53 protein-coding genes and 1 tRNA gene (2 of these 54 cut by a window edge) are annotated in these 56065 nt (G+C 71.7%); 29 read left to right on the forward strand and 25 right to left on the reverse strand.

The window, feature by feature from the left end; genetic code table 11:
* The 3 genes from ACSMXO_RS00245 to ACSMXO_RS00255 form a co-directional block, all read left to right on the forward strand.
* Positions 1-394, forward strand: partial view of an acetyl-CoA carboxylase biotin carboxylase subunit gene (locus ACSMXO_RS00245; protein WP_455416287.1) — the 3' portion only. The gene continues 983 nt to the left of window position 1, outside the view; the window shows 394 of its 1377 coding nt (coding positions 984-1377); its start codon lies beyond the left edge, outside the window; it ends in the stop codon at positions 392-394.
* 61 nt (positions 395-455) lie between these two features.
* Positions 456-1358: a hydroxymethylglutaryl-CoA lyase gene (locus tag ACSMXO_RS00250; RefSeq protein WP_455419452.1), complete on the forward strand. Its 903-nt coding sequence runs from the start codon at positions 456-458 to the stop codon at positions 1356-1358.
* A 38-nt stretch (positions 1359-1396) separates the two neighbouring features.
* On the forward strand, positions 1397-2044 hold the full coding sequence (locus tag ACSMXO_RS00255) for an MBL fold metallo-hydrolase (RefSeq protein ID WP_346261079.1): 648 nt from the start codon (positions 1397-1399) through the stop codon (positions 2042-2044).
* Between the two features lie 69 nt (positions 2045-2113).
* Here the strand turns inward: ACSMXO_RS00255 and ACSMXO_RS00260 are convergent, their stop codons facing one another.
* Positions 2114-2689, reverse strand: a complete 576-nt coding sequence (locus ACSMXO_RS00260; protein ID WP_346261078.1) for a snapalysin family zinc-dependent metalloprotease — start codon at positions 2687-2689, stop codon at positions 2114-2116.
* A gap of 207 nt (positions 2690-2896) precedes the next feature.
* On the opposite strand from ACSMXO_RS00260, the gene ACSMXO_RS00265 reads away from it, so the two are divergent.
* Positions 2897-4429, forward strand: coding sequence for an acyl-CoA carboxylase subunit beta (locus ACSMXO_RS00265; protein ID WP_346261077.1), 1533 nt, complete (start codon positions 2897-2899; stop codon positions 4427-4429).
* A 114-nt stretch (positions 4430-4543) separates the two neighbouring features.
* The gene (locus ACSMXO_RS00270; RefSeq protein ID WP_455416288.1) at positions 4544-5692 is read left to right on the forward strand and encodes an acyl-CoA dehydrogenase family protein; all 1149 of its coding nucleotides are present in this window, start codon (positions 4544-4546) and stop codon (positions 5690-5692) included.
* 101 nt (positions 5693-5793) lie between these two features.
* On the opposite strand, the gene ACSMXO_RS00275 is transcribed toward ACSMXO_RS00270, so the two are convergent.
* The 4 genes from ACSMXO_RS00275 to ACSMXO_RS00290 form a co-directional block, all read right to left on the reverse strand.
* The gene (locus ACSMXO_RS00275; RefSeq protein ID WP_455416289.1) at positions 5794-6345 is read right to left on the reverse strand and encodes a DUF1697 domain-containing protein; all 552 of its coding nucleotides are present in this window, start codon (positions 6343-6345) and stop codon (positions 5794-5796) included.
* Positions 6346-6491: 146 nt separating this feature from the next.
* Entirely contained in the window at positions 6492-7277 is a 786-nt protein-coding gene (locus ACSMXO_RS00280; RefSeq protein WP_346261074.1) for a MerR family transcriptional regulator, read from the reverse strand.
* Between the two features lie 251 nt (positions 7278-7528).
* Positions 7529-8797 carry a serine hydrolase domain-containing protein gene (locus ACSMXO_RS00285; protein ID WP_455416290.1) on the reverse strand — a complete coding sequence of 423 codons (1269 nt, stop codon included), beginning with the start codon at positions 8795-8797 and terminating at the stop codon, positions 7529-7531.
* A gap of 152 nt (positions 8798-8949) precedes the next feature.
* Positions 8950-10191 carry a D-alanyl-D-alanine carboxypeptidase family protein gene (locus ACSMXO_RS00290; protein WP_455416291.1) on the reverse strand — a complete coding sequence of 414 codons (1242 nt, stop codon included), beginning with the start codon at positions 10189-10191 and terminating at the stop codon, positions 8950-8952.
* A gap of 110 nt (positions 10192-10301) precedes the next feature.
* Between ACSMXO_RS00290 and ACSMXO_RS00295 the strand changes: the two genes are divergently transcribed.
* Together ACSMXO_RS00295 and ACSMXO_RS00300 are read left to right on the forward strand one after the other, a co-directional pair.
* On the forward strand, positions 10302-10592 hold the full coding sequence (locus ACSMXO_RS00295; protein WP_346261071.1) for a hypothetical protein: 291 nt from the start codon (positions 10302-10304) through the stop codon (positions 10590-10592).
* Entirely contained in the window at positions 10589-10990 is a 402-nt protein-coding gene (locus tag ACSMXO_RS00300; protein WP_346261070.1) for a PIN domain-containing protein, read from the forward strand. The genes ACSMXO_RS00295 and ACSMXO_RS00300 overlap by 4 nt, the downstream gene beginning before the upstream one ends.
* A gap of 56 nt (positions 10991-11046) precedes the next feature.
* Here the strand turns inward: ACSMXO_RS00300 and ACSMXO_RS00305 are convergent, their stop codons facing one another.
* The gene (locus ACSMXO_RS00305; RefSeq protein WP_346261069.1) at positions 11047-11514 is read right to left on the reverse strand and encodes a hypothetical protein; all 468 of its coding nucleotides are present in this window, start codon (positions 11512-11514) and stop codon (positions 11047-11049) included.
* Between the two features lie 175 nt (positions 11515-11689).
* Here ACSMXO_RS00305 and ACSMXO_RS00310 point away from each other — a divergent pair, with 175 nt between their 5' ends.
* Positions 11690-12493 carry a helix-turn-helix domain-containing protein gene (locus tag ACSMXO_RS00310; RefSeq protein WP_455416292.1) on the forward strand — a complete coding sequence of 268 codons (804 nt, stop codon included), beginning with the start codon at positions 11690-11692 and terminating at the stop codon, positions 12491-12493.
* Positions 12484-12681, forward strand: coding sequence for a DUF397 domain-containing protein (locus ACSMXO_RS00315; protein WP_455416293.1), 198 nt, complete (start codon positions 12484-12486; stop codon positions 12679-12681). Before ACSMXO_RS00310 ends, ACSMXO_RS00315 begins: the two co-directional genes overlap by 10 nt.
* A gap of 133 nt (positions 12682-12814) precedes the next feature.
* On the opposite strand, the gene ACSMXO_RS00320 is transcribed toward ACSMXO_RS00315, so the two are convergent.
* The 3 genes from ACSMXO_RS00320 to ACSMXO_RS00330 all read right to left on the reverse strand — a co-directional run bounded on the left by ACSMXO_RS00320 (position 12815) and on the right by ACSMXO_RS00330 (position 14886).
* Complete coding sequence (locus tag ACSMXO_RS00320) at positions 12815-13120, reverse strand: helix-turn-helix transcriptional regulator (protein ID WP_346261066.1); 306 nt, start codon at positions 13118-13120, stop codon at positions 12815-12817.
* Positions 13110-13373, reverse strand: coding sequence for a type II toxin-antitoxin system RelE/ParE family toxin (locus ACSMXO_RS00325; protein ID WP_455416294.1), 264 nt, complete (start codon positions 13371-13373; stop codon positions 13110-13112). The genes ACSMXO_RS00320 and ACSMXO_RS00325 overlap by 11 nt, the downstream gene beginning before the upstream one ends.
* A gap of 208 nt (positions 13374-13581) precedes the next feature.
* Positions 13582-14886, reverse strand: coding sequence for a multidrug effflux MFS transporter (locus ACSMXO_RS00330; protein WP_455416295.1), 1305 nt, complete (start codon positions 14884-14886; stop codon positions 13582-13584).
* Positions 14887-14937: 51 nt separating this feature from the next.
* Here ACSMXO_RS00330 and ACSMXO_RS00335 point away from each other — a divergent pair, with 51 nt between their 5' ends.
* From ACSMXO_RS00335 to ACSMXO_RS00345, 3 genes are all read left to right on the forward strand, one after another.
* The gene (locus ACSMXO_RS00335) at positions 14938-15423 is read left to right on the forward strand and encodes a MarR family winged helix-turn-helix transcriptional regulator (RefSeq protein ID WP_346261063.1); all 486 of its coding nucleotides are present in this window, start codon (positions 14938-14940) and stop codon (positions 15421-15423) included.
* Positions 15424-15594: 171 nt separating this feature from the next.
* The gene (locus ACSMXO_RS00340) at positions 15595-17886 is read left to right on the forward strand and encodes an MMPL family transporter (RefSeq protein WP_455416296.1); all 2292 of its coding nucleotides are present in this window, start codon (positions 15595-15597) and stop codon (positions 17884-17886) included.
* Positions 17887-18005: 119 nt separating this feature from the next.
* On the forward strand, positions 18006-20672 hold the full coding sequence (locus ACSMXO_RS00345) for an ATP-binding protein (protein WP_455416297.1): 2667 nt from the start codon (positions 18006-18008) through the stop codon (positions 20670-20672).
* A gap of 348 nt (positions 20673-21020) precedes the next feature.
* Here ACSMXO_RS00345 and ACSMXO_RS00350 read toward each other — a convergent pair whose 3' ends face one another.
* Complete coding sequence (locus ACSMXO_RS00350) at positions 21021-21470, reverse strand: MarR family winged helix-turn-helix transcriptional regulator (protein ID WP_455419453.1); 450 nt, start codon at positions 21468-21470, stop codon at positions 21021-21023.
* 150 nt (positions 21471-21620) lie between these two features.
* Here ACSMXO_RS00350 and ACSMXO_RS00355 point away from each other — a divergent pair, with 150 nt between their 5' ends.
* A complete protein-coding gene (locus ACSMXO_RS00355; protein WP_346261059.1) occupies positions 21621-22205 on the forward strand; it encodes a YceI family protein in 585 nt (194 codons plus the stop codon).
* Positions 22206-22484: 279 nt separating this feature from the next.
* Positions 22485-23963, forward strand: coding sequence for a glutamate-cysteine ligase family protein (locus ACSMXO_RS00360; protein ID WP_455416298.1), 1479 nt, complete (start codon positions 22485-22487; stop codon positions 23961-23963).
* 6 nt (positions 23964-23969) lie between these two features.
* Here ACSMXO_RS00360 and ACSMXO_RS00365 read toward each other — a convergent pair whose 3' ends face one another.
* Entirely contained in the window at positions 23970-25370 is a 1401-nt protein-coding gene (locus tag ACSMXO_RS00365) for a hypothetical protein (protein ID WP_455416299.1), read from the reverse strand.
* Between the two features lie 185 nt (positions 25371-25555).
* Between ACSMXO_RS00365 and ACSMXO_RS00370 the strand changes: the two genes are divergently transcribed.
* Together ACSMXO_RS00370 and ACSMXO_RS00375 are read left to right on the forward strand one after the other, a co-directional pair.
* Positions 25556-26230 (forward strand): PASTA domain-containing protein, encoded by a 675-nt coding sequence (locus ACSMXO_RS00370; protein ID WP_455416300.1) that lies wholly within the window; start codon positions 25556-25558, stop codon positions 26228-26230.
* 121 nt (positions 26231-26351) lie between these two features.
* Positions 26352-27167, forward strand: coding sequence for a PASTA domain-containing protein (locus ACSMXO_RS00375; protein ID WP_455416301.1), 816 nt, complete (start codon positions 26352-26354; stop codon positions 27165-27167).
* A 144-nt stretch (positions 27168-27311) separates the two neighbouring features.
* Here ACSMXO_RS00375 and ACSMXO_RS00380 read toward each other — a convergent pair whose 3' ends face one another.
* Both ACSMXO_RS00380 and ACSMXO_RS00385 read right to left on the reverse strand, forming a co-directional pair.
* On the reverse strand, positions 27312-27830 hold the full coding sequence (locus ACSMXO_RS00380; protein WP_455416302.1) for a hypothetical protein: 519 nt from the start codon (positions 27828-27830) through the stop codon (positions 27312-27314).
* A 161-nt stretch (positions 27831-27991) separates the two neighbouring features.
* Positions 27992-28294 carry a hypothetical protein gene (locus ACSMXO_RS00385; RefSeq protein ID WP_455416303.1) on the reverse strand — a complete coding sequence of 101 codons (303 nt, stop codon included), beginning with the start codon at positions 28292-28294 and terminating at the stop codon, positions 27992-27994.
* Positions 28295-28877: 583 nt separating this feature from the next.
* Here ACSMXO_RS00385 and ACSMXO_RS00390 point away from each other — a divergent pair.
* The 3 genes from ACSMXO_RS00390 (at position 28878) to ACSMXO_RS00400 (ending at position 30771) form a co-directional block, all read left to right on the forward strand.
* Positions 28878-29759 carry a helix-turn-helix domain-containing protein gene (locus ACSMXO_RS00390; protein ID WP_346261052.1) on the forward strand — a complete coding sequence of 294 codons (882 nt, stop codon included), beginning with the start codon at positions 28878-28880 and terminating at the stop codon, positions 29757-29759.
* Positions 29729-29950: a DUF397 domain-containing protein gene (locus ACSMXO_RS00395; protein WP_278065204.1), complete on the forward strand. Its 222-nt coding sequence runs from the start codon at positions 29729-29731 to the stop codon at positions 29948-29950. The genes ACSMXO_RS00390 and ACSMXO_RS00395 overlap by 31 nt, the downstream gene beginning before the upstream one ends.
* Before the next feature lie 380 nt (positions 29951-30330).
* Complete coding sequence (locus ACSMXO_RS00400; RefSeq protein WP_455416304.1) at positions 30331-30771, forward strand: hypothetical protein; 441 nt, start codon at positions 30331-30333, stop codon at positions 30769-30771.
* On the opposite strand, the gene ACSMXO_RS00405 is transcribed toward ACSMXO_RS00400, so the two are convergent.
* Positions 30739-31338 (reverse strand): hypothetical protein, encoded by a 600-nt coding sequence (locus ACSMXO_RS00405; protein WP_346261050.1) that lies wholly within the window; start codon positions 31336-31338, stop codon positions 30739-30741. The genes ACSMXO_RS00400 and ACSMXO_RS00405 overlap by 33 nt on opposite strands.
* Before the next feature lie 246 nt (positions 31339-31584).
* Here ACSMXO_RS00405 and ACSMXO_RS00410 point away from each other — a divergent pair, with 246 nt between their 5' ends.
* Complete coding sequence (locus ACSMXO_RS00410) at positions 31585-33456, forward strand: S8 family peptidase (RefSeq protein ID WP_455416305.1); 1872 nt, start codon at positions 31585-31587, stop codon at positions 33454-33456.
* A 65-nt stretch (positions 33457-33521) separates the two neighbouring features.
* Here ACSMXO_RS00410 and ACSMXO_RS00415 read toward each other — a convergent pair whose 3' ends face one another.
* From ACSMXO_RS00415 to ACSMXO_RS00445, 7 genes are all read right to left on the reverse strand, one after another.
* The gene (locus ACSMXO_RS00415) at positions 33522-34301 is read right to left on the reverse strand and encodes a 3-ketoacyl-ACP reductase (protein ID WP_346261048.1); all 780 of its coding nucleotides are present in this window, start codon (positions 34299-34301) and stop codon (positions 33522-33524) included.
* Positions 34298-35695, reverse strand: coding sequence for a hypothetical protein (locus tag ACSMXO_RS00420; RefSeq protein WP_455416306.1), 1398 nt, complete (start codon positions 35693-35695; stop codon positions 34298-34300). The genes ACSMXO_RS00415 and ACSMXO_RS00420 overlap by 4 nt, the downstream gene beginning before the upstream one ends.
* Before the next feature lie 98 nt (positions 35696-35793).
* Positions 35794-38286 carry an FtsX-like permease family protein gene (locus ACSMXO_RS00425; RefSeq protein WP_455416307.1) on the reverse strand — a complete coding sequence of 831 codons (2493 nt, stop codon included), beginning with the start codon at positions 38284-38286 and terminating at the stop codon, positions 35794-35796.
* Entirely contained in the window at positions 38280-39149 is an 870-nt protein-coding gene (locus ACSMXO_RS00430; RefSeq protein WP_455416308.1) for an ABC transporter ATP-binding protein, read from the reverse strand. The genes ACSMXO_RS00425 and ACSMXO_RS00430 overlap by 7 nt, the downstream gene beginning before the upstream one ends.
* 95 nt (positions 39150-39244) lie before the next feature.
* Entirely contained in the window at positions 39245-40051 is an 807-nt protein-coding gene (locus ACSMXO_RS00435; RefSeq protein ID WP_455416309.1) for a WecB/TagA/CpsF family glycosyltransferase, read from the reverse strand.
* Positions 40048-41133 carry an NAD-dependent epimerase/dehydratase family protein gene (locus tag ACSMXO_RS00440; protein ID WP_346261044.1) on the reverse strand — a complete coding sequence of 362 codons (1086 nt, stop codon included), beginning with the start codon at positions 41131-41133 and terminating at the stop codon, positions 40048-40050. Before ACSMXO_RS00440 ends, ACSMXO_RS00435 begins: the two co-directional genes overlap by 4 nt.
* A gap of 112 nt (positions 41134-41245) precedes the next feature.
* Positions 41246-41328 (reverse strand) — tRNA-Leu (locus ACSMXO_RS00445).
* Positions 41329-41606: 278 nt separating this feature from the next.
* Here ACSMXO_RS00445 and ACSMXO_RS00450 point away from each other — a divergent pair.
* The 7 genes from ACSMXO_RS00450 (at position 41607) to pknB (ending at position 50552) form a co-directional block, all read left to right on the forward strand.
* Positions 41607-42398 (forward strand): DUF3662 and FHA domain-containing protein, encoded by a 792-nt coding sequence (locus ACSMXO_RS00450; RefSeq protein WP_318398479.1) that lies wholly within the window; start codon positions 41607-41609, stop codon positions 42396-42398.
* 5 nt (positions 42399-42403) lie between these two features.
* Positions 42404-42886: an FHA domain-containing protein FhaB/FipA gene (locus tag ACSMXO_RS00455; protein ID WP_107263173.1), complete on the forward strand. Its 483-nt coding sequence runs from the start codon at positions 42404-42406 to the stop codon at positions 42884-42886.
* Entirely contained in the window at positions 42883-44301 is a 1419-nt protein-coding gene (locus ACSMXO_RS00460; protein WP_455416310.1) for a PP2C family protein-serine/threonine phosphatase, read from the forward strand. The genes ACSMXO_RS00455 and ACSMXO_RS00460 overlap by 4 nt, the downstream gene beginning before the upstream one ends.
* A 145-nt stretch (positions 44302-44446) precedes the next feature.
* Positions 44447-45838: an FtsW/RodA/SpoVE family cell cycle protein gene (locus ACSMXO_RS00465; protein ID WP_346261112.1), complete on the forward strand. Its 1392-nt coding sequence runs from the start codon at positions 44447-44449 to the stop codon at positions 45836-45838.
* A complete protein-coding gene (locus ACSMXO_RS00470; protein ID WP_346261042.1) occupies positions 45835-47340 on the forward strand; it encodes a peptidoglycan D,D-transpeptidase FtsI family protein in 1506 nt (501 codons plus the stop codon). The genes ACSMXO_RS00465 and ACSMXO_RS00470 overlap by 4 nt, the downstream gene beginning before the upstream one ends.
* 1 nt (position 47341) lies before the next feature.
* Positions 47342-48715: a protein kinase domain-containing protein gene (locus ACSMXO_RS00475; RefSeq protein ID WP_455416311.1), complete on the forward strand. Its 1374-nt coding sequence runs from the start codon at positions 47342-47344 to the stop codon at positions 48713-48715.
* Positions 48716-48734: 19 nt separating this feature from the next.
* Entirely contained in the window at positions 48735-50552 is a 1818-nt protein-coding gene (gene pknB / locus ACSMXO_RS00480; RefSeq protein ID WP_455416312.1) for a Stk1 family PASTA domain-containing Ser/Thr kinase, read from the forward strand.
* A gap of 45 nt (positions 50553-50597) precedes the next feature.
* Here pknB and ACSMXO_RS00485 read toward each other — a convergent pair whose 3' ends face one another.
* From ACSMXO_RS00485 to ACSMXO_RS00500, 4 genes are read right to left on the reverse strand one after another with little or no spacing between them, the layout of a single operon-like run.
* Entirely contained in the window at positions 50598-51248 is a 651-nt protein-coding gene (locus tag ACSMXO_RS00485; RefSeq protein WP_346261039.1) for an aminodeoxychorismate/anthranilate synthase component II, read from the reverse strand.
* 4 nt (positions 51249-51252) lie between these two features.
* Positions 51253-51555: a hypothetical protein gene (locus tag ACSMXO_RS00490; RefSeq protein WP_455416313.1), complete on the reverse strand. Its 303-nt coding sequence runs from the start codon at positions 51553-51555 to the stop codon at positions 51253-51255.
* 6 nt (positions 51556-51561) lie between these two features.
* A complete protein-coding gene (locus ACSMXO_RS00495; protein ID WP_455416314.1) occupies positions 51562-53517 on the reverse strand; it encodes a class E sortase in 1956 nt (651 codons plus the stop codon).
* Positions 53514-54323: a DUF881 domain-containing protein gene (locus ACSMXO_RS00500; RefSeq protein ID WP_455416315.1), complete on the reverse strand. Its 810-nt coding sequence runs from the start codon at positions 54321-54323 to the stop codon at positions 53514-53516. Before ACSMXO_RS00500 ends, ACSMXO_RS00495 begins: the two co-directional genes overlap by 4 nt.
* Before the next feature lie 225 nt (positions 54324-54548).
* Here ACSMXO_RS00500 and ACSMXO_RS00505 point away from each other — a divergent pair, with 225 nt between their 5' ends.
* Together ACSMXO_RS00505 and ACSMXO_RS00510 are read left to right on the forward strand one after the other, a co-directional pair.
* Positions 54549-54812: a cell division protein CrgA gene (locus tag ACSMXO_RS00505; RefSeq protein WP_101368904.1), complete on the forward strand. Its 264-nt coding sequence runs from the start codon at positions 54549-54551 to the stop codon at positions 54810-54812.
* 289 nt (positions 54813-55101) lie between these two features.
* Positions 55102-56065, forward strand: the 5' portion of a protein-coding gene (locus ACSMXO_RS00510; RefSeq protein ID WP_455416316.1) for a (Fe-S)-binding protein. Its footprint extends 1238 nt past the window's final position; only the first 964 of its 2202 coding nucleotides appear in the window; it begins with the start codon at positions 55102-55104; its stop codon lies off the right edge, out of view.

Raw genomic sequence — 56065 nt, forward strand, 5'->3', positions numbered from 1 at the left:
CGGGCTGGCCCCGAACTTCGACCCGGACGCGCTCGCCCCGCGCGGGCACGCCATCGAGCTGCGGGTCAACGCCGAGGACCCGTTGCGGTTCCTGCCTGGCCCGGGTGCGGTGACCGCGTGGACGGAGCCGACCGGCGAGGGGGTCCGGGTCGACTCCGGATACGCCCTCGGCACCACCGTCACCCCGTTCTACGACTCGCTGATGGCGAAACTGATCGTGTACGGCGCCGACCGGGCCGAGGCGATCGACCGGGCCCGTACGGCGGTGGCCGGCTTCGAGATCGCCGGGCCGAAGTGCAACCTGCCGTTCTTCGCCGAGCTGTTCGACAACGCCGAGTTTCTCGGCGGTGACTACGACACCGGCATCGTCGGCCGGATGCGGGCGAAGAAGTGACCGGCCGGATGGGAGCGGAAAACGTGGGCGGGCGGAACGAGGTGGCGGCATGACGAACGACCTGCCGGGCGCGGTCTCGATCCGGGAGGTCGGACCGCGCGACGGCCTGCAGAACGAGGACCCGGTCCCGACCGACGGCAAGGTACGCCTGCTGGACCTGCTCGGCACCACCGGCGTACGCCGGATCGAGGCGGTCTCCTTCGTGCACCCGAAGGCGATCCCGCAGATGGCCGACGCCGACGAGGTGTGGGCGCGGGCGACGAGGACACCGCAGGTGCGCTATTCGGCGCTGGTGCCGAACTCGAAGGGCGCCCAGCGGGCCCTGGCCGCCGGGTTCACCGAGATCGAGGTGGTGGTCTCGGCCAGCGACACCCACAACCGGCGCAATGTCAACCGTTCCACCGCCGAGTCGCTGGACGACATCGCCGGGCTGATCTCGCTGTTGCACGAGGCGGGGGCGACCGCCGAGGTGATCGTGGCGACCAGCTTCGGCTGCCCGTACGAGGGGGACGTCGACCCGGCCCGGGTGGCCGGCATCGTCGACCGGGTGGTGGCCGACGGGGCGGACCGGGTGGCCTTTGGCGACACCACCGGGATGGCGACCCCGCGCCGGGTCCGGGAACTCGTCACCGCGGTCCGGAACCGGCAGCCCGACATCCCGGTGCTGCTGCACTTCCACAACACCCGGGGTACGGCGCTGGCGAACCTGCTGACCGCGCTCGAACTCGGCGTCACCGAGTACGACGCCAGCGTCGGCGGGCTCGGCGGCTGCCCGTACGCCCCGGGGGCGAGCGGGAACGTGGCCACCGAGGAGGTGGTGCACATGCTGCACGACATGGGCATCGAGACCGGTGTCGACCTGGACGCCCTGCTGGAGGCGGCGGCCTACGCCGAGCAGCTCGTCGGCCGGGAGCTGCCGTCCGGGGTGCTCCGGGCCGGCCCGCGCAGCAGACTGGCGGCGTAACGGCCGTAAGCACCGACAAACCGGGATAAGCTCGGCAAATGCGGTTGATCAAGTACACCCACGCCTGCGTACGCCTGGAGGCGGACGGGCGGTCGCTGGTGATCGATCCGGGCATGTGGACCGAGGCCGAGGCGCTGGACTCCGTCGACCACGTGCTGGTCACGCATGAGCACCCGGACCATCTGGACACCGAGCGGATCAGTGCGGCGGTGGCCACCAACCCGGCGTTGCGGATCTACACCCACGCCGACGTGGCCGGGCAACTGGCCGATCTCGGTCCGGCGGTGGTGCCGGTCGCCTCCGGCGACGAGTTCGACGCGGGCGGGTTCCGGGTGCGGGCGGTCGGTCGGGACCACGCCGAGATCTACCAGGGGCTGCCGGGAATTCCGAACCTCGGCTTCGTGGTCGACGTCGGGACGACAGGTGGCGGGCTCTACCACCCCGGCGACGCGTTCTTCGTACCGGACCTGCCGGTGGCGACGCTGCTGGTGCCGACCAGCGCGCCATGGTTGAAGGTCGCCGAGTCGCTCGACTTCGTCCGGGCGGTCAAGCCCCGGCGGGCGTACTCGATCCACGACGCGGTGGTCAGCGAGCGCGGGGCGCCGATCGTGGACCGCTGGTTCGCGCAGAAGGCCGAGACGGAGTACGCCCGGATCCCGCCCGGGCAGTCGGTCACCTTCGACTGACCCGGCCCGCCGGAAGGGGCCGGCGGTTCGCCGGCCCCTTCGTGGTACGTCCGCTTCTCGGCCGGCGGGTCAGCCGATCGGGGCGAGCATCGTCGCCGGCCAACTGTCCGGGAAGACCTGGCCGCCGACGTCGTCGGCGCGCTCCGGCCCGACCCGGGTACCGGCGAAGAGCTGGGTGACCCGGCTGGCCTCCGCACTGCTCGGGTACGGGTTGGTGCAGCTCGTGCCGGCACTGCCACCCGACATCAGCAGCGCGCAGTTGCCGTTGTAGTTGTCCGGCAGCCCGAGGATGTGCCCGATCTCATGGCTCATGATCCGCAGCGGGCTGTACTGCTGCGCCTGCTGGGTGTCGATGTAGACCCGGCCGTTGCCGAGGCTGGTCCGCACCGCGTACGAGCCACCGCCGGTGATCTGATAGATCCGCAGGTTGGAGCCGCAGTTGGCCGAGAGGGTCAGGTTCGACGTGGCGTTGTTCCAGATCGAGGCGGCCTGGTTCGCGATGCTGACGTAGCTCGGCGCCTGGCTGGTGTTGTAGCAGATGGTCATGGCGGCGGACGCGGGCGAGGGGTTGGCCAGCGTGATGCCGAGGGTGGCACCCGTCGTTGCGACGAACGCGACCAGTAGCCGGCTGATGCGTGAGGTCATGGCTCACTCTCCGATCCGGTGGTCGATGGGAGGGGGTGCCAGCAGCCTAGTATAGACAAATGTCAATTACACCATCCTGTCCAGATACGTGGTCGTTCGTTATGACAGCGGTCGAGTGGCCCGGAGCGGCTCGGATGCAGTAGCCTAACGATCGTTCAGGTCGGTTGGGGTGGGACCGCGAGTCCCGGTGCGACGAGGGGGGTCGGCGTGACGCTCGACGATGCGGCGCTGGAACAACTCGGCAAGCGGGTCCGGGCCGGCGGTGCGGAGAAATACCACGCCGCCAACGCGGCCAAGGGCAAGCTCTTCGCCCGGGAACGGATCGCGCTGCTGGTCGACGAGGGATCGTTCGTCGAGGACGGGCTCTACGCGAACGCGCTCGCCGACGGGCTACCCGCCGACGGCGTGGTCACCGGCCAGGCCAGCATCGACGGCCGGCCCGTCTGCCTGATGGCCAACGACTCCACGGTCAAGGCAGGGAGCTGGGGTGCCCGTACGGTCGAGAAGATCATCCGGATCATCGAGCGGGCGTACGCCAACGGCCAGCCGATGGTCTATCTGGTCGACTCGGCCGGTGCCCGGATCACCGACCAGGTGGACCTCTTCCCCGGCCGGCGCGGCGCCGGAAAGATCTTCTGGAACCAGGTCCGCGCCTCCGGCTCGATTCCGCAGGTCTGCGCGCTGTTCGGGCCGAGCGCGGCCGGCGGGGCGTACATCCCGGCGTTCTGCGACGTGGTGGCGATGGTGGACGGCAACGCCAGCATGTATCTCGGCTCCGACCGGATGGTCGAGATGGTCACCGGGGAGAAGACCACGCTGGAGGAGATGGGCGGGGCCCGGGTGCACTGCGCCGAATCCGGTGTCGGGCACTTCCTCTGCAAGACCGAGGCGGACGCGCTCGACGTGGTCCGCCGCTACCTCTCCTACCTGCCGGCGAACTGGACGCAGTCGCCGCCGGCCGCGCCCGCCGTCGCCGCCCCGGACAAGGTCGACCTGGCCGCGCTGGTACCGGCGAGCGAGCGGCAGGCGTTCGACATGCGCCGGTACGTCAAGGGCCTGCTCGACGCCGACTCCTTCCTGGAGATCCAGGCGCTCTGGGCCAAGGAGCTGACGATCGGCTTCGGCCGGCTCGACGGCCAGGCCGTCGGCGTGGTGGCGAACAACTCGATGTTCAAGGGCGGGGTGCTCTTCGTCGACTCGGCCGACAAGGCGACCCGGTTCGTGCAGCTCTGCGACGCCTTCAACGTGCCGCTGCTCTTCCTCTCCGACGTGCCCGGGTTCATGGTCGGCACGGCGGTGGAGAAGCAGGGCATCATCCGACACGGCGCCAAGATGATCACGGCGATCAGCGAGGCGACCGTACCGAAGATCTGCGTGGTGGTCCGCAAGGCGTACGGTGCCGGGCTCTACGCCATGGCCGGCCCCGGCTTCGAGCCGGACGCGACAATCGCGCTGCCCACCGCGAAGATCGCGGTGATGGGTGCCGAGGCGGCGGTGAACGCGGTCTACGCCAACAAGATCGCCGCGATCGAGGACCCGGACGAGCGGGCGGCCTTCGTCGCCGAGCGGCGTACCGCCTACGAGCAGGACATCGACATCGTCCGGCTGGCCAGCGAGCTGGTCGTGGACGCGATCGTCGAACCGGCCGACCTGCGAACCGAGCTGGTCCGGCGGTTCGCCGCCGCCCGAGGTAAGGACCGCACCTTCTCCCGGCGCCGGCACGGCGTCACGCCCGTCTAGGAACCGGCCCGGCGCTCCGACCGCTGCGGAGATCGGAACGCCCGGCTCGCCACCCGCAGCCCCGCCCGTCGCGCCACGAGCGTTCCCGGCGGACCCGACCCGATGGAGGAACCCATGGACTTCCGGCTCAGCGAGGAGTACGAGGCGCTGCGATCGAGTGTGCGGTCCTTCGCCCGCGAGGTCGTCGCGCCGGCCATCGCCGACCACTACGAGCGGCACACCTTCCCGTACGAGATCGTCGCGCAGATGGGCAAGATGGGGCTGTTCGGCCTGCCGTTCCCGGAGGAGCACGGCGGGATGGGCGGCGACTACTTCGCGCTCTGCCTCGTCCTGGAGGAACTCGCCCGGGTCGACTCCAGCGTGGCGATCACGCTGGAGGCGGCGGTCTCGCTCGGCGCGATGCCGATCTACCGGTTCGGCACCGACGAGCAGCGCGCCCGCTGGCTGCCGAAGCTGGTCACCGGCGAGGCGCTGGCCGGGTTCGGGCTGACCGAGCCAGGCTTCGGCTCCGACGCGGGCGGCACGGCGACCCGGGCGGTTCTGGACGGCGACGAGTGGGTGATCAACGGCTCGAAGGCGTTCATCACGAACTCGGGTACCGAGATCACCACCCTGGTCACGGTCACCGCTGTCACCGGCACCAACCCGGACGGCTCCAAGGAGCTCTCCACCATCATCGTGCCCTCCGGTACGCCGGGCTTCACCGTCGCGCCGGGCTATTCCAAGGTGGGCTGGTGCGCCTCGGACACCCACGAGCTGACCTTCGACGACTGCCGGGTGCCGGCGGAGAACCTGCTCGGCCAGCGCGGCCGGGGCTTCGCCCAGTTCCTGCGGATCCTCGACGAGGGGCGGATCGCGATCGCCGCGCTGGCGGTCGGCCTCGCCCAGGGCTGCGTCGACGAGTCCATCCGGTACGCCAAGGAGCGGCACGCCTTCGGTCGGCCGATCGCCAACTTCCAGGCCATCCAGTTCAAGATCGCTGACATGGAGCGGCGGGCGCACACCTCCCGGCTGGCGTACTACGACGCGGCGGCCCGGATGCTGGCCGGCGAGGACTTCAAGCGGCACGCGGCGATCGCCAAGCTGCACGCCAGCGAGTGCGCGGTGGACAACGCCCGGGAGGCGACCCAGATCCACGGCGGGTACGGCTTCATGAACGAGTTCGCCGTTGCCCGGTTCTGGCGGGACTCGAAGATCCTGGAGATCGGCGAGGGCACCTCCGAGGTGCAGCGCATGATCATCGCCCGCGACCTGGGGCTGTAACCCGGAGTGCTCCGGCCGGCCGGCTCACGGCTCGTTCGGCCGGCCGGTCAACTCCGGGCACTGCCGACCTGCCGGGTCGCGGCAACCTCACCCGACTCAACTCAGTCGGTCGCGGTCAGCTCGGCCAGGGCCTTGACGGTCTTCCAGTTCCGGGTGGTCGAGGCGACGCCGAGCCGCTTCTCCAGGTAGGCGTTGCTGAACCTGCTGCGGCCGTACCCGTCCGGGTAGTGCAGGTAGAGGTCACGGCCGGTACCGGCGAAGGCGAACCCGGCGGCCTCGGCGCCCGGCACGGACAGCTCGGCCACCCGGTCGGCCTCCGGCGGCTGCGCCAGGAACGCCACCAGCAGCTTGACCTCGTCCGGCTGGGCGGGCGCGTACGGGTTGCCGGCGGTCAGCTCCGCCAACTCCGGGCCGGAGCGGACCATGACCGCCACGTCGATGGTCAACTGGTCGGCGAGGGCTCGCCGGATGTCGCCGGCCAGCCGTTCCGGATCGGCGCCGTCTCCGGCTCCGAAGACCACGTTGCCACTCTGCAGGTAGGTCTTCACGTCGTCGTGGCCGAGGTCGGTGACGATCCGGCGCAGGTCGGCCATGCCGATCCGGTTGTGCGAGCCGAGGTTGACGCCCCGCAGGAGCGCGGCGTACCGGCCCATCCCGCCTCCTCGATCAACCGTTTCTGACGGTCAGGAGCCTATCCCGGCCGGCCGGGCCCTGGAGGTCTCGTCTCCGCGGGCGAACCCGTTCGCCCGGCCAAGGAGTAACTGAGCCGCCTCTCGCGAAGGACCGGAGCACGCCGCGGTCAGTGGGAGTCCGGTCTGGGGATATGGACGCCGGCGGCACGGAGCTTGGTTTCGACGAGCGCGGCCAGCCGGGCCGCGCCCGGTGCCTGTTCCTCGCCGTGGTGGGCGATCAGGTTGTACCGGGTCGCGGTCTCGGTGCGGGCTTGCAGGCCGGTCACGATTTTCAGCTGTGCGGGGTTGGCGAGGTAGTGGTCGGCCATGGCGGTGGCGAGTTCGGCGATGCGGGGGTCGTCCGGTTCCCAGGCCGCGGATTCGGCGGCGCGCTTGCTCAAGGCGACGAACCGGGGGTCTTGCAGGGCGTGCTCGACATGGGTGAGGTAGTCGTCGAAACCTTCGGGAACCAGGGCCCTGGCGAGCACCAAGCCCTCCCGGGCGGCCGCCACTTCGTCCGTGCTGAAGCCGAGGGCGGGCATCCGCTCCAGCAGTGCCACAGCGCGCTCGGGCAGCAGCGCCCGGTTGCCGTCGGCGAGCCGGTGCAGTGTGTCGCGCCGGCTGATCAACTCCTTGATCCGTTCGGTGAGCTGCCGCTCGACGTCGGCGAGTGCGGCGGCGAACTGCGCGGCGTCGGCGGCGAGCAGGGGCCCGATCTCGGCCAGCGGCACCCCGGTGGCGGCCAGCGTGCGGACCTGCACCAGCCGCAACAAGTCGGCCGATCCGTACCGTCGGTAACCGGAGCTGTCGCGTTCGGGCTCCTCGACCAGGCCGAGCTTGTGGTAGTGCCGCACCGTCTTCACGGTAACGCCGGCAAATGCCGCTGCCTGCCCGATCGTGACTCCGTTCCTCATCTGCTCAGCCTGCCTTGTGCTCGGGCTGGACCACCAATGAACCTTTTTCAACCTCCCCTTGCGGTCCGGCGGACCGCAAGGTCGGACGCGGTGCGTAAGCGCCGCGCGGTCCAGGTTGAAAAAGGTTCAATTCGCACACCTCCACCGAGCGTGTGGACGGGCCACGCCGAACTCGGCGTGGCGCCCGTTCGCGTGCCACCTGATACAGGACCGGAAGGTGCCGGCCCTCAAAGCGCGTGGGTCACGGGTGTTCAGTCCGTCGGCCGAGCCGGGTCGGCCTGCCCGCCGCAGAACACCTCGTCGACGAGCCGCTGCGTCGCCTGCTGGAACGCCACGGCCAGGGACAATGCGGCGTCGTCCACATAGTTCAGCGTGGCGGTCAGGGTCTTGCTGCCATCGGGCGTGCTGAACATCAGCGCGGCGTGCCCGGCAGCGCCGCCGTTGTGGGTGATGACGGTGCCGCCACAGGGCGTGTCCTGCACGAACAACCCCAGTCCGTAGCCCATGCCCGGAATGGGCGTCGGGTGCGGGGTGCACATCTCGGCCAGCAGCGGGGCCGGCAGGAGCTTGCCGCTCACCAGCGCGGAGATGAACGTGTGCAGGTCCTGGCTGGTCGAGATCATGTCACCACCGCTGGAGATCCAGGAGGGATTCTGGCTGGTGACGTCGACCGTCTTCTCCTCACCGGCGTCCTCGTACCGGTAGTAGGCGTGGGCGTGCGGCTCGGCGATCCCCGTCTGGGTGGTCGGTGCCACGGTGCCGGACAGTCCGAGCGGCCCCAGGATCAGCCGCTGCATCTCCTCGGCGACCGAGCGGCCGGTGACCTGCTCGATCAGCAGCCTGGCCAGCACGTAGTTGGTGTTTGAATAGCTCCAGTCCGTCCCCGGCTCGAACCGTGCCGGCTTGGACAACGCCAGCCGCACCAGATCCGCTGGCTGATAGGTCTTGAAGCGGTTGTCCACCCACTCCTTGCCTGCGGTGGTAGCGGGGATCCCCGGCACCACCGTTCCGTCCTCGTAGTACTCACCGGTGAAGTTGAACACGCCGCTGGTGTGCTGTAGCAGCATCCGCACCGTGATCCGCTGGTCCAGCCCGAACTCGGGCAGGTAGTCGGCGACCGGGGTGTCCAGCCTGATCTTGCCCTCGGCCACCAGTTGCAGCACCAGGGTCGCGGTGAAGGTCTTGGTGTTGCTGCCGATCCGGACCTGCCCGTTCGTCGGCGGTTTCGTCGCCTCCCCCAGCTTGCTCACCCCGGCGCTGCCGACCCACTCGCCCCGCTCATCGTGCACGCGAAGCGTAATTCCGGTGAGACCGGAATCGACGATCTCATCCAGGGCCTTCTGGAGTTCCGGGCGATCCTGCCCGGCAGCAGCAGCCGGCACGGCTCCGCTGTCCGAGGTGTTCACCCCTGCGGCGTCGAGGGCTGCGGTGGGCGTGCCGGTGGCGGCCATCAGCGACACGGCACCGTGCGCGACGGTCCCCAGGGTGCTCTTGTCCTGGTCGGGAAGGGTGCTGGACATGGTTGCTCCTCTGAATCTGCTCTGCCCGGATCGGCGTCCGTCGTGGCGTGCCGACGCGACGAGCATGCACCCTGACCTAAGGTCAACCTAAAGCATGATCTAGCTCACGCCTGTCGCCGGGGAGGCAGCTTCGGGGCATCTCGCAGATGTGGTCACCGTCCGGCCCGTCGGCGGGCGGCCCGGCGCCGCTGCCGGACCAGGAGCGCGAGCAGGGTGCCGACCAGGATCACCGGGGCGACCGTGCCGAGCAGCCAGTCGATGCGGAAGCCCCGGTCGGGACGCACCTGGGTCGCGCCGGCGGCCGGTGACGAGACCTGGTTGCCGGAGTCGGCCCGACCCGGTGCGACGAGCTGGCCGACGGTCGCGTCGGCGGGCAGCCCGAATCCCCAGTCGAGCAGCGCCGCGCCCTGCTCCCAGCCGCGCTGCGGCTGCGACTCCGCGCCGAGCAGGGTGACCAACAGGGTACGACCGTTCCGCTCGGCCGCCCCGACGAAGCTGTGCCGGGCCAGGTCGGTGTAGCCGGTCTTGCCGCCCAGCGCCCCGGGATAGCGGTGCAGGAGCTGGTTGTCGTTCCAGATCGGGTACCCCTTGGTGTTGTTCGCCGCCTGGGCCGGCACCTGCGCCATCTTCGTCGCGGCGTACCGGCGGAAGTCGGGGTGCCCGAAGCAGGCGCGGGCGATCAGCGCCAGGTCGTAGGCGCTGGTGTACTGGCCGGGTCCGTCCAGCCCGGAGGGTGTGGCGGCGTGCGTCTGGTGCGCGCCGAGCCGGGCCGCCTCGGCGTTCATCGCCGCGACCCCGCCGGCCTGGCCAGCGGCACCGCCGCCGAGCCGGGCCAGCACGTTCGCCGCGTCGTTGCCGGAGTTGAGCATCAGGCCGAGCCAGAGCGTCTCGACCGTGTACCGGCCGCCGCGTACCAGCCCCACCGCCGAGCTGCCCGGCTCGAAGTCGAGGTCCGACTCGGTCACCTCGACGACCCGCTGCGGGTCGAGATGTGGCAGTACCGCCGCCACCAGCAGCAGCTTCTGCACACTCGCCGGCACGCCGTACTCGTGTGGGCCGCAGCCGCCGAGTACCGCGCCGCTGGCCAGGTCGGCGACCAGCCACGAGGTGGCGGTGACCTTGGGTGGCTCGGCGGCGCCGGACGGGATGACCAGGCCGGTGGTCGCCAGGGCCGGGCCGCCGACTGCCGCCTTCGCCGGGTCGAGCGGTGGCGGCGCGGGCCGGGTCGGCCGGGCCACCGGCGGGCTCGGCGCCGGACAGGGCCGAGACGGCGTACTCGCTCGGGTCTGGGCCGGAGTCCTCGCCACCGCAGCTCCGGGCGCACCGGCCGTTGTCACCGACGGCAGCACCAGGAGAGCGGCGGCTACTCTGAGTGCAAACAACCCGCGGGCCATACTTCGGAGAGTAATCGTTGTCATCCGTACGGATGGCAGATTCGGATATCGGGGCCGCCGTGCCGGTGAGCTGCTCCGGACGCCGGTATACCGTCGGTATACTTCCGGCCGTGGACACGACGATCAAGGTGGACGCGGTGGTCCGGGACCGGCTCGCCACGATCGCACGGGAGCGGGGCATGACCGTGCGGGACCTGGTCGCCGAGCTGTCCAACGGCACACCCACCGCAGCCGAGCTGCGGGAACGCGCGGCCAGTGCGGCCCGATACCTGCGGTCGCGGATCGGTGTCGACCTCGACGGCGACGACGTCCGCGCCGGTGAAGACTTCTGGCGGGACGTCGAGTCGGGAGCCGTACCCTCCACTCTCGACCCGGCCGGCTCCGACGAGCCGAGGGCGTGACCACCCCGCTCGCGGCGGTCGTCTTCGACCACACCGCCCTGCTCGCGCTCGGCGCCGGCCACCGGCTGCTCTCCGGGTTGGTCGCGGCGGCGCACCAGGAGGCGGGGCGGCACATCTACGTCCCCGCACTCTGCCTGGCCGCCGCCTCGGCCGACCGCCCGGCGCTCGGCGAGCACGTCGGGGCGTTACCGGCGATGGAGGTCGTCGAACTCGGCTATTCGGCGGCGACCGCGGTCGGACGGCTCGTCGCCGGCACCGTCGACTGGCGGGCCGCGCACGCGGTCGTCGTCGCGAGGCCGGACGCCGAGTGGCCGACCGGCCGCTCGGTGCTCACCGAGCGTCCCGACGTCTACCGGCGGCGCGGCCTCACCGCGATCGAGCTGCCTCCGCCCCGCTGACAGTGCTCTCCCGTGCTGGGCTGACAATGCTCGTTGGATCGAGCGGGGCCAGCCGATCAGGGACGAGGGCGGACCCAGCCGAGAAAGCGGGCGTGCAGTGCCGCCGGGTCCGGTCCCGGATTCGGGTTGAGCCGGTGCAGGTCGGCGGTGGCGGCGTAGAGCGCCGAGCCGAGATAGACGTGCAGCCCCACCCGGTCCTCCCGATAGTCGGAGAGCAGCGTCAGTCGGGCGGTGGCACACGGCCACGGGTGCCCGCATCCCCGGCAGATCCAGAGTGGACGCAACGGCAGGTGCCGCCAGGTCGGGCCGCGGTTCGTCGGGCGCTTGCGCGGAAACCGGGGCGGCAGGTTCGCGCCGATCCGCGCCATCGGGTACGGCGGGACGAGCGGTGGTGGGTTGAACCGGTCCGGGCACGGCCAGCGGTCGCCGCAGCGACAGTGCCGCCACCAGAGCCGTCGCCAGTCGCGTCGGTGCTGCGGGGAGTACCGGACGGGTTGGGGTTGCCCCCGAAACAGTGACCACATCGGAGCGTTACCTCCCTGGGGCGGTCCGGGACGCCCACCCGGGTCAGGTCCCGGTCTGCCGATGGGCGCGTTTCCGGTCCCCAGTCTCGTGACCGGGCCACTACTCTCGGAAGTGTTGTCCGGGCGACCCGAGCCGTTGTCCGGGGTCCACAATCCGCAGGTAAGGAGCCTGTCCGTGGCCGAACCGACGACACTGGGTCTGTTCGCCGGCGAGTTACGCCGGTTCCGTGGCATCGCCGGACTCTCCCAGGACGGTCTGGCACAGCGGATCAACTTCTCCTCGGCGCTGATCGCCAAGATCGAGCTGTGTCAGCGCCGCCCGACCCGCGAGTTCGCCAAGCGCTGCGACAACGTACTGGAAACCGGCGGCCTCCTCGAACGCATCCAGGCAGTGATCGGTGTCGGGCCGGTCATGCCATGGTTCCGCGAGTGGAGCATTCTCGAACAGGAGGCCGAAGCCATCCGTTGCTTCGAGTGGTCGGTGATTCCTGGCCTGTTGCAGACTGAGGCATACGCCCGTGCCCTGCTCAGCGGTGGCAGGATGTTCACGAACGCCGAGGTCGAGCAGCACGTGGCTACCCGGATGGCCCGGCAGGAGATCTTCACCCGGGAGAAGCCGCCGTTGTTTACCGCCGTGGTGGACGAGCGAGTGCTCCACCAGCCCATCGGTGGCCGTGAGGTCATGCGCGATCAGCTCCGGCACATCGTGAAGGTGTGCGCGGAACAGCCTCGGATACGGATCCAGGTGGTGCCCACGAGCGCTGGCGCCTACGTCGGCGTCAACGGCCCCTTCGTGATCGCGACGATGACGGGTGGCGACGATATCGGTTTTCTCGACGACCAGATTGAGGGGCGACTGATCGAGCGCGCCGACGAGGTGGCCAGGATCAACAGGATCTGGGAGATAATCCGGTGCGAGGCGCTGTCCCACCAGCAGTCCATCGAGCTGATCCAGGAGGTGGCAGAGTCGTGGAGTTAAGTCGCGCGATCTGGCGGAAGAGCAGCCGCAGCAACGCCAACGCTGGCAACTGCGTCGAGGTGGCCGGGAACTTGCCCGGGGTGATCGGGGTGCGGGACAGCAAGGACCCGGCCGGTCCGGTGCTGACCTTCGCGCCGGCCGCCTGGCGGTCGTTCGTGGATACCATGCGGACCCGCCAGGTTCTGTGAAGGCTCTGGCGCCGGATCATGTAGCGCGTGGATCGACCTGCCAGTACCTCCCCGGCTGCCGCGTGCCGCAATCAACGGCAACCTCAGCCGTTGGCAAAGATCCGCGCACCTTCGATGGCCCCTAACGGCCTTGTCAACCGAGGACCAACTTCTCGTCGCCAAAGTCAGCCACGATTGTCAACTGGCCACCGAGGGCGGCAATGTATTTGCCGATCGTGCCGACCTCGGTGGCAGGTAGTTCGCCCTTCTCGATGGCGGACACACGAGCCTGGGATACGCCCATCCGGTCGGCGACCTGCTGCTGGCTCAGGTCGTGACGCTTGCGGATGTCCGCGAGCCGAGCAGCACGGACCTCGGCGACCAGGCGGTCTCTGTGCTCGGCGACCCGCTTCTCGTCAAGGTTGGCGCGGGCGCGAACGTCCTTCCAGCTATTCGCCATGATGCTGTCCCTTCAGCTCGGCGAGGTGGTTGTCGTACGCCTCATCAGCCAGTGCAACGTTTTCCTTGTACCATTCTTTCCATTTCCCAGCCTTGTCGCCCGCTATCAGCAGGATTGCCGACCGCTCGGGATCGAACGCGAACAGGATGCGGATCTCGGAGTTGCCGGTGGAACCCGGGCGCAGTTCCTTCATGTTCTGGTGTCGTGATGCTTTGATCTGGTCAACCAAAGGGCGCCCCAGTGTGGGTCCCACTTCCGAGAGCATGTCGATGGCCGCTGCGACCTGGTTGGCGCAGTCGGGGTCATCCTTGGCGAGTTCGAGGAACCAGTCTTCGACCTGTGCGGGTCAGGTTGATGTCCCAGGAGCCCACGGATCAACTATAACGCTGGCGTTGTATTGCCTGCAAGGTAATGCCGGGTCGGCGGCATCGGCGGGCCGAGGGTGGTCGAGGGCATCAGTGTCAGGCAACCGACCCGTCGGGCGCACCGGTCCTGACCGGCGGCCGGTCGCTCGGGGGCCGCTCTGCGGATCGGGTGAGCAGCAGCGCGAGGCAGGCGACCGCGACGCAGACGGTCATGCCCAGGAACAGCGCTACGGCGTTGTCCCGCCCACCGAGCCCCATCAGCGGGGCCGCCACCGCCGCGAGTACGCCCTGGAGGGTGCCGAGCACCGCCGATCCGCTGCCGGCCGCCTTCGGTACCCGTTGGATCGCCAGCGCGGTGGCATTCCCCATGATCATGCCCAGTCCGACGAAGAAGAGCAGCAGCGCGACCGCCACCGTCCGGTCGAGCTGACCGGCGAGGGTGACGGCGAGCAGGCCGCCGGTGGTGGCCAGCATGGTGGCCAGGCCGATCCGGAGCAGTACCCCCGGGGAGGCGCCCCGGCCGACGACCCGGGCGTTGACCGCGCTGCTCAGGGTGGCGATCAACGCACCGGCGGCGAAGGCGACGGCGGCCTGCCGGACGGAGAGCCCCAGGACGTACTGGAGGAAGAAGGGTGACGCGGCGATGTAGCAGAACAGGGCCGCGAACCCGAAGCCGAACGCGAAGGTGTAGCCGAGATAGACCCGGTCGGTCAGCAACGAGCGCGCGGTGGCCAGGGTGGCGCGGAGCCCGCCGGCGTGCCGGCGGTCCGGCGGCAGACTCTCGGGTACGCCGACCAGCGTGACGAGCAGGGTGAGCAGCAGTCCGGCCGCGAGGGTGAACCACACCGCGCGCCAGCCGGCGGCACCGGTCACCACACCCCCGATCAGCGGTGCGGTGATCGGGGCGATGCCGCTGAGCGCCATCAGGATGCCGAACATCCGGGCGGCGGCCGGCCCCTGGGCGGTGTCGGAGATGACGGCCCGGCCGACCACCACCCCGGCGGCCGCGCTGAACCCCATCACGAACCGGAGCGCGGTCAGCGTCTCCAGGGTGGGTGCGAAGGCGCAGGCGGCGGCGGAGGCCGCGCAGAGCGCCGTACCGGCGAGGATCAGCAGCCGGCGACCGTACCGGTCGGAGAGCGGCCCGAGCACGAGCTGACCGAGGGCCAGCCCGATCACGAAGGAGGTGAGGGTGAGCTGGACTCCGGAGGGGTCGGTGCGGAACTCGTCGGCGATCCGGGGGAAGGCCGGTAGGTACATGTCGATGCCCATCGGCGGCACGAAGGCCAGCAGCACGAGGGCGGGGAGCAGCAGCCGGCGCGGCCGGGCGGGCGGACCGGCGGGCGGCTCGGGCGGCGAGGGCGGGGTGGACTCGTCGGTCCGGGAGGGGGCGGAAGTCACCACGGCAAGTTACTATAGTTATATAAGTATGTCTAGCGTTATCCTCGTGAAGTGAAACGAGTGACCATGGCGGACGAGACGGTGCTCCGGCAGGCGAGGACACTCGTACCGGTTCTGTACCAACTGAGCCGGGTGATGCGGCTACAGGGCGTCGACGCGGCCGGGCTGGGCCAATTGCCGCCGTCCGAGCTGGAGGTGCTCCGGTACGTCGCCGACGCCCCCGGCGTCTCGGTGAGTACCCTCGCCCGCGACCTCGGCCTGCACGCCAGCAACGTCAGCGCGACCGTCCGCGCCCTGGTGGCCCGCAACCTGGTACGCCGCGAGCCCGACCCGAACGACCGGCGGGCCGTACGGCTGCACGCGACCGTGGACGCGGCGCACGGCTCGGCCCGGATCGAGGACGCCTGGGCCCGGATCTTCGCCGACGCCATGGCCGAGATCAGCGACGAGCAGCGGGCCGAGCTGGCCAGCGCCGCTCCGGCACTCGGCGCGCTCGCCGAACGCCTGCGGGCCCGCCGCGCCACCGAACGCGGCTGATCCGTTACCTGGTCGCCGCAGCTCCCGGCCTCGACCCGGGACACCGGAGCCTCGACCCGGCACACCGGACAGTCAGTTCTGACCGGATAGCGGCTGACGCCTGGCTGCTCAGGGTGTTTGCATGTGCGCCGAGGGCGACGAGCGGGCGTCGCTCCAGGGGAGGTTCGAAGCATGTTCGCTGCGTTCGGACGGTCGCTGTGGCGGTGGCGCTGGCCGGTACTGGTCGGCTGGCTGGGACTGGTGCTGGCCGGAGCCACCCTCGGCGGGCAGGTCTTCGACCGGCTGGTCGACACCGACAACCTCCGCCCGGACGCCGAGTCGCAGCGGGCCGACCGCCGGGTCGCCGCACTCCTCCCCGAGGGCCCGATCGTGGTCGCGATCGTCCGGGACCGGGACCCGTACGACCCGGCACTGGTGGCCAGCGTCAACCGGGTACGCGCCGAGGTGCAGGCCGTACCGGGGGTCAGGGAGGTCGAGGACCTCTACAACGCGGCGGGCGGCCGGATCGGCGCCGACAACCGCAGCACCCTGGTCCGGGTCGAGTTGGCCGACGGGCTGCCGACCGCCGAGCGGGAGGCGGCCGAGGACCGGGTGGCCGCCCTGCTGCGCGGCATCGACGCGCCGCAGGTGCTGGTCGGCGGCGAGGAGTTGGCCGAGCGGGCCTTCGCCGAGCAGGCGATCGACGACGCGGCCGTCGGTGAGTCGATCGCGCTCGGCGTACTCCTGGTGGCGCTGGTGGTGATCCTCGGCGGCCTGCTCGCCGGGGTGCTTCCGCTGCTCGCCGCGCTCGCCGCCGTCGCGGTGACCCTGCTCGGCCTCTACGGCCTGACTGCCGTCACCGGGGTCGGCGAGTTCACCGTCAACGTGGTCACGCTGCTCGGCATCGGCCTGACCGTGGACTACGCGCTGCTGCTGATCGCCCGGTTCCGCGAGGAACGCGGCGACGGGCGGGGGAGCGAGGACGGGCCGGGGAGCGGCGATCCCGCCGAGGCGCTGGCCCGGACGATGGCGACCGCCGGCCGTACCGTGCTGATCTCCGGCCTGGCGGTCGCGGCCGCGATGGTCGGCCTCTACGCCTTCGCCTCACCACTGCTCGCCGCGATGGCGCTCGGCGGCGCGCTCGCGGTGGCGCTGGCCACCCTCGCCGGCCTGACCCTGCTGCCGGCGCTGCTCGCCGTCGCGCACCGGCACATCCCGGCCCCCGGCGCCCGGACCTGGGTGCGCCGGGTCCTGGCCGGCGCCGCGAGCCCGGCCCGCCGGATCGTCCCGGCCCGACCCGCCACCACCCCCCGATCGGGTACGCCCGGCGCCGACCCCGGCCTGCTCGGCCGGCTCGCCGGGTACGCACAGCGCAAGCCCGGCCCGGTGGCGTTCGGCGTCTCCGCCGGCCTGCTGCTGCTCGCCCTACCGTTCCTGGCCGGCGCCAACCTGGCCAACTCCGACGCCCGGGCGCTGCCCCGGTCGATGGAGGCCCGGCAGGTGCACGACGTGCTACTGCGCGACTTCGAGGCGGGCCGGGCCGCTCCGGTCACCGTCGTCGTCGATGCGGATCCGGCCAGCGCCGAGGTGCGGGACCTGATGAACCAGCTCAACACCCTGCCCCAGGTGATCCGGATGCAGCCCCGCCCCGACGTGCCGGGCCCGGCGGTGGTGATCGACCTGACGCCGAGGGGCGCGACCGGCGGCCCCGAGTCCCGTGAGCTGGTACGCGCGGTGCGCGCCCTCGACCAGCCATTGCCGCTGCTGGTCGGCGGGCCCGCCGCCGAGCTGGTCGACTACCGGTCCTCGGTCACGCAACGGCTGCCGTACGCCGTACTCGTGCTGCTGCTGGTCACCACCGGGCTGCTCTTCGTACTCACCGGCTCGCTGGTCATCCCGGTCAAGGCGCTGGTGATGAACGTGCTGACCCTGCTCGCCACCCTCGGCGTACTGGTGGTGGTCTTCCAGTGGGGCGTGGGTGCCGCCCTGATCGGGGTGGAGTCCTGGGGGGCGATCGACCTCACCACCCCGGTCCTGCTCTTCGTCTTCGTCTTCGGACTGTCGATGGACTACGAGGTCTTCCTGCTGGCCCGGATCCGCGAGGAGTGGCGTCGCTGGTCGGGTCTGCGTACCCCGGCGGCCCGCACCCGGGCCGGGCAGCGGGCGGTGCTGGCCGGGATCACCCGGACCGGTCCGGTGGTGACCTCGGCGGCGGTCTGCATCACCATCGTCTTCCTGGGTTTCCTGCTCGGCGACCTGACCGCGGTCAAGGAGATCGGCTTCGGCATGGCGGTGGCCGTACTGCTCGACGTCACGGTCGTCCGCGGGCTGCTGATGCCGGCGTTGATGAGCCTGCTCGGCGAGTGGAACTGGTGGGCGCCGACCCCGCTGCGCCGGCTGCACCAGCGGTTCTCCGGCGACCGGGACCTGCCGGTCGGTACGCCGGTTCCGCCCGCTCCGGTGCCGGTTTCCGTCGAACCGTGAGGGCTCGGTTACCGGCCGGAACCGGTCATCGGTGATCTGTCGGATATCTATGTCCTCTTCCGTCGGTAGCGCGACGTATCTCTGCCGAGCCCCTACCGGGCTGCGTAGTCTTCCTGCCCATGACTCCGGATCATGGCTCCGACCGGGTTCCGGGTGGCTTTGCCGAGGTGCTCCGCCGGTGCCGGCGGGCGGCCGGACTGACCCAGGCCGAACTCGCCGAACGGGCCGCCGTCGGGATCCGTACGGTCCGTGACCTCGAACGGGGCCGGGCCTCCCGTCCACAGCGGACGACCGTGGAACTGCTCGCCGCCGCGCTCGGTCTGGCCGGGCAGGACCGGTCCGACTTCGTCGCGCTGGCCCGGGGCCAGGCCGGGCCGGCGCCGGAGGTGGGCGGTCTCGCGTCCGCGGCGTCCCGGCGGCTGCCGACGCGCGGCTTCGGGCTGCCGGATCCGGGTGAGCTGATCGGTCGGGACCGGGATGTGGCCGACCTGGCCGCGATGCTGACCGAGCAGCCCCGGGTGGCGCGCGGGGTGGTCAGCCTGGTCGGCCTCGCCGGAGTCGGCAAGACCGGGCTGGCCCTCAAGGTCGCCCGGGAGGTGGCCGACGACTTTCCCGGTGGTACCAGCGGGATCGTCATGATCGAGGGTTCCACCGAGGGTGACGTGCTGTCGGTCGTCGCCACGGTCTTCGGCGTCGGCCGGGCCAGTGACCTCGCCGGCCGGTTCTCGGACGCGCCGTCGCTGCTGCTGGTGGACGCCGTCGAACGCGCCCCCGGAGCGGCCGCCGAGGCGCTCGACCGGCTCGCCGAGATCGCGCCGACGCTGCGGGTGCTGACCACCGGACGGCACCCGGTCGGGCTCTCCGGGGAACGGGTCCGCCCGGTCACCCCGCTGGAGGTGCCGCCCGCCGACGTACCGGCCGACCTCGCGGTGGTGGCCGGCTATCCGGCCGTCGCGCTGCTGCTCGCCCGGCTGCGCCAGATCGGCCGCGAGCCGCCGCACCCCGACGAGGTGGTCGCGCTGGTCGAGCTGGTACGCCGGCTCGGCGGGCTGCCCCTCGCCATCGAACTGGCCGCGGCGCACGGCCGGGTACTCAACCTCAACGAGCTGCTCGACCGGTACGGCAACCGCCTGCTCGACCTCGGCACGGCACCGGTGGGCCGGGCGGCGGCGGTGACCCTGCGGGACGCGGTGGCGGCGAGCTACCGGCTGCTCGACGCCGACGAGCGGGCCGCCCTGCGCCGCCTCTCGGTAATGCGCAACCGCTGGTCGGTGGAGCTGGCCGAGGCGATGCTCGCCCCCGACCCGTTCCCGGCCGACGGTGCGAGCCCGCCCGGCGACCTGCGGTTCACCGATGGCGATGCGCCGCCCGGCGACGGGAGTGCCGGCGACGAGCCGGCCGGACCGGTCGATCCCGTCCGGTCGCTGGACCGGCTGCTGGCACACGGGCTGATCGGCGCCCGGGGCACCGGACCGCTCCGGTTCCGGGTACTGGACGTGGTGCGGGACTTCGCCGCCGAACGGGCCACCGCCAACGGCGAACTCGCCGCGATCCGCCGACGGCACGCGTCGGTCTTCGCCGGGCTGGCCGCCCGGGTCGCGCCGGACCTGGCGGGTGCCCGGTTCGTCGAGGCGGTCGGCCGGCTCGACGAGGTGGCCGGCGACCTGTGGACCGCACTGGCGTACTCGGCGAACGACGATCCGCACACCGCGCTGCGGCTGGCCGGGAACCTCGCCCGATGGTGGCGGTACCGGGGGCGGGACGTGGCGGGTCGGCAGTGGCTGCGCCGGCTGCTGGACGACCCGCGTACCGGTGACGCCGATCCGGCGGCCCGGGCCTGGGCCCAGGTCGGCGTCGCGCAGCTCGCCCAGGAGCACGGTGCCGGGCCGCAGGAGCTGCCGTCCGCCGAGGCGGCGGTGGCGGCGTTCCAACGGCTGTCCGACGTACCGGGAGAGCTGGCGGCCCGGAACGTGCTCTGTGGACTGTGGACCGCGATCGGCGGCCACGACGAGGCGCGGCAGCACGGCGAGGCGGCGCTGGAGCTGGCCACCCGTACCGGCCGGATCCGGGACATGGCGGTGGCGCAGAACAATCTGACCTGGCACGAGATCCGGGTCGGCGACCTCGCCGCCGCCCGGCGCCGGCTGGCGGCGGTGGACCGGCTCGCCGGAGAGTGCGGCGAGGAGCGGCTCCGGGTGCTGGCCCGGGCCAACCTGGCCGAGGTGGCCCGGCTGGAGGGCCGGTACCCGGACGCGGTCCGGCACGGTCGCCGGGCGGTGTCGGCGCTGGCCGACCTCGGCGACCCCGGGCACCGCCGGCGGGCGCTCGGCACGGTCGGCCTGGCGCTCGCCGAGGACGGGCGGATCGACGAGGCGACGGCGGTACTCGCCGAGTTGCGTGCCCGGAAGGTGGGCGACGGCGCGGGCCCGGTCGAGCTGGAGCCCGGGCGTGCCCGGACCGACGAGATCCCTCCCCGGGACGACGGGATCTGCGCCCTGATCGAGGCGAGCCTGGCGATGCAGCGGGGCGACCGGGAGTGGGCGGCCGAGTGGTACGCGGCGGCCGTGCGGGCCTGTGAAGGGTCCCGTGACCTGCGGGACGTTGCCGAGGCGCTGGTCGGCCTGGTGGCGAGTACCGACGATCCGGCTGCCCGGACCGCGGCGGTCAAGCGTCTTGCTCAGGTGTGCCGGGAGGGCGGGATCGTCCTGCTGCCGCGGGAGCGGGCGCTGATCGGTGCGGCGGACCTGGACCGGACCGACACGGACGTGGACCGGGCCGAGAGCTGACGACCGTCGGCTTCTCGGCCACCTCGGGGTGTCGGCCCCGCTGTCACTTCCGGGCGTCGGCCCTCACCTTTGGGGCGCGTCGGCTCTCACCTTGGGGCCGTGGCGCGAGCGGGACAGCCCCCCGACAGAGCCCTCACTGATCCCCGCCCGCGCCACGTCCCCAGAGCCCCCCGGCTGCCTGAAGATTAACCAGCATCAGACGCCCGTTTTTTCTGATTGATGGGTGACATGGCGATATGTGCGTGACTTCTGCCGGTCTTTCTGCCGGTGGTCTTTCGGGGTGTCCGGATCCCGTCCTGAGGTGGTAATCAGGATCCGTGGCGAATGTCGGCACTCCGTGTGCGGAGATCAACAGGCAGTGGTCGCTCCGGCGCTGGCGCTGCTGCTGCCGGCGGTGGCGCCGGGATGGACCGCGTCCCGGACGATCCGCAACGAGTCGAGCAGGCTCTCCAGCCTGGCCGGTTCGAGCTGACCGATGAACCAGTCCTGGATCAGCTCGATGTGGCCGGGCAGCGTCTCCACGAGTCGCGCCATGCCGGACTCCGTCACCACCGCGTACGCGCTGCGCCGGTCGGAGGGGCAGGCGCGGCGGCAGAGCAGGCCGTCCCGTTCCATCCGGTCGACGACCCGGGTCACGCCGCTGGTGGAGAGCGAGGTCTGCGCGGCGAGGTCGGTCATCCGGAGTTGGTGCTCGGGCGAGCGGGCCAGCCGCATCAGGACCTCGAACTCCACCGTCGACAGCCCGTGCTCCTCGAACTGGGCGGCAAATCTGGCGGCGAGCCCGGCGTACACCTCCATGACCAGGCCCACGGCCGTGATCCGGGCGTCGTCGTACAGGTTCTTGGTCACACCGGCATCGTAGCAGTCGTTGACACCGGGAATATTGCTGTGTCTATAGTTGCTCGGTCAGTCATTGGTCACACAACCTATCTCCTGGGAAGGCACATCATGACCAGCAGCGCCGAGTCCGCCACCACCCGTACGTGGGAAGGGCTGACGATCCCCACCGCCGGCACCTACCTGCTCGACCAGGCGCACAAGCGCGTCGGGTTCGTGGCCCGGCACATGATGGTGAGCAAGGTCCGCGGCCAGTTCCGCGAGGCGGAGGCGACGATCACCGTCGCGGAGAACCCGCTGGAGTCCGCGGTGACCGCGACCATCCAGGCCGGCAGCATCGACACCGGCGCCGACGACCGGGACAACCACCTGCGCAGCGGCGACTTCCTGGAGGCGGAGAAGTACCCGACCCTGGAGTTCCGCAGCACCGGCGTCAAGTCGCACAGCGGCAACGAGTTCGTGCTCACCGGTGATCTCACGATCAAGGGCGTCACCAAGCAGGTCGACCTGGAGGTCGAGTTCGAGGGCGCCGGCCGCAGCCCGTTCGGCCAGGACATCTTCGGCTTTACCGCGACCACCGAGATCGACCGCGAGGAGTTCGGGCTGACCTGGAACGTCGCGCTGGAGACCGGCGGCGTACTGGTCGGCAAGAAGATCAAGATTGAGATCGAGGGCGAGGCCATCCGCCAGGCCTGACCCCGCCGCCCGACCACACCGTCGGGATTGACACCAGGATGCCCCGGTCACCGCTGCGATGGTGACCGGGGCGCCTCGTTGGGTAATGCGCCCGATGGAAAACGAAGCTCGTTCGTGTGCGATGGTGGACGCAGCGCCGCTGTTCGCTCACGCTGGGCCGGCGGGCGCCGTGGCTGTCGTCACGTGTGCGCGGTGCTCCTACGGTAAGGATTCGTACGCGCCTCCGCTGGACAAGGCCCTGCGGAACTGCGCAGACAGCGCTTCGCGGCGGGAGGGTCGATGGGCCAGGACGTGTCAGAGGTCCCCTTCACCCGGGAGGACCGGATCCGATACCGGCAGAAGGTACGCCGGTGTCTGGACGTCTTCGCGCTCATGCTCGACGACTTCGGCTTCGACGCCGACCGGCCGACCACCGGCCTGGAGATCGAACTGAACCTGGTGGACGCGAACGCCGAACCGGCGATGCGCAACGCGGAGGTGCTGGACAATCTCGCCGACCCGAGCTTCCAGACCGAGCTGGGCCAGTTCAACCTCGAACTCAACGCCCGACCCCGGCTGATCGAGGGAGCCGGCTTCGCCGACTACGAGCAGGACCTGCGGGCCAGTCTCGGCCGGGCGGAGGAGCTGGCGGTCAAGTCCGACGCCACCATCATCCTGATCGGCATCCTGCCCACGCTCACCCCCCGGCACCTGGTCCGCGACAACCTCTCCACCAACGAGCGCTACCAGGTGCTCAACGACCAGATTGTCGCCGCCCGGGGCGAGGACATCGAGCTGGACATCCGGGGCGTCGAGCGGTTGCAGACGCATACCGACTCGATCGTCTCCGAGGCCGCCTGCACCAGTCTCCAGTTCCACCTCCAGGTGGCGCCGGACAGTTTCGCCGACTACTGGAACGCCTCGCAGGCGATCGCCGGGGTACAGGTCGCGCTCGGCGCCAACTCACCGTTCCTGCACGGCCGGCAGCTCTGGGCCGAGACCCGGGTCGCCCTCTTCGAGCAGGCCACCGACACCCGGCCCGACGAACTCAAGGCCCAGGGCGTACGCCCCCGGGTCTGGTTCGGCGAGCGGTGGATCACCTCGATCTTCGACCTCTTCGAGGAGAACGTCCGCTACTTCCCGCCGCTGCTGCCGATCTGCGACGACGAGGACCCGGTCGAGGTGCTGCACAACGGCGGCATTCCCCGCCTTCCCGAGTTGCGGCTGCACAACGGCACCGTCTACCGGTGGAACCGGCCGGTCTACGACATCATGAACGGCCGTCCCCACCTGCGGGTGGAGAACCGGGTACTCCCGGCCGGGCCGACCGTGGTCGACATGCTGGCGAACGCCGCCTTCTACTTCGGACTGGCCCGGGACCTGGCCGAGGGCGACCGGCCGATCTGGAGCCAACTGACGTTCAGCGCGGCCGAGGAGAACTTCCACGCGGCCGCGCGGCGGGGCATCGACGCCGCCGTCTCGTGGCCCCGGCTCGGCGAGGTGAAGGTGACCGAGCTGGTGCTGGACGTACTGCTGCCGAGGGCGGCCGCCGGGCTGGACCGGTTCGGGGTCGGCGCGGAGCATCGGGACCGGCTGCTCGGCATCATCGAGCAGCGCTGCCGTACCGGCCGCAACGGCGCGGTGTGGCAGGTGGAGGCGGTGCAGGCGGCCCAACGCGGCCGGGGGATGGACCGGTCCGAGGCCCTGCACCACATGCTGCGCCGGTACGGCGAACTCCAGCGGACCGACGAGCCCGTGCACACCTGGCCGGTCGACTGACCCGGGTCAGCGGGAGCGGCGACCGAACCTACCCAGCCTGCCCTTGGCACCGCCCTCGGTGACCTCGGCGGACTCCTCCGACCCTGCCGCCCCACCGGCGACACCGCCCGGCTCGGCGGCGACCGGAGCGGGTTCGCCGCCGGACCCGGCGTCCTGGGAGCCGGCGGGGGCGGCGCTTGACGGTACCCGGTCGGTGTCGGCCTGGTCGGCGCCGCGCCGTGCCCTGCGGCCGGGCTGACCGGGCACCCGGGCCGATCGGCCGGCACCGCCCGACGGGCCGGCCCCGGGGGCGGCGGTGCGATCGGTCTGCTCATCCGGGGCGGCGTCGGTGGACGGGGCGGTGGCGTCGCTCGACCGGGTCTTCCGGCCAGCCTCGCCGGTCCGCGTGTCGCCGGTCGGCGGTGACGCCGGGCTGCCGTCGGTGGGCGGTGGCGCGTCCGGCCCGTTCCCGGACGGGCGCGGTTCGGAGCGGGAGTCGAGGGAGTCCGCCTGCCGGGCCATCGTCTCCGAGCGCTGTGCCAGCGCCGCGACCAGCGCGGACCCGGCGAGGCCGGCGACCACCGCGTACGGTGCCAGCAAATGTGCCGACACCTGCTCGGGACGGATGCCCACCAGCCGGGGCGCGGCGACGAAGTAGGCGACCGCCACCAGCAGCGGCCCGCTGATGCCCGAGATCGCGGCACCGACCCGGGTCGCCGGCCGGCGGGCCGCCGAGCGGGCGGCGAGCGCGCCGATCAGCAGCGCGGAACCGAGCGAGAGCGCGGCACCGGGCCAGTAGAAGTACTCGCGGAACCAGAAGCGTTCGCCGTCGGAGGTCAACTGCCAGACTCCGAGCTGCGCGGCGGCCAGCCCGCGCCCGGAGAGTACGCCGTCGACGACCGAGATCACCGCGAGCGCCCAGAGCCAGCAGACCGTACCGAGCACGTTGCTGGCGACGGCCGGCGACGAGATCGCCCAGATCGCCGCCACCAGCCCGAGCAGGATGCCGAGGATGGCGTAGCCGGCCGCGACGGTCTGCGGAGCGGAGGTGTCGGCCCGCACCACCGCCCGGGCGGGTACGGCGACCAGCACCACGGTGACCAGCGCGCCGATCCCACTGGAGACGGCGAGCGAGGCCCGCCACAGGAAGGTGGCCAGGGTCGGCGGCGGATCCCCGGCGCGCCCGGCGGAGCCTCGGCCACCAGCGCCGAGCCGGTGCGCGCAGACCGCCCCGGCAACGGTCGAGGTGGCGGCTATCCAGGCGGCCCAGGTGAGGCTGGCGACCCAGGCCGCCTCGCTGCTGCCGCCGCTCGACGGCAGCCAGGCGATGATGCCGAGCCCGTAGCCGAAGCCCAGTTGAGCGGCGCCGGCGCCGGCGGCAACGCCGACCGCCGTCGCGACGGATCCTCCCCAGCCTCGTGCGGCCATGCGGGGCAGCGTAGCGTCCATCCGACGCCGGGGGCGAGCCGTGAACCGGGGGCAGCCGTCCTGACACGAACCGTGGCCGGTTGCGTTCCGAGGGCCGGGCCACCGATGCTGTCGGGCAGCACACTTCCAGCGGGCGGACGGAAACGGCGTGGCTTACGTACGCCGGATGGTGAGGCAGGGTCGGCATGACGGATGAGGCTGTAGCGGGACACCCGGAGCTGGGCGGCGGTCCCTCGAACCGGACCGGCCTGTTCGCGGGCGCGGCGGTCGGGCTGGTCATCTGTGCTGTCGTCGGCGCCATCGGCGGCTACCTGCTGGCCGGCGGCGGCGACCGGGAGGGGCCGTACGATGCCGGATCCACCACCCCGACGGCGCAGACGACGAGCAAGCCACCACGGAGTACGCCGAGCCGGACCCCCAGCCGCCGGGCGAGCAGCACGCCGCCGCCGATCGGCCAGATGATCCTGCCCGACCTGGTCGGCGAGGACTTCCAGAAAGCCCGGGCGGAGTTGCGCGAGCTCGGCCTCGGGGTGCAGTTCATCTTCGGCAGTGCGGGCGACGACCCCAGTGTCGCCAGTACCAACCCGAGGGGTGGCACCGCGGTGAAGCGGGGCATCACCGTCCGGGTCACCGTGGTGGGTGAGGCACCCGAGGTGGTGGTACCCGCGCTGGTGGGCGAGTCCTGCAAGCAGGCGGCGCGGCGACTGGTCGACGACGGCCTCTATCCGAACTATCCGACCGGGGACCGGGGCGAGGTGCGCCACCAGGATCCCCCCGGCGGCACAGTGCTGCGCTGGAACCAGCGGGTCGGGCTGCACTGTTCCGACAGTCCGGCACCCGGCGGAACGCCGACGCCGTAGCCCGGGTACGCAGCGTCGAACGGGCGGACACGCCCGGACTCGCGACGATGGTGGGCAGCACGTCTGGTCGGATAGGTTTGACGTGGTTCGCCCGGTCCACCCGATGGCGAGAGGACGTGGCATGGCCGACGATCCGCGGCAGCCTCCGGACGACCGGGGTGTGGACGGCGACCGTGGCGCACCCGAAGGCCGGCCGCAGGCCGACGCCCCGAGCCCACCGCTCAGCGGTGCCGGTCCGGACGATGCCACCCGGATCGGCGAGCCGATCGGGCAGCCCGGCGCGGCGGACGCCACCCGAACCGGCGATACCGTCCGGCAGCCCGGCGCGGCGGATGCCACCGCGCCGATCCCGCCCCGCGAGCCGGCCTGGTCCGGCCGGGCCGGAGTGCCGCCCCGGGGCTCGGCCCCGCCCCGCCAGCCGCAGCCCGACTGGAGCTACGACCCGGAGCCGGACGACCGGCGCTGGTGGATGCCGATCCTGGTCGGGACGGTGGCGGTGATCCTGCTCGGCGTCCTGGTCGTCGCCGGCTGGGCGATTGTCGACTCGGCCCGGCGCGACACCCCCAGCTCACCCTCCCCGGTACTGACCACCCCGGCGGCGCCGACCGCGCCCACGACCGGCCCGCCGACCACCGCCGCGAGCACGCCGAGCGCCACCCCGAGCGTCACCACCGGAGCGCCGGTACTGCTGCCTCCGCTCGTCGGACTGTCCCAGCAGGAGGCGGTGGCGGAGCTCGGCCGGCTGGGGTTGGTGGCCCTGATCGAGCCCCGGATCTCCGCCCGGCCGCCGGGGACCGTACTGGACACGGAGCCGTCGACCGGTACGGAGGTCGAGCCGGGCAGCGAGGTCATCCTCGTGGTCGCCGAACCGCCGACCTCGCTGCCGACCACCCCACCCGGTCCCACCGGCCCGACCGGGCCCACCCCGGACGGCTGAGCCGCACCCGGTCCCACCGGTCCGACCCGATCCAGCGGGGAGGGCCGAGCGCTCGGCATCACGACAAGGCGGGAGCGACCGAGCCCCGGTCCGGGCGGCGGGCAAGGTCAGCACGGTCGGGGGCTTGCACACGGGCCGGACCGGTTACCAGTAGCGGCGCCTGGCACCGACCATGACCAGCCCGACGGCCGAGATCACCAGGCCGAACAGGCCGGAGTACGCCAGTGAACGCTGATAGCCCGGCGGCGGTCCGTCGGTGGACGGTGGTGGCCCGGCCCGCTGTTCCTCGGCGCGGTCCGGTTGCGGGTCCGGGTCGGTCGGAGCCCGGTAGGCAGGCTGGTCGTCGTCCGAGGCGGTGGCCGGGTCGGCGGTGCCGACGGCATCCGGTGTCTCCCGGCCGCCCTGGGCCGGCAGCCGCTGCCAGGGCCCGATCCGCCGGCCCGGCCAGCCCCGTTCGGTGTCGGTGGGGGGTGCGGTGGTGGCCGCCCCGCCGTGCCCGGAGGGGTCGACGGGTCCCGGATCGGTGTCGGTACGCCCCGACTCGGCTGGCGGCGTCGGGTTGGCGGCCGGGTGTCGTACCGAGGGTGGGCGGCTGGTGCCGGTGCCGCTCGCGCAGCCGGGCAGGCCGACGGTGATCAGGATCAGCAGCACGCTGACCCGCATGCTCCGACACGTCGTCCGGTGTCGGTCGGAGGTCTCAACTGCCATCGGCGGCTCCCAGGTTCGGGGCCCTCGACGACGCGCGGGTGGTGAACGCGTGGGGTGGATACGCCCAGTCTAGGACGGTGACCGGGGCGCCAACCGGCCTTCGGCGGAGATGCGCCTCAGCCGACCCGGACCCGCGCGGCGAACGCGGCGGAGTTGGTCCGGGCGGGCCGCAGAGCCTGCGGGTAGTTGTGCCGCCCGGCGTTGGTCTGGAGCTGACGCAGCCCGTTGACCTGCACGAATATTGACCGTCGTTCGACGGCGTCGCCGCTCGGGTTGAGCTCGTAGCCGTCCAGCCAGACCCAGCCGTGGTAGGTCGGCCAGTCGTGCACCCGGATCACCCGGAAGTAGATGGGCTCGGCGAACTGGACGCTCGCCGCGCGGGTCACGTGCAGCACATCACCGGAGCGGGGAAGGGGCACGGCAGCTCCTGTCCGACTGGCGCCGGGCGGGCCGGCGGAAGTGGCGGGCGGGGGTCTGGTGGGTGGTCCTGCGGCGGTTGGTCGGAGGTCGCATCAGCGGCCGGTCGGCGTGGGGCGTTGGCCGGGGCGATGCGTCGTTGCCATCACATCGCCCCGGCCAACACCTGTCGACTCCGGGACGCGCCAGCCGCCGTAGCGGCCCTGGCATACAGCGGCGGGGGCTCTTACCCCGGAGCGGGGCTTCTCGCCGTACCGCCGGCACGACCGTCTCCACGGTCAGGCGAGAATGGGGGAGCATTGCGTCGCCTGACCAGAGGGGAACGCTGCGTAGCCCGAGCCATACGGACAGGGTGCAGCAAGAACATGATCAATGCAAGTTGCAGTTTGCCCTTTGCTCCGGGATGGCGATAGTGGGCCGTACGGCGCTTGATGCGCCGCGCGTGGAACCGGCAGACTGGACCCGGTTTCGGCCCCTGTGGCCGACAGGGTCATCGCTCCATCCGCCGCGAATGATCCCCCGCCGATGGCGGTCGAAGGCGCGGCGGCAATCCGACTCCCTAATTGATCGTCCGGAGGTGACCCGGTGACCGAGCGCCGGAGCCCGACCATCCGCCGCCGTCGACTCGGCGCCGAGCTGCGCCAGCGCCGGGAGAAGGCCGGAGTCACGATCGAGGCCGTCGCCGAGTTGCTGGAGTGCTCCGCGTCCAAGGTGTCCCGGATCGAGACCGGGCACACCACGGCCACCGTTCGGGACGTCCGCGACATGCTCGGCATCTACGGCGTGACGGGCGCCGAGTGCGACGAGCTGATCCAGATCGCTCGGGAGGCCCGGCAGAAGGGCTGGTGGCATCCGTACAGCCCGGTGCTCGCCGGGGCGTACGTCGGGCTGGAGGCGGCGGCCGCCTCGATCCGGGCGTACGAGCAGCAGACCGTGCCCGGACTGTTGCAGACCGAGGAGTACGCCCAGGCGATGATCCGGTCCGCCCGGCCGGACTGGGTCGCCGAAGAAGTCAACCAGCGGGTCCGTGTCCGGTTGGGTCGTCAGTCGTTACTTGACCCGGACGATCCGATCGATCTGTGGGTGGTGCTCGATGAGGCGGTGATCAGCCGGCCGGTGGGCGGCGACGCGGTCATGCGGGCCCAGTTGGAGCGGCTGGTAGAGGCCGCTGACCTACCGAACGTCACGCTCCAGGTCCTGCCGTTCGACGCCGGTGCGCACGCCGGCATGGACGGCACTTTCACCATCCTCGGCTTCCCCGAACCGGGCGATCCAGACGTGGTGTACGCCGAAAATGCCACGGGTGGGCTTTTTCTGGAGAAGCGGGATGAACTACAGAAATACATATTCATCTTCGATCATATCCGAGCGGCAGCCCTACGCCCGGAGGAGTCCGTCGCGCTGATTTCGAAGTTGGCAGAGGAGCCATTGTGGAAGTGGAGACAAAGGGGTACCGCGTCGACCTGAGCGGGGCAGCCTGGCACAAGAGTTCGCGTAGCGGACCCAACTGTGACAACTGCGTCGAGGTGGCCTTCGCGGGCGGCGCGATCGCGGTACGCGATTCGAAAAACCCGACCGGGCCCGCCCTGATCTTCACGCCCGACGAGTGGGACGCGTTCGTCGGCGGTGCCAAGGACGGCGAATTCGACCTGACCTGACGGTCACGAGAACCAGCGACCAACGAACCTTCTTCAACCTCTCCTCGCGGTCCGCCGTGGCCGTAGGTGCAGGTCGGGGCGCACGCGCCGCGCCGTTCAGGTGGAAAGAGGTTCAATCCAGCGCGGTCACCCGGTCAGCGCCGAAGCTGCCCGGATGGCCGCGCTGGCTGCGTCGGCGGCCTCGGTGCACGCGTCGAAGCCGCCGAACGCGTCGGCGTCGCCGGGTGGCGTCCGACGGCTCCGGCGCGGGGCGCGGGACGGATCCCGAACGCTCCGGCTGGCCGTCGCCGCTGACCGGTCGGGTCGTTGTACCAGACGGCGGGAGTCGACATGAGCGGCCGCCGCAGGGGGTTGGCAACCGAGCGAGGCAGGCGAGACGGATGACTATCGGGTCGGAGAATCTGGGCAACGGTTCCGCCAAGCCGGAACGGTTCGGCGGCAAGTACCGGGGTGCCCGCCGGGACACCAGCACCACCGTGGAGGAAGCGTCGGTCGACACCGACCTCGGGTCGCCGGAGGGTCCCCCGGCGGAGCGGGTCGCCGACCTGGGTGGCGGCCTGACGTCGGCGAGCCCGCCGGAGCGTACGCCGACGCTGCCGTCGCTGGACATGGGTGGACTGACCGAGCCGGTCTTCCCGCCGGCCGGCTGGCCGGACGTGCACACCGAGCCGCTCGTCGACCATCCGCTGCTGCGCGGACTGCTGCTGGAGTTGCCGCCGAAGGGTAGTGTCCCCGGCTCGGTCTGGCTCGACCGCTGGTTCGAGGCCGCCCGGGCGATCCTCGAACTGCTATACGTGCAGGACGCCAGCCGTACGCGATGAGCGCGACCGTACGGTGACCGCCCGCTCCACCAGGCGGCTGTGCCGCAGCGCGTGCCGTACCCCGATGGTGCCGACCGCGAGCACCGCCGCGGTGAGCACCACTCCGATCATGCCCGGACTCGTCAGCGGCACCAGACCGGTGGCGGTGACCAGCGCCGGCAGCATGACCAGGCCGGTCACCTGCACCGGCAGGGCGATCATCGGATGAGCGGCAGCGGCCCGTAGCGCCGGTGGGGCCGGGGTCTCCGGCGCTCGCGCGAAGGCGCCCGCGCCGCCCCAGAGCTGCCGCAGCCGGCGTACCGTCACCGCCGCGACGACCACCGCGGGCACCGCCGGCAGGGCCAGCCCGACTGCGGTCCGGTCGGCGAGCGTCGGCTCCGCCTCCACCAGACCGGCCAGCAACACCCCGGCCAGCCCGGCCAGGCCGGACCCGACCAGTGCGAGCAGCAGTCCGGTTCGCCGGCGTAGTGGTCGCGCGGCCCGTAGCTGCGGCAACCCCTCGACGACGAGACCGGCCGCGATCCAGACGGCGGCGATCGCGAGCAGGATGGCGAGGTCGGTATCCATGCCAACAGCCTTGCCCGATTTCCGGCCGGGCGAATCCGGGCCCGCCCCCACCGATTCCCGGAGAAGGCACCCGTAAGGGGTGCGGAGTCGGCGTCCGACGCAGTGACAGTCATCTTTCCAGACAGATAGAACGTTCGGGATCTACTGTTCCGCAACGGTTCTGACTAATGTCAGCTCGATCGGTCGTGCTGACCTGTCACTCAACGGGACGGGCTGTCGTGCACCGATCGGAGGGGAGGAGGGGAGATGAGTCTCCCTCGTAGGTCCGTTGTCGTCGGAGTGTCCACTCTGGCCATGATCGCCGCCGCGGCCGTGCCGGCAGCCGCGGCTCCACCGGAAGCACCGGTCCGGGGTGTCGGCGCCGCCAACGCCGTCGCCGACAGCTACATCGTGGTGTTCAAGGACACCGCGGTCGCCCGGGCCAGCGTGTCGACGACGGCCCGGGGCCTGATCGGCAAGCATGGCGGCAAGGTGGGCCGCACCTACAGCGCCGCGCTGCGGGGCTTCGAGATCAGCGCCTCCGCACAGGCCGCGCGGCGGATCGCCGCCGACCCGAGCGTGGCGTACGTCGAGCAGAACAAGACGTACCAGATCAGCGGCACCCAGCCGAACCCCCCGTCCTGGGGCCTCGATCGGATCGACCAGCGGAACCGGCCGCTGGACAGCTCGTACACGTACCCGAACACGGCGTCGAACGTGAACGCGTACGTCATCGACACCGGCATCCGGTTCAGCCACAACGACTTCGGCGGCCGGGCGGTGAGCGGGTTCGACGCGGTCGACGGCGGCGCGGCCGACGACTGCAACGGGCACGGCACGCACGTCGCCGGCACGGTCGGCGGTACGTCGTACGGGGTGGCCAAGGCGGCCCGGATCTACGGCGTACGGGTGCTGAACTGCTCGGGCCAGGGCACCACCGCCCAGGTGGTCGCCGGGATGGACTGGGTGACCGCGAACGCGGTACGCCCGGCGGTGGCCAACATGAGCCTCGGCGGCGCGGCGGACAGCGCGATCGACACCGCGGTCAACAACTCCATCAACGCCGGCATCACCTATGTGGTGGCGGCCGGCAACGGCAACGTGCTCGGCGTGCGGCAGAACGCCTGCAACTACTCCCCGGCCCGGGTGCCGAACGCCATCACGGTCGGCGCCACCCAGAACAACGACGCGGCGGCGAGCTTCTCCAACTTCGGCACCTGCGTCGACATCCTGGGGCCGGGCGTCGGCATCACCTCCGCCTGGTCCACCGGCGACACCGCCACCAACACCATCAGCGGTACCTCGATGGCGTCGCCGCACGTGGCCGGTGCGGCGGCGATGGTGCTCTCCGCCAACCCGACCTGGTCGCCGCAGCAGGTCCGCGACTACCTGGTCAACAACTCCACGCCCGACGTGGTGACCAACCCGGGCACCGGTACCCCCAACCGGCTGCTCTACGTGGTCAACGAGGGCACCCCGGCGAACGACTTCTCGGTCTCGGTCTCGCCGGGCGCCGGGTCGACCGCGCCGGGCGGCTCGGTGACGGCCACCGTCGGCACCGCCACCACGGCCGGCTCCGCGCAGTCGGTGACGCTCTCGGCGAGCGGCCTGCCGAGCGGCGCCACCGCCACGTTCAGCCCGGCCACGGTCAGCTCGGGCGGTTCGTCCACGCTGACCGTCGCCACCAACAGCAGCACCCCGCCCGGGACGTACCCGCTGACCATCACCGGCACCGGGGCGTCGGCCGCCCGGAGCGCCACCTACACGCTGACGGTGACCGGCACCAGCAGCGGCTGCGCGGCCAGCAACACGACCGACGTGGCCATCCCGGACACCAACGCCAACGTGACCAGCGGGATCACGCTCTCCGGCTGCAACCGGAACGCCTCCAACCCCTCCACGGTGGCGGTGGAGATCGTGCACACCTACCGGGGTGACCTGGTCATCGACCTGATCGCCCCGGACGGCAGCGCATACCGGCTGAAGAACAGCAGCATCTTCGACGGTGCCGACAACCTGAACGCGACGTACGCCGTCAACCTCTCCTCCGAGCCGGGCAACGGCCTCTGGCGGTTGCAGGTGCGGGACGTCTATTCCGGGGACACCGGCTACATCAACGCCTGGACCCTGACTCTGTAGTGCGTTGACGGGACAGCGAGCGGGCCCCTTCCCCAGGCTGGGAAGGGGCCCGCTTCGTCGACGGACTACAGGGTACGCAGGTGGAAGCCACCGTCCACGTCGATCACCTGACCGGTGCTGAACGGCAGCAGGTCGGTGGCGACCGCCACGACGGCCCGGCCGACGTCGTCCGGCTGCCCCCAGCGCCGGATCGGGGTCAGGCCCTGGTTGAAGATCAGGTCGTCGTACCGGGCCTTGACCGGGCCGGTCATGTCGGTCTCGATCACGCCGGGCCGGATCTCGTAGACGTTGATCCCGTGCTCGGCCAGCCGGGCGGCGTAGAGCTGGGCGGTCATCGCCAGCCCGGCCTTGGTGACGCAGTAGTCGCCCCGGTTGACGCTGGCCGTGTAGGCGCTGATCGACGAGATCACCACGATCTTCGGGCGTTCGACCAGGCCGGCGGCCTGCTGCGCGATCATGGTGTTGGCGACGAGCTGGATCAGGAAGTACGGCCCCTTGAGATTGATGTCGACCAGCCGGTCGAAGGACTCCTCCCCGGCCTCCAGCAGGTCCGCCCGGACGCTCGGCGCCACCCCGGCGTTGCTGACCAGCAGGTCGATCCGGCCGAACGCGGTCGTCGTCTCGTCGACCAGGTGCCGCCGGTCCCCGGCCTGGGAGACGTCGGCCCGGACCAGGTGCGCCCGGCCGCCCCGGGCCGCCACCTCCTTACCGACCTGTGCCGCCGCGTCGGCGTTGCTGGCGTAGTTGACCACCACGTCGTAGCCGGCGCCGGCCAGCGCCAGCACCACGCCGCGACCGATGCCGCGCGACCCGCCGGTCACCACCGCCACCGGACGGCCGGTCACGGGGTCACCCCAACGGTCGGGCCGAAGAAGGTGTAGTACGGCTCGTCCCGGGCGATCCGCTGGAGATAAAGGGCCAGCTCGCGGGCGTGGTAGTCGCCCCACATGCTCGACTCGCCGTTCGGCACCCGCTGCCCGGCCGGTACGTGGTCCCAACCGTTCGGCCGGTGGTAGACCGAGTGCAGCAACAGGCCCTGGTGCCGCGCGTCGGTGCTCAGGTACGGCTCGCCGAAGAGCGTGTCGGCGACGGTTAGCCCGGCCTGCCAGTACTTCCGACCCTCCTCGGTCCGGCCGGCCCGGTCGAGATAGCGGCCCAGCCGGAGCAACCCCTGCGCGCCGATCGCCGCCGCCGAGGAGTCCACCGGCTCGTGCGCGTTGTACGGGTCCGCCGGCCGGTCCAGGTAGTCGCCGAGGCGGACCAGCCCGGGCGCCCCGGTGTCCCAGTACGGCACGCCGTCGGTGGGGGTGTGCGCCAGGTAGAAGTCGCAGGTGGCGGTGGCGGCGCGCAGCATCGTCGCCTCGACGGCGGCCCGGCCGCCGTACGGGGCCAGCTCCTCGTCGGCCAGGATCGCGAGGAACTCCAACTGCTCCGGGAAGCCGAGCATCGCCCAGGCCAGCCCCCGGGTCCAGGTGCTGAACGGCGAGTACCCCTGCTGGGTGCTGGGGCAGCGGTAGCTGCCGTCGTTCACGTTGAAGATCGACTCGTGCGCGGTCCGCCCGGGGATGTCGTAGCTGTCCCGGCCCTCGCCGTAGTAGACGTTCCACCGGGCGGTGTTGCCGGCGTGCTCGACCAGCCGGCGCAGCAGCGAGATCCGCTCGTCCCGCTCGCCCATCAGCACGTGCCCGAGCAGGTGCGACACGGCGAGGGCCCGGCAGGACCGGATGGTGTCGACGAAGAGCGACTGCGGCCCGTTGAACGAGTAGACGTAGCCGGTGCCGTCCGCCGTGGTACGCCAGCGGGCGGCCTGCACCGCACCGGTCAGCTTGAGCGCCAGCTCGTAGAAGTCCCGCTCGGCGCGGTCGGCCGGGATCCGCCCCTCGTTCACCAGCCGCCACAGGTTCCCGTACGTGCTGACGTTGTTGAACCCGTGGTCGTGTACGCCGATGTGGCTGACGTGGCTGGCCATCACCGCCACGGTCTGCTCCCGCCCGGAGTCGAGGAACCGCCGCTCGCCGGTGGCGTCGAACTGGAGCAGCGCGGCGCCGTACTGGAAGCCCTGGGTCCACTCGGTCCAGCCCCGCGCGGTGTACTGCCCGTCCACCGTGAAGACCGGCGAGGCGGCGCCGGGCGGGCAGGTCTTCTCGATCGAGTCGATTTTCTGGGCGGAGACCTCCCAGAGTCGGTCGATCTTGGGTAGCAGCGCGGACGGGGTCAGGCCCTGGTCGATCCTCATCATCGGCCCAGCATAGGAAAGCGCTATCCCAAGCGACAGGGGCACTCGTGCCCGGACCCCGTCCCCCACCGGTTGCCGTACATCCGCCGGTTCTGGTCCACCTACTCCCGTACCCCGGCGAGTTGGGCGGCCGGAGTTCGCAGCGCCAGCACGGCCGGCACCAGGCTGGCCAGCACGGCGGCGAGCAGGCACCCGGCCGCGATCAACGTGATCGGCAACCACGGCACGCTGATCTGCGGCTGCGCCACCAACTCGGCCAGCCGGGCCCGCAGCCCGGCCAGCATCGCGGCGGCCACCAGCGCGGCGAGCGCCGTACCGGCCACCCCGACCAGCATCGCCTCCAGGCCGATCATCCGCAGCACCTGTCCGGGCGTCGCGCCGGTCAACCGGAGCACCGCCAGCTCCCGACGCCGGTCGTTGGTCGCCATCACCAGCGTGTTCGCGATCGCGATGCCGGTGTAGAGCAGCGCCATCCCGAGTACCGCCAGCAGGGCGACCCGGTTCTGCTCGTACTGCACGGCGTCCCCCACCACCAGGTGCTCGGCGGTCGGCAGCACCCGCCCGCCACCGGCGACGGCTGCCGCGTCGAGCGCCGCCGGATCGCCGCCGTCCAGGTAGACCACGTCGGCGCCGCCGCCGGGCTGGTGCGCCCGGCCCAGCTCCCAGGGCAGCAGCAGGGTCCGGTCCAGGTCGATCGAGTCGGCGAGTACGGCCACCACCCGCAGCCGTACCTCGGTCGTGTCGGCGAGCCACACCTGGACCCGGTCGCCGACCCGCCAGCCCATCGACCGGCTCACCGCCACCGTGTCCGTACCGGTCAGCCCGTCGGCCGAGCCCGCCACGACCGGCAGTCGCAGCACCCGGTCCAGCCCCGCCCCGACGTACCGGGCGGAGTACTCCTCGGCGTAGTCGTCGCTGCGCACGTACACCTCGCCCGGCCGGCTCGGGACGGCGGCGCGCACCCCGGCGACCCGGCCGAGCGCCGCGACCGTCGGATCGGCCAGCCCGACCGGGCCGCTCGCGATCGCCACGGCGCCGGCGGTGACCCGCTCCCGGGCGGAACGCTGCTCGGCCTGCCAGAGCGTCGCGGTCAGCGGCAGGGTGGTGGCCGCGATGCCGACGGTGACCAGGATCGGCGCGGCGGTGGCGGAGGTCCGGCGCAGCGCGCTCAGCGCACTCGACCGGACGAGCATGCCGGTCTGCCCCCGCAGCGGAGCGCCGAGCAGCGGCACGAGCACCCGGATCAGCACCGGTGCGAGCAGCCCGGCGGCGGCCAGGGCCAACTGGGCGACCAGCATGACCATGGCCAGGCCGTCCGAGACCCCGATCTCCGGCAGGGCGGTGAGCAGCAGCACCGCGCCGCCGAGGAAGAGCAGCCCGAACAGCCAGCGCCCCCAGCCCATCACCCGGGTGTCGACCGACGCCTCGCGCAGCGCCTCGACCGGGCGTACCCGGGCCGCCCGCCGGGCGGCGACCCCGGCGCCGAGCAGTGCGACCAGCAGACCGACCCCGGACGCGGCGAGCAGCGGCCAGAGGATGAACCGGGCCGTGAAGTCCTCCGGCGCGAAGCCGGACCGGGCCAGCCAGTGCGCGTACGGCGGCGCGGTGACCAGGCTGAGCGCGCTGCCGGCCAGCCCGGCCAGCACCCCGACGAGTACCGCCTCGCCGAGCACCAGCCGGCGGATCTGCCGGGGGGTGGCTCCGGTGGTACGCAGCAGGGCGAACTCGCGCCGGCGCTGGGCGACCGCGAACGAGAAGGTACCCGCGACCACGAAGACCGAGACGAAGGTGGCCACCCCGGCGGTGGTACCCAGCAGGGACGCCGCGATGGCCAGCTCGTCGCCGTCCGGATCCGGCTCGGCGGCGCGCCGCTCGTCGCCGGTGAGCACCCGGAACCCGGGCGCGGCGGCGCGGACCCGCTCCGCCAGCGTGCCGGCGGAGACGCCGTCGCCGGCCCGAAGCGCCACCGCGGTGATCCGGTCGCCGGCCAGCGCGGCGGCGGCCGGGTCGGTGAGGAAGGCGACCGTCGGCCCGTCCTCGTCCGGTGTGCCGGAGACCGGCGCCAGCACCCCGCTGACGGTGAACGTCCGTGGCCCGTCCGGGGTCTGTACCGGGATCCGATCACCCGGCCGGTGCCCGCCCGGCGAGGTCGACACCACCTCGCCGTCCACCGTGGGCGGCCGGCCCGACAGCGGGCCGTACCCGCCCAGCGCGGCAGCCGACCACGGTCGGGCGATCCCGGCCGTACCGGCCAGGTCCACCGGGACCTGACGGTCGGGTACCGCCGAGGCGACCCCCGGTACGGCGCCCAGCCGGGCCACCAGCTCGGCCGGTACCGGCCGCGAGTACGCCGTATCCGTGGTCGAGGTGTACCGCTCGTCGCCGGTACCCGTGCTGACGCTTACCGACTTAGGCCCGGTCACCACCACGTCGGCGTTCCGGTACCACGTCGGGGCCCGATCCGTGCCGCCGACGCTGGCCGCCAGGGCGAGCCCGGTGGTGGCCAGCAGGCAGACGCCGAGACAGAGCGCGACGAAGGTGCCGACGAACGCCGTCCAGCGGCTCCGGAACGTCTGGCCGGCGAGCGTCAGCACGGCGCGACCCGCTCCGGCCCGACCGCTCCGAGCCGATCCCATCCGAGCCGATCCCATCCGAGCCGGTCCGGTGCGAGCCGGTCCGCGCCGAGTGGGGCCGGTGTGAGCCGGACCGGCTCCGGGGCGGTGGCCTCGGGTACGGCCGGCTCCAGGGCGGTCATCCGCTCCGCCACCGCCGACGCGGTCGGTTGGCGCAGTTCGTCGGCCACCCGACCGTCGGCGAGGAAGACCACCCGGTCGGCGTACCCGGCCGCCACCGGATCGTGGGTGACCATCACGATCGTCTGCCCGGCCCGGTCCACCTGCCCGCGCAGCAGCCGCAGCACCTCGCGTCCGGCCGTCGAGTCCAGCGCGCCGGTCGGCTCGTCCGCGAAGAGCACCCGGGGACGGGTGATCAGTGCGCGGGCGATTGCGACCCGCTGCTGCTGGCCTCCGGAGAGCTGGGCCGGCCGGTGCCGGGCCCGTCCGGCCAGCCCCACCGCGGCGAGCGCGGCCCGGACGTCGCCCCGGCGCGGCCGGCGCCCGGCCAGCCGCAGCGGCAGTGCCACGTTCTGCTCGGCGGTGAGCGCGGAAAGCAGGTTGAAGGACTGGAAGACGAAACCGATGGTGTCCCGGCGCAGCAGCGTCAGCTTCGTCTCGGAGAGCCCACCGAGGTCGACGTCGCCGACGGTCACGCTGCCGGCGGTCGGCCGGTCCAGGCCGGCCGCACACTGCAACAGCGTGCTCTTGCCGGAACCCGACGGACCCATCACCGCCGTAAACGTGCCGCCGGCGAAACCGAGGGTTACCCGGTCCAGCGCGGTGACCGCGCTGTCGCCCGAGCCGTACCGTCTGCTGACCGCCGCCAGCCGCACCGCGTCCATGGCAGTGAGTCAATCGGACCGGGCACCGGCGAAACACTCCCGGCGACCGGCCTCTCCCGGGTAGGGGCAGCCCTACCCGGACCCGGACGGGCGGGTCAGACCGCGAAGGTGGCCGGGCGGTCGTTCGCCGGAGCCGGCGGGGTGGCCTTCCAGATGCCGAGCCGCTGCGCGGTCAGCCGGGCCACGTACGCCGGGTTGAGCACCATGTAGCGGTGGAACAGGCGCCTCGGCTCCAGGCCGAACCGCCACAACCACTCCAGGCCGACCCGCTGCATCCACGGCGGCGGCTTGCGGAGCAGGCCGGCGTGGTAGTCGAAGGCCGCACCGACCGCCATCAGCGGCATGTCGAGCAGCGGCCGCATCGCGTACGCGAAGATCTCCTGCCGGGGGCAGCCGAGCCCGACCAGCACGAGCCGGGCCCCGGAGGAGCGGATCCGGTCGGCGATCTCGGCGTCCTCGCCCGGCCGGGCCGGCCGGAACTTCGACGACTCCACCCCGGCGATCTTCAGGGCCGGGAACATCCGCTCCAGCTCCGGGATCAGCCGGGCGAGCGTGGCGTCGGTGGAGCCGTAGAGATAGACCGGCATGCCCTCGTCGGCGAACCTGGCCAGCACGCTCAGCGTCAGGTCGGGCCCGTAGACCCGTTCGGCCAGCGCGGCGCGGTGCAACAGGTTGAGCGCCCACCGCACGGGCTGCCCGTCCGGGGTGACCACGTCGAAGGCGTTGAGCCGGGCGTTGTGCGCCGGATCGAGCACCCCGGTCATCACCCCGTGCACGGCCAGCGCGGTCAGCGCCATCGGCCGGCGCTCCCGACCGGCGGCCACCACCTGCTCGGTCGCGGCCTCGTAGTCGACCGCGTCGACCAGGACACCGAGCACGTTCCGCTTACCCCGCGAGATCACGCCTTCTCCCCGCCCTGCGGCACCCACTTGTCGACGTTGGCGGCGTAGATCTCCTGGAGGATCATCGGCACGTCGTAGATCTGCTTCCAGTGCGGGTAGTCGCGCTGGAAGGCGGCGTTGGAGCCGATCCACCACTGGTGGTCGCCGACCCGGTTGGCCTCGTGGTATTCCGTGACCATCTCCTGCCCGGTGATCTGCTCGGCCAGCGCGAACGCCTCCAGGTGCGAGCAGTTCGAGTGCCGCCCGCCGCCGAGGTTGTAGACCGCGGCCGAGCGGGGCTCCCGGAAGAACGCCTCGAAGGCGGCGACCACATCGTGGCTGTGGATCGCGTCCCGGACCATCTTGCCCTTGTATCCGAAGATCTTGTACGTCCGGCGCTCCATGTTGCAGCGCATCACGTACGCCAGGAAGCCGTGCAGCTCGGTGGCGGAGTGCGCCGGACCGGTCAGCGTGCCGCCCCGGAAGCACGCGGTCTTCATGCCGAAGTAGCGACCGTACTCCTGCACCATCACGTCCGCGGCGACCTTGGAGGCGCCGAAGACCGAGTGCAGCGAGGCGTCGATCGACATGTCCTCCTTGATGCCGTCGAAGTACGGGTGGTCCGCCGCGAGTTCCCAGCGGGTCTCCTGCTCGACCAGCGGGAGGCTGTTCGGCCGGTCGCCGTAGACCTTGTTGGTGGAGCAGTGGATCACCGGCGCGTCGATGCAGTGCTCGCGGACGTTCTGCAGGACGTTCAGCGTGCCGCCCGCGTTCACGTCGAAGTCGGTGTACGGGTCGCGCAGGGCCCAGTCGTGCGAGGGCTGTGCGGCGGTGTGGATCACCACGCCGATGTCCCGGCCGTACCGCCGGAAGATCTCGGCCAGCGCGTCCCGGTCGCGGATGTCCACGTCGTGGTGCGTGTACGCGTCGCCGAGGTCACTGGTGAGCCGCAGCACGTTCCACGCGGTGGACGCCTCCGGGCCGAAGAACCGCCGGCGCATGTCGTTGTCGATTCCGACCACGTCCAGGCCGAGCCCGGCGAAGTGCCGGACCGCCTCGGATCCGATCAGGCCGCCGGATCCGGTCACCAACGCGACTGTCACACGTCACTCCTGGTTCGCCCTCGGGTCGGAAACCACCGGAGCATAGCGCGGTGGCGCCTTTGCCCCGATATGAACGAGGGGCCCCGTGTCACCACGGAGCCCCTCGAAGCGGTGGGGAAGGGGGGAGTTGAACCCCCACGCCCTTTCGGGCACACGGACCTGAACCGTGCGCGTCTGCCATTCCGCCACTTCCCCTTGCGAGGCGTGACCCGCGTCGCCCCGTGCCCTCTCGACGAAAGGGCTCGGACCAACCCGGCTCATCCCCCGAGCGCGCCACAGGACAATAACAATCATGTCCGGAGCCCGCTCTTCGGCATGTGCCGGGACATACTACGCTGTCCCTACTGCCGCTGCGGGCGTTACTGCCCGCAGCGGATGGAAGAGTAGCACGACCAACCCCGGCCGCTGAGGAGAGGCCGGCTGCAGGCGGCCGAGCGGCGTGCGAGCCGCACGTGCGGCGGCCGGATACCATCATGTCCTCGGAACCCGAGGAGGAGCCGGTGAGCGTGCTGCAACGCTTTGAGAAGCGTCTGGAGGGCCTGGTCGAGGGGGCCTTCGCAAAGGTGTTCAAAGGGGTCGTGCACCCTGTCGAGATCCTCAACGCGATGCAGCGGGAGGCAGAGGCGCACAAGGCGATCCTCGCCGGTGGGCGCACCCTGGTACCCAACCGCTACGTGATCGATCTCTCACCGTACGACCACAGTCGGCTGGCGCCGTACGCCGCCGCGCTGGCCCAGGAGTTGGCCCAGTCGCAGGCGGAGTTCATCGGCGAGCAGGCGTGGACGGTCTACGGCGACGTCATCGTCGAGATCGAGCGCGGGGACGGCCTCGACACGGGGATGTTCCGGGTCACCGCCGAGGTCTACACCGGCGGCGACGTCGCCCCGGTGCACCAGTCGCCATACGACCAGCAGCCGGGTGGCTACCCGCCGTACGACCAGGGCGGCGGCTACGGCCCACCGCCGGGACACGGCGCCGGTGGTCGCAACATCCGGCTCGTCTCCGGCGACGGCCGCACCTATCCGTTGCAGATGGGTTCGACCGTGATCGGCCGGGGTGACCAGGCGAACCTGCGGCTGCCGGACGTCGGCATCTCCCGCCGGCACGCCCGGCTCGACTTCGACGGTGCCCAGGTGGTGCTGACCGATCTCGGGTCGACCAACGGCACCATGGTCAACGGGCAGCGGGTCTCGGCCGTGGCGCTCAACCCGGGCGACATGATCCAGCTCGGCACCACCACCCTGACCTTCCGCGTGGACGGCTAACCACCTTGCCCCCATTTGTCATCACCGTTGCCCGGATCGGCTTCATCGTCCTGCTGTGGATCTTCGTCTTCACGGTGGTCGGGGTGATCCGTCGGGACCTCTTCGCCGGCGCGAGGTCCAGTCGCCTCGTCGCCGCGCCGCGCGGGGTGGGGGCCGCGCTGGGACAGAACAAACCGGCGAAGGTCAAACGGGGCCGGGCGGCGCACCAGCTGGTCGTCACCGGCGGCCAACTCGCCGGTACGCGGATCACGCTCGGCGAAGCACAGATCACCATCGGCCGGGCGGAGGACTCCACGCTGGTGATCACCGACGACTACGCCTCGGCCCGGCACGCCCGGCTCGTGCCCCGATCCGGGCAGTGGTTCGTCGAAGATCTCGGCTCGACTAACGGGACCTACCTCGATCGCGCTAAGGTCACCGGACCTACCCCCGTCCCCCTCGGCGTGCCGATCCGGATCGGCCGCACTTCTCTCGAATTACGGCCATGACTCTGACCCTGCGTTACGCGGCGCACAGCGACCGCGGGCTGATCCGAGACGGCAATCAGGATTCCGTCTATGCCGGGCCACGGCTTCTCGCCGTGGCCGACGGCATGGGTGGGATGGCCGCCGGTGACGTCGCCAGCAACATCGTCATCGGTGCCATGGCCCCGCTCGACGAGGACGTCCCGGGTGACGCCCTCGTCGACGCGCTGCGTTCGGCCGTGGACACCGCCAACCAACAGTTGCGCGACACCGTGGACGCCAATCCGCATCTCGAGGGGATGGGCACCACGCTCACCGCTCTGCTCTTCTCGGGCAGCAAGATCGGCATGGTGCACATCGGTGACTCCCGTGCCTATCTGCTCCGCGAGGGCGAGTTCGCCCAGATCACCAAGGACGACACGTACGTCCAGATGCTGGTCGACGAGGGCCGGATCAGCCTGGAGGAGGCGAGCAGCCACCCGCAGCGGTCGCTGCTCACCCGGGCGCTGGACGGTCGCGACATCGACCCCGAATACTCGGTACGCCAGGTGCGCACCGGTGACCGCTACCTGATCTGCAGCGACGGGCTCTCCGGCGTGGTGAGCGCGGAGACCATCGCGGACACCATGCGCAACCTCAAGGACCCCCAGGCCTGCGTCGAGCGGCTGGTGCAGCTCGCTCTCCGGGGCGGCGGTCCGGACAACATCACCGTGATCATCGCGGACGCCAGCGACCAGGACATCCTGGAGGCGGCCCCGATAGTCGGCGGCGCGGCCTCCCGGGACCGGGGCATGGCGACCTCGGCCGACGACTCGACGCCGGCCGCCCGGGCCTCGGCGCTCTCCCCGCCGCGTCCGGCCAGCCCGGAGCCGGCCGAGCCCGAACCGGCCGGCGACGACGAGTCGATGCGTCCGCGCCGGCATCCGCTGCGTACCGCCGTAATCGTCGTGGCGCTGCTCGGAGTGGTCGGCGCGGGACTCTGGTTCGGCTGGGACTACACCCAGCGGCAATATTATGTCGGTGCCACCGACGACGGTCAGCTCGCGGTCTTCCAGGGCATTCCGGGCCGGATCGCCGGGCTCGACCTGTCGAACGTGCACGCGACCAGCCCGACGAAGCTGGACGACCTGACCGACGCCGCCCAGGAGCAGGTGAAGCAGGGCATCCAGGCCGACGACGAGCCGGACGCGGTACGCCGGCTCGCCGAGCTGACCAACGAGGACCCGGGCAACCCCAACCTGAAGCCGCTCTGCCAGCCGAGCGCCACGCCCGGCCCGACCCCCACGCCGAGCGCCACCACGCCGACCCCGTCCGCGCCCACTCCTACCCCCGGCCAGACCGTGCGGGCGACCGCCACTCCGGCGGACACGCCCGACGCGCCACCGTCCGACCCGATCCCGCCGGTCACCGACCCTGCGGGATGCCGGTCGATCGAGTGAGCGTCAGCTCCGACGATCCGAGGGAATTCACGTGACCGCCCCGCCTGGATCGGCATCGACGCCCGCACCAACGGGCGAGCTGCCACGTGTCCGATTCGCCGCCAGGTCCAGGCGGAATGCCGAGTTGGCGCTGCTGCTGCTGGCCATGGTCGTGGTGGCGGCGTACGCGGCGACGGCCGAGGCGAACCTGCTCGACACGGTGACGTTCGACTTCTGGGTGCCGATCGCGTCGATCACCGCCGTCTTCCTGGCGATCCACGTGGTGATCCGGTTCCTGGCGCCGTACGCCGATCCGGTGCTGGTGCCGGCGGTCGCCCTGGTCAACGGCCTCGGCGTGGCCTTCCTGCGCCGGCTGGACCTGGGCCGGACCACTCCCGAGGAGCGCGCCGACCTCACCATGTTCTCCGGCACCGGTGGGCGGCAGCTCGCCTGGACGCTGCTCTCGGTGGCGCTCGCCGCCGGGCTGCTGGTGCTGATCCGCGACCACCGGGCGATCTCCCGGTACGCCTACACCCTGGTCCTGGCCGGCATCGTTCTGGTGATCACCCCGGCGCTGCTACCCGCCAAGTACTCGCAGGTGAACCCGCAGTCGGACGCCAAGCTGTGGATCAGCGTCGGCGGGTTCACGATCCAGCCGGGTGAGTTCGCCAAGCTGGCCCTGCTGGTCTTCTTCGCCTACTACCTGGTGCGCAAGCGCGAGGTGCTCTCGCTGGCCAGCCGGCGTTTCCTCGGCATCGACTTCCCGCGCGGCCGGGACCTCGGCCCGGTCATCGTGGTCTGGCTGATCAGCCTCGGGGTGCTGGTCTTCCAGAAGGACCTCGGCACCTCGCTGCTCTACTTCGGCATGTTCGTGGTCACCCTCTACATCGCCACCGAACGGGTCAGTTGGCTGATCATCGGCCTGCTGCTCTTCTTCGGCGGTGCCGTGCTCGCCTGGTATCTCGGCAGCACCGTCGGGGGCCCGTTCGCCAGCTTCTACACCCGGGTGGACATCTGGCTCGACCCGTACGGCGACCCGTACGGCAGTGGTTGGCAGACCCTCCAGGGGCTGCTCGGGCTGGGTACCGGTGGGCTCTTCGGGACCGGCCCCGGCGCCGGGCAGCCGACCGAGATCCCCGAGGTGCACACGGACTTCGTCTTCGCCGGGCTGGGCGAGGAGATCGGGCTGTTCGGGCTCTCCGCGTTGCTGGTGGTCTACCTGCTGATCATCGAGCGGGGGCTGCGGGCCGCGCTGGCCGTCCGCGACTCGTTCGGCAAGCTGCTCGCCGGGGGCCTCTCCTTCACGGTCTGCCTCCAGCTCTTCGTGATCATCGGTGGGGTCAGCGGTCTCATCCCGCTCACCGGCCAGACCACGCCGTTCCTCTCCGCCGGTGGTTCGTCGCTGATGGCGAACTGGCTGCTGGTCGCGGCCCTGCTCCGGATCTCCGACGCCGCGCGCCGGCCGGTCGACTCCGCTTCCCCGGCCCGGCCCAGCGGGACACCCGCCGGGCCGCCGGCACAATTGCACGGCGCCACAACGGAGGTGATCAGGCCATGAACGCACCGTTGCGCAAGATCGGCGTCGTCGTGATGGTCCTGTTCGGCCTGCTCTTCGTCAACCTCAACTACGTGCAGGCGTACAAGGCCGACGAATATCGCAACAGCGACTACAACGGCCGGGTCCAGGTCGCCGAGTACGAGCGCAAGCGCGGGATCATCGAGGCCGGCGGAACGCCCCTGGCGACCAGCAAGGAGACCAGCGGCAAACTCAAGTTCCTCCGCACCTACCCCAAGGGCGAGGTGTACGCGCACGCGCTCGGGTACAAGCCGGTCAACCTGGCCGACACCGGCATCGAGAAGAGCGAGAACGACTTCCTCGCCGGCACCAGCGACCAGCTCTTCGGCGACCGGGTGCGGGACCTCTTCACCGGCAACCAGACCGCCGGCGGGAACATCCTGCTCACCCTCTCCCCCCGGGCCCAGGAAACCGCCTACCGTGAGCTGGCCAACAACCGCAACGACGTGACCAAGGGTGCGGCGGTGGCGCTCGACCCCACCACCGGGGCGATCCAGGCACTCGTCTCGATGCCGAGCTTCGACCCGAACCCGCTGGCCGACCACGACACCAAGCAGGCCCAGGCGGCGTACGACCAGCTCGACGCGGCCAAGGACGGCCCGCTGAAGAACCGGGCGCTCTCCGAAACCTTCCCGCCGGGCTCCACCTTCAAGGTCATCACCTCGGCCGCCGCACTGGAGAACGGGTACGACCCCGGCCAGCGGATCCCGGCCGGTCCGAACTACCTCGCGCCGACCGCCGGCCAGCCGATCCGCAACGCGGCGCCGAGCATCTGCCCGGAGGCCCAGGTGACGCTGACCCAGGCGTTGACCGAGTCCTGCAACACCGGGTTCGCCCAGCTCGGGGTCAAGCTCGGTGCCGACAAGCTCAAGGACGAGGCCCGCCAGTTCGGTTTCGAGGACGACGAGCTGACCGTGGGCCGGCTCAACGGATCGGGCCAGAAGGTGGCGGCCAGCCGTACCGGCGAGATGGCCACCCCGGACGGCAACGACGACCCGCCGCAGGTGGCCATGTCCTCGATCGGGCAGAACGACGTCCGGATGACCCCGTTGCAGGGCGCGCTGATCGCGGCCACGGTGGCCAACGACGGGCGGCAGATGCGGCCCTACCTCGTGCAGCAGCAGCTCGGCCCGGACCGCACCACCGACTACTACACCGCGGTCCCCAAGGAGCTGCGCGAGCCGGTCAGCGCCGACGTCGCCAAGCAGCTCCAGGACATGATGGTCAGCGTGGTGCAGAACGGCACCGGCAGGAACGCGAGGATCAACGACTACCGGGTCGGCGGCAAGACCGGTACCGCCGAGACCGGTGGAAACAGCGACGACCACGGCTGGTTCATCGGGTTCGCGATCAACGACGCCGGCAAGCCGGTCTCCGCGGTCTGCGTCTTCCTGGAGGCCGCCGGGCCGGGTGGCAGCGCCGAGGCGGCGCGGATCAGCCAGCTGATCATGCGGGCGGTCATCACCGACCGGGGAGGCCGCTGAGATGCTGAAGCCCGGAGTGCTGCTCGGTAACCGGTACCGCCTTGACGAGCGGATCGCCGGCGGCGGCATGGGCGACGTGTGGCGGGGCACCGACGAGGTGCTCGGCCGTACGGTGGCGGTCAAGATCCTGCTGCCGGCGCTGCTCGACGAGCCGGGCTTCGCCGAGCGCTTCCGGGGTGAGGCCCGGACCATGGCCACCATCAACCACCCCGGGGTGGTGGACGTCTACGACTACGGCAGCGACCAGCAGATCGCCTTCCTGGTCATGGAGTACGTCGAGGGCGACGCGCTGTCCCGGACGCTGAGCCGGGTCGGCCGGCTCACCCCGGCCCGCACCATGGCACTGGTCGCGCAGGCCGCCGACGCGTTGCAGGCGGCGCACGACAAGGGCATCGTGCACCGGGACGTGAAGCCGGGAAACCTGCTGGTCCGGCCGAACGGCACGCTGGTGCTCACCGACTTCGGCATCGCCCGCTCGGCCCTGGTCGGCCAGCTCACCGCCGCCGGCTCGGTGCTCGGCACGGCGTCGTACATCTCGCCGGAGCAGGCCGCCGGCGAGGTCGCCACCGCCTGCTCCGACGTGTACGCGCTCGGGGTGGTCGCGTACCAGTGTCTCGCCGGCCGGCGGCCGTTCGAGGGCAACAGCGCGATCGAGATCGCCATGAAGCACGTCCGGGACACTCCCCGGCAGCTTCCCGGCGACATCCCGCCGGCGATCCGGGCGATCGTCGAGCGGTCGATGGCGAAGGACCCGAAGGCCCGCTGGCAGAGCGCCGCCGAGCTGGCGGCGGTGTCCCGGCAGGCCGCCGCCACGATCGGGATGGCCAACCAGCCCGGCCGGCCGGTCGCCTCGCTGCCGGTGCCGCCGCAGCGCCCCGCACCGCAGCCACCCGCGCCCGCGATGCCGCCCCGGCCGACCTCGGTCCCGCCCGCGCCCCGGGTGCCACCCGGCGCCGCGCGGGTGGCACCGCCCGCACCGCACTCGCCGGCCGTCGCGCCGGTGGCCCGCCCGCCGGCCGGCGCGGCGCCGGTCGGACCCGGCGGTTACAACCGGGGTGCGGCTGCGGTGCCGCAGCCGGTCCGGCCCCGGCCGGAGGCCGCATACTCGTATCCGGGGCGTCCGGCTTCACCGCCGCCGTCGCCCGGGAACCGCTCGTTGCTGATCGCGCTCTTCGTCGTGCTTGGCCTGTTGGTACTGATCTGCTCGGGCGTGATTGCCTTCAAGTTGACAGAGAACCGGAACCAGAACAGCAGCATGCCAGCGCCCCAGGCGGCGACAACGGAATTGCGGTCGGAAGCCGGACGCGACGCACCACCCGGTGCGCCGTACCGTCTGGTGCAGCGGACCGTGGGCCCCGACGGGGTGACCAGATGAGCGAAGGACGACAGACGAGATGACGGCGCAGGCCCGCCTGCTGGGTGGCAGGTACCAGGTCGGCGAGCTGCTCGGTTACGGCGGCATGGCCGAGGTGCACCGTGGGCGCGACCTCCGGCTCGGCCGCGACGTCGCGATCAAGATGCTTCGTACCGATCTGGCCCGTGACGACACCTTCCAGATGCGTTTCCGGCGAGAGGCGCAGAACGCCGCGTCGCTGAACCACCCGGCGATCGTCGCCGTCTACGACACCGGCGAGGAGATCGCGCCGACCGGCGAGACGCTGCCGTTCATCGTCATGGAGTTCGTCAACGGCCGGACGCTCAAGGAGGTACTCGCCGCCGAGGGTCGGCTGATGCCCCGGCGGGCCCTGGAGATCACCGCCGACGTCTGCGCGGCGCTGGAGTTCAGCCACCGGCACGGCATCATCCACCGGGACATCAAGCCCGGCAACGTGATGATGACCCAGACCGGCCAGGTCAAGGTGATGGACTTCGGCATCGCCCGGGCGCTGGCCAGTGGTGCCACCACGATGACCCAGACCAGCGCGGTGATCGGTACGGCCCAGTACCTCTCCCCGGAGCAGGCCCGGGGCGAGGCGGTGGACGCCCGCTCCGACGTCTACGCCGCCGGTTGTGTCCTGTTCGAGCTGCTCTGCGGCCATCCGCCGTTCGTGGGCGACAGCCCGGTCAGCGTCGCCTACCAGCACGTACGGGAAGATCCGCCGTCGCCGAGTGATCTGAACCCGGACGTCACCCCGCCGATCGACGCGATCGTGCTCAAGGCGCTGTCGAAGAACCCGCTCAACCGCTACCAGAGCGCGGCGGAGATGCGGGCCGACCTGCTCCGCGCGGCGGCCGGCCGGCCGGTGATGGCCACCCCGGTGCTGCGCGAGGACGAGACGATGGCGATGTCGCACGCCGCCACCACTCGGCCGATCCAGACCGGCGGGGGCCGGCCGATGCCGCCGGCCCGGGTCGGTGACGCCCGGCGCCGCAAGGCGTCCGCCTGGGTGATCGCCACGCTGAGCGGTCTCGGGGTGCTCGCGGTGATCGCCCTGGTCGCCGCCCTGATGCTCGACAACAGCGGCGGCGGCGGCACGCCGGCCGACGTCGAGGTGCCGGACGTGGTCGGCAGCACCCAGGAGGCCGCCGAGAACATACTCCGGCAGGCCGAGTTGACCCCCAAGCTCGGCGCGGCGGACACCAGCGACGACTGCGAGGTGGGGGAGGTCACCTCGCAGAGCCGGCAGCCGAACTCCAAGGTCGACCCGGGCACCGAGGTCGAGATCCGGGTCTGTGCCGGCCCCGGCACCGTGACGATCCCGGCGAACCTGGTGGGCGGGCGGTTCGAGGCGGTCGAAGGCCAGCTCAAGGGCCTCGGACTGACCGTGCAACGCAAGGACGTGAACAGCACCGAACCGAAGGGCATCGTCACCGAGGTCGATCCCGACGAGGGTGAGAAGGTCCTCCCGCGCAGCACCGTGACCGTCGCGGTCTCCCGGGGCAACGTCGTCGAGGTGCCTCGGGTCCTCGGGCTCCAGGAGGACGAGGCCCGCGATCGGCTGAGGGAGGCCGGCTTCGAGGTAAAGGTCGTCGACGGTGAGCCGGTGCCGCCCGCTGAGGCCGGCGAGGTGACCGGGCAGAACCCGCCCGGCGGGTCGAAGAGGGCGACCAGCACAACCGTGACGATCACCGTGAGCGTGCCGGAAGAGGAAGACGACCCGACCCCGCCCACCACCACGCCCTCGCCCACCACCGGGACGGGCAACGGCGGCGGCGGGGGTGGGCTGTTCCCACCGGTGAACCCGCCGGCGACCCGCCCGGAATCACGCTGATCGCACCTGTGCGGTCCGGTCAGACCGCGCCGGGAGTGGCGCGGGTCAGACCGTGACGAAGGCGGCCCGGCGCCGGGCGTCGACCTCGGCAGCCAGCGCGGGAGCCCGGTCCAGTGCGGCGGGCAGGCCGCAACCGGCGAGCCAGTTGGCCAGCATCAGGTGGCCACCCTCGGTCAGCACCGACTCGGGGTGGAACTGCACGCCCTCGATCGGCAGGTCACGGTGCCGGATCGCCATCACTACGCCGGACTCGGTCCAGCCGGTGACCTCGATCTCCGCCGGCAGGGTCTCCGGCAGTACGGCGAGCGAGTGGTACCGGGTCGCGGTGAACGGGTCCGGCAGCCCGGCCAGTACGCCCACGTCCCGGTGCCGCACCTCCGACGTCTTGCCGTGCAGCAACTCGGGTGCCCGCTCGACGGTCGCCCCGAAGGCGGCGCCGATGGCCTGGTGGCCGAGGCAGACGCCGAGGATCGGCAGCCTGCCGGCGTACTCGCGGATCACGTCGAGGCAGACACCGGCCCGGTCCGGGGTACCGGGGCCGGGAGAGAGCAGCACCCCGGCCACGTCGAGCCGGCCCACCTCGGCGAGGTCGATCTCGTCGTTGCGGCGTACCTCGCAGTCGGCGCCAAGCTGGCCCAGATATTGCACGAGGTTGAAGACGAACGAGTCGTAGTTGTCGATCACGAGGACGCGCATCGGCCTACCTGCTCGGGCTCGGGGGCGGGGTGTTGTTCCGGGTGGTGTCGTACGGCAACTCGTGCCCGTCGCCGGACGGCTCACCGCCGACCCCCGGATCCTCGCCGTCCACCCCCGGCTCGCCGGCCGGATCACCGGGAACGCCGTTGTCCTGGGTCACCTGGACGTCGTCGAATGGCAGTAGCGGTTCGGCCCACGGAAAGACGACGTACCAGAGCAGGGCGAGCAGGCTCGCGGTGATCAGCAGCGAGCCGATCAGCTTGCCCGGAACTCCGAACGGCAGCTTGCGCCAGATCCACGCGTACATCGCTGGTCAGCCGTCCAACTCCGGTGGCCGGGGCGAGCCGACCGCCTTCAGCTCGGTACGGATCAGCTCGGCGTGCACGATCAACCGCTGGTAGTTGTCGAACTTCGGGTTGCAGGTGGTCAGGGTCAGCATCGCCTTCGTCGCCTTCGCACCCGGTTTGCCGGGGACCGGGGCGACCACCTCGACCTGGGACGGCCGGACGATCCGGGTCTGTGACACGTGGTAGACGAACCAGGCGTCCTTGGACTCCACCACGATCGCGTCGCCGTCGTCGAGTTCGTCCAGCCGCCAGAAGGTGGCCCGGTTCCGGTGCCCGGCGACCGAGAAGTTGCCGACCTGGCCGGGCAGGGCGCTGGTCGGATAGTGGCCGGGGGCGTACCGGATGTCCTTCTGGGTGACGCCCTCGACGACCACCCAGTGCTTGTCCAGCTTCGGGATGTAGAGGCCGGCGATCGGCTTGCCCGGCACCGGCTTGATCGGCTTCGGGGTACTGGTGGGAGTCGGGCCGACCGTCGGGTCGGGCTCGTCCCACTGCTGGGCCAACTGCTGGCCCAGATCGTCCTGGTGCGCGTTGACGATGGTCGACTTGCCCCAGACCTCGTACGCCGCGAAGAGCAGGACGACCAGGCCGAAGGTGATCAGCACCTCGCCGGTGGCCCGGATGCCGGTCCGGATCCGGGAGCCGATCGACGGCCGGGTCAGCTCGGAGTAGACGCTCTTGTAGCCCTCGCCGGTCTGCTCCGGCCGGAGCCGGACGATCCGCTCACCGCGCCGGGGACGCTGGTCGGCGTCCGCCCCGCCGTCCCTGCTGTCCCCGCCGTCGTCGGCCGCCGGTCGGGGCGGGATCGCGCCGATCAGCGCGGTGGACTCGATGTCCTCCTGGCGGGGCGCGGCTGCGGGCCGGACCTGCGGCAAGGCGGTGGTGGCGCCGTCGGCTCCGGAGCCGCGGTGCGGCATGGGCGGGATCGGCGCGGTGGTCTCCGGGTCCCGCGACGGCGTGACGGCCGGGATGAGCGTCGTCGGGCTGTCGGCGCGACCGGTCCTGTGGACCTGCCCGGCCGCACCGGTCCCTGCGACGTGGCCGGTCCCTGCGACGTGGCCGGTCCCTGCGACGTGGCCGGTCCCGGCGGTTCCGGGGACGTGACCGGTCACGTGGGCCTGGCCGGTCCCGTCGAGTTGCGCGGGTGCGCCGCCGAGCCGGTCGGGCGTACCGCCGGGGGTCGGCCGGGCGGCGCCAGCGGAAGGCGCCGGCGGCGCCCAGGGGTCGGGGGCGGCCGGCGCGGGGGCCCGGCGGCCGAGGTCGGCATCCGGGGACGGTTCCCAATGGCCGGGGTCGGCGGCCGGGGACGGCTCCCAGGCGCCCGGTCGGACCGCCGGTGCCGGCTCCCGGCGGTCGGGGACGGTGCCTGGTCCCGGCGGCCAGCGCTCGGAATCGGCTGTCCCGTCCCGCCGGCTGGCGGGCGGCGCTGACTCCCGGCGGTCGGCCGGAGGGTGGGCGATCCGGAACTCGGGCTCGACCGGCGAGTACGGCTGCGGGCGGTAGCTCTCGACCGGACCCCGGCGCTCGCCCGGGTGACCGTGCTCTCCCGGACGCGGCTCCGGCGGACCGGACGGGGCGCGCCCGACCGGATCGGCGCTCGGATAGCGGCCGGAGTCGCCGACGGGCGGTCCGATGGTGCCGTGCGCGGGCAGGTCCATGGTGTCGTGCGCGGCCGGCGGTGGCGGCTCGGGCGCACGCGGTGCCCGGCCCGGCGGCGGTGCCACGACGTGGTCAACGGTGATCCGCAGGCGGCGGGCGCCCGGCTCCGCCGGCTCCGGGCGGGGCGGACGCGCTGCCCGGTCGGTCTCCGGTGGCTCGTCGGCCTCCGGCAGCCGGGGAATGTACATGGTCGGGTCGTCGCCGTCGGGCGCGCGGTGCCGACCGTTGCGGGCGGAGTTCGGGTCGCCGGTCACCGGGCTCACCCAGGAACCTTGGCCGACCGGAGTCCGCCGGGACCGTCGTACGCGGGAACCGTCACACTAGGCTCCACTGCCTCGTGGTATCCGAGGTGGTAATGGGTGACCGCGTCCTTGAACAACCGGACCCCCTCGGACGCGGCGAGTGCTCGCTGTAGTGCGGCGGGATTGCCGATGGCGGTGATTCGGAACGGTGGTGAATACACCCGGCCGTGCAGGAGCAGAGTGTTCCCCACGCAGCGTACCGCGCTGGTGGAGAGGACACGGACACCCATGATGGTCATGGCCTCGGCACCTCCGGCCCAGAGCGCGTTGACCACGGCCTGCACGTCGCCCTGGTGCACCACGAGATCGTCGTTGCGGGCGTCGGTCGGCAACTTGCCGTCGCTCTGCTGCGGCGCGTCATCGAGTTCGACGGAGATCCCCGGGCCGGTCAGCGGGGTGAACCCGGCCGCTTCCCGGCTGCCCGTGGCCCGGTCCCGCTGGGCCGCCACCCGGCCGTCGGAGCCGCCGAGCGCCTCGGTCTGGCTCTCCACGTCGTCGCGGAGCGCGGCGGCCCGCTCCTGGCCCGAGGCCACCTGCTCGCGGCGGTCCTCGATGAGCTGGGCGAGCTCCGGGCGACGGTCCTCGCGCAGCGAGGTGCCGCCGGCGGTGGTGGCCGTGGTGGTGAAGAGCAGCCCGGCGGCGAGCGCGATCAGGGGTACGCCTACCGACCACCCGGGGCGGCGCTCGGCCGACCGCCGGGGCAGCAGCCCCACGGCGGCGCGGCGGAGCACCTTCCGCCAGGACGCGACGCCGGAGGTGTACTCCATCGAGCCTTCCCCCTCACGATCATGCCAATATGCTAATTATGTCCTAATCGCGGGAATTACCGAGGCGATCCGGGCGTTCAACCGTCCGTACCCAGATGCCCGGGTCCGTGGCCTGAACGGGTTCTCGCGACTACGCTAGCTGTCGAACATTATTGGCCATGGACCGTCGCCCTTGCGTCCGGTTGTCAGGCCGGACGAGGATCACCACCCCCTCAGGAGAGCGCCGTGCCCAAGTCTCAGGTACGTAAGAAGAAGGTGTACACCCCGCCGACGGACGTCCGTCCCACGTCCACGGCGGCGACCCGCAAGCCTAGCCCGGTCTGGCTGCCAGCCACGGCGGTCGGGTTGATCGTCTTCGGCATCGGCTGGCTGGTGGTCTTCTACCTGTCCGACATGGAATACCCCGTCGCCACCTGGCGGTACTGGAACCTCGCCATCGGCTTCGGTGCGATGGTCGGCTCGCTCGGCCTGCTCTCCCGCTGGCGCTGACCGCGGCCCGGGTTTCCCGCTCCGGCGGTTCCGACCCGTGGTCGACCGCTGGTCGACCGCTCGGTCGAGCCGGGGCGACGGTGCCGGCCGGTCCGCCCGGCGGCCCCACCCGGGCCGGCGCGCACCTCGCACCGCCCAGCTCGGCTGTGACGTCCGTCGTTGCGAGGATGGTCACGTTACCAACGAGTAACCTCGCCGCGTAGGCTGCGTACATCGCCGCCGCCGGTCGACAGACCGCCGGCCGGGCGGCGGACGAGGGCAGGCAGCAGGACGGGGAGGGCCAACAGGCATGGGCAGCGTCCAGATCGTCACCACGATCCTCGCCGCCGGCATCACCGCGGTCGCGGTGTGGCTGGCGACCCGCGCGGTGCTGCGGATGACCGCGGTGATCCGGCTCGGCCAGCCCGACCCGGGGCGGTTCACCGACCGGGGCGTCCGGGCCCGGAACATGCTGGTCGAGACGCTCGGCCACACCCGGATGCTGCGCTGGAGCGTGGTGGGCGCCGCGCACTGGTTCGTGATGGTCGCCTTCGTCGTCCTGTCGCTGCTGGTGCTGGAGGCGTACTTCGAGGTGGTCAGCCCGACCGGCGGACTGCCGCTGGTCGGGCACTGGGTCGGCTACGGCCTGGTCACCGAGCTGATCGGGATCCTCGGGGTGGTCGGGATCCTGGTGCTGATCGGCATCCGGCTGCGCAACCGGCCGGGCAACCCGACCCGCCGGTCCCGGTTCACCGGCTCGACCATGTGGCAGGGCTACTTCGTCGAGGCCGTGGTGCTGGCCGTACTGGTCTGCGGGTTCCTGATCCGGGGCTTCAAGGTCGCCACCGACCACTTCGAGTTCCCGGCCTGGGCCACCCCGGTCAGCCACGCGATCGGCGCGCTGCTGCCGGCCTGGGACGCGGGCACCAGCGTCACCGCCCTGGTGAAGATCGCGATCTCGATGACCTGGGTCATCGTCATCTCGCTGAACGTGACCATGGGTGTCGCCTGGCACCGGTTCGCCGCCTTCCCCAACATCTTCTTCAAGCGCGACCCCGGCCGGGCCGGCTCCGGGCTCGGCGCGCTGCGCCCGATGACCAGCAACGGCAGGCCGCTCGACTTCGAGGAGGCCGACCCGGAAAAGGACCAGTTCGGGGTGGCCCAGGTCGAGCAGTTCACCTGGAAGGGCCTGCTGGACTTCACCACCTGCACGGAGTGCGGGCGGTGCCAGTCGCAGTGCCCGGCCTGGAACACCGGCAAGCCGCTCTCGCCGA

The organism is Plantactinospora sp. DSM 117369 (assembly GCF_053764795.1).

What these genes read in the sequence shown, in the direction of transcription:
- ACSMXO_RS00255 (WP_346261079.1), top strand. Translation starts at nt 1,397, where the DNA reads ATGCGGTTGATCAAGTACACCCACGCCTGCGTACGCCTGGAGGCGGAC.
- ACSMXO_RS00260 (WP_346261078.1), bottom strand. Translation starts at nt 2,689, where the DNA reads ATGACCTCACGCATCAGCCGGCTACTGGTCGCGTTCGTCGCAACGACG.
- ACSMXO_RS00270 (WP_455416288.1), top strand. Translation starts at nt 4,544, where the DNA reads ATGGACTTCCGGCTCAGCGAGGAGTACGAGGCGCTGCGATCGAGTGTG.
- ACSMXO_RS00275 (WP_455416289.1), bottom strand. Translation starts at nt 6,345, where the DNA reads ATGGGCCGGTACGCCGCGCTCCTGCGGGGCGTCAACCTCGGCTCGCAC.
- ACSMXO_RS00280 (WP_346261074.1), bottom strand. Translation starts at nt 7,277, where the DNA reads ATGAGGAACGGAGTCACGATCGGGCAGGCAGCGGCATTTGCCGGCGTT.
- ACSMXO_RS00285 (WP_455416290.1), bottom strand. Translation starts at nt 8,797, where the DNA reads ATGTCCAGCACCCTTCCCGACCAGGACAAGAGCACCCTGGGGACCGTC.
- ACSMXO_RS00290 (WP_455416291.1), bottom strand. Translation starts at nt 10,191, where the DNA reads ATGGCCCGCGGGTTGTTTGCACTCAGAGTAGCCGCCGCTCTCCTGGTG.
- ACSMXO_RS00305 (WP_346261069.1), bottom strand. Translation starts at nt 11,514, where the DNA reads ATGTGGTCACTGTTTCGGGGGCAACCCCAACCCGTCCGGTACTCCCCG.
- ACSMXO_RS00320 (WP_346261066.1), bottom strand. Translation starts at nt 13,120, where the DNA reads ATGGCGAATAGCTGGAAGGACGTTCGCGCCCGCGCCAACCTTGACGAG.
- ACSMXO_RS00340 (WP_455416296.1), top strand. Translation starts at nt 15,595, where the DNA reads ATGTTCGCTGCGTTCGGACGGTCGCTGTGGCGGTGGCGCTGGCCGGTA.
- ACSMXO_RS00345 (WP_455416297.1), top strand. Translation starts at nt 18,006, where the DNA reads ATGACTCCGGATCATGGCTCCGACCGGGTTCCGGGTGGCTTTGCCGAG.
- ACSMXO_RS00350 (WP_455419453.1), bottom strand. Translation starts at nt 21,470, where the DNA reads ATGGAGGTGTACGCCGGGCTCGCCGCCAGATTTGCCGCCCAGTTCGAG.
- ACSMXO_RS00355 (WP_346261059.1), top strand. Translation starts at nt 21,621, where the DNA reads ATGACCAGCAGCGCCGAGTCCGCCACCACCCGTACGTGGGAAGGGCTG.
- ACSMXO_RS00360 (WP_455416298.1), top strand. Translation starts at nt 22,485, where the DNA reads ATGGGCCAGGACGTGTCAGAGGTCCCCTTCACCCGGGAGGACCGGATC.
- ACSMXO_RS00365 (WP_455416299.1), bottom strand. Translation starts at nt 25,370, where the DNA reads ATGGCCGCACGAGGCTGGGGAGGATCCGTCGCGACGGCGGTCGGCGTT.
- ACSMXO_RS00370 (WP_455416300.1), top strand. Translation starts at nt 25,556, where the DNA reads ATGACGGATGAGGCTGTAGCGGGACACCCGGAGCTGGGCGGCGGTCCC.
- ACSMXO_RS00375 (WP_455416301.1), top strand. Translation starts at nt 26,352, where the DNA reads ATGGCCGACGATCCGCGGCAGCCTCCGGACGACCGGGGTGTGGACGGC.
- ACSMXO_RS00380 (WP_455416302.1), bottom strand. Translation starts at nt 27,830, where the DNA reads ATGCGGGTCAGCGTGCTGCTGATCCTGATCACCGTCGGCCTGCCCGGC.
- ACSMXO_RS00400 (WP_455416304.1), top strand. Translation starts at nt 30,331, where the DNA reads ATGACTATCGGGTCGGAGAATCTGGGCAACGGTTCCGCCAAGCCGGAA.
- ACSMXO_RS00405 (WP_346261050.1), bottom strand. Translation starts at nt 31,338, where the DNA reads ATGGATACCGACCTCGCCATCCTGCTCGCGATCGCCGCCGTCTGGATC.
- ACSMXO_RS00410 (WP_455416305.1), top strand. Translation starts at nt 31,585, where the DNA reads ATGAGTCTCCCTCGTAGGTCCGTTGTCGTCGGAGTGTCCACTCTGGCC.
- ACSMXO_RS00420 (WP_455416306.1), bottom strand. Translation starts at nt 35,695, where the DNA reads ATGATGAGGATCGACCAGGGCCTGACCCCGTCCGCGCTGCTACCCAAG.
- ACSMXO_RS00430 (WP_455416308.1), bottom strand. Translation starts at nt 39,149, where the DNA reads ATGGACGCGGTGCGGCTGGCGGCGGTCAGCAGACGGTACGGCTCGGGC.
- ACSMXO_RS00450 (WP_318398479.1), top strand. Translation starts at nt 41,607, where the DNA reads ATGTCCTCGGAACCCGAGGAGGAGCCGGTGAGCGTGCTGCAACGCTTT.
- ACSMXO_RS00460 (WP_455416310.1), top strand. Translation starts at nt 42,883, where the DNA reads ATGACTCTGACCCTGCGTTACGCGGCGCACAGCGACCGCGGGCTGATC.
- ACSMXO_RS00465 (WP_346261112.1), top strand. Translation starts at nt 44,447, where the DNA reads ATGGTCGTGGTGGCGGCGTACGCGGCGACGGCCGAGGCGAACCTGCTC.
- ACSMXO_RS00470 (WP_346261042.1), top strand. Translation starts at nt 45,835, where the DNA reads ATGAACGCACCGTTGCGCAAGATCGGCGTCGTCGTGATGGTCCTGTTC.
- ACSMXO_RS00475 (WP_455416311.1), top strand. Translation starts at nt 47,342, where the DNA reads ATGCTGAAGCCCGGAGTGCTGCTCGGTAACCGGTACCGCCTTGACGAG.
- pknB (WP_455416312.1), top strand. Translation starts at nt 48,735, where the DNA reads ATGACGGCGCAGGCCCGCCTGCTGGGTGGCAGGTACCAGGTCGGCGAG.
- ACSMXO_RS00485 (WP_346261039.1), bottom strand. Translation starts at nt 51,248, where the DNA reads ATGCGCGTCCTCGTGATCGACAACTACGACTCGTTCGTCTTCAACCTC.
- ACSMXO_RS00490 (WP_455416313.1), bottom strand. Translation starts at nt 51,555, where the DNA reads ATGTACGCGTGGATCTGGCGCAAGCTGCCGTTCGGAGTTCCGGGCAAG.
- ACSMXO_RS00500 (WP_455416315.1), bottom strand. Translation starts at nt 54,323, where the DNA reads ATGGAGTACACCTCCGGCGTCGCGTCCTGGCGGAAGGTGCTCCGCCGC.